General features: G+C 48.0%; 54 protein-coding genes (1 of these 54 running past the window's edge). 31 read left to right on the top strand and 23 right to left on the bottom strand.

Annotation, left to right across the window (positions count from 1 at the left end):
* Positions 1–264, bottom strand: partial view of a MarR family winged helix-turn-helix transcriptional regulator gene (locus tag C7R94_RS21900; protein WP_106784672.1) — the 5' portion only. It extends 180 nt beyond the left edge of the window; the window shows 264 of its 444 coding nt (coding positions 1–264); it begins with the start codon at positions 262–264; the stop codon falls past the left edge of the window.
* A gap of 259 nt (positions 265–523) precedes the next feature.
* Here C7R94_RS21900 and C7R94_RS21895 point away from each other — a divergent pair, with 259 nt between their 5' ends.
* Complete coding sequence (locus tag C7R94_RS21895; protein WP_158264699.1) at positions 524–1,495, top strand: YpjP family protein; 972 nt, start codon at positions 524–526, stop codon at positions 1,493–1,495.
* Positions 1,496–1,534: 39 nt separating this feature from the next.
* Complete coding sequence (locus C7R94_RS21890) at positions 1,535–2,023, top strand: hypothetical protein (protein WP_106784662.1); 489 nt, start codon at positions 1,535–1,537, stop codon at positions 2,021–2,023.
* Between the two features lie 47 nt (positions 2,024–2,070).
* Here C7R94_RS21890 and C7R94_RS21885 read toward each other — a convergent pair whose 3' ends face one another.
* The 4 genes from C7R94_RS21885 to C7R94_RS21870 all read right to left on the bottom strand — a co-directional run bounded on the left by C7R94_RS21885 (position 2,071) and on the right by C7R94_RS21870 (position 7,278).
* A complete protein-coding gene (locus C7R94_RS21885) occupies positions 2,071–2,958 on the bottom strand; it encodes a LysR family transcriptional regulator (protein WP_106784661.1) in 888 nt (295 codons plus the stop codon).
* Between the two features lie 15 nt (positions 2,959–2,973).
* Positions 2,974–4,182: an MFS transporter gene (locus C7R94_RS21880; protein ID WP_106784659.1), complete on the bottom strand. Its 1,209-nt coding sequence runs from the start codon at positions 4,180–4,182 to the stop codon at positions 2,974–2,976.
* A 70-nt stretch (positions 4,183–4,252) separates the two neighbouring features.
* Entirely contained in the window at positions 4,253–4,915 is a 663-nt protein-coding gene (locus C7R94_RS21875) for a type 1 glutamine amidotransferase domain-containing protein (protein ID WP_106784657.1), read from the bottom strand.
* A gap of 188 nt (positions 4,916–5,103) precedes the next feature.
* Positions 5,104–7,278, bottom strand: coding sequence for a serine hydrolase domain-containing protein (locus C7R94_RS21870; RefSeq protein WP_106784655.1), 2,175 nt, complete (start codon positions 7,276–7,278; stop codon positions 5,104–5,106).
* A 261-nt stretch (positions 7,279–7,539) separates the two neighbouring features.
* Here C7R94_RS21870 and C7R94_RS21865 point away from each other — a divergent pair, with 261 nt between their 5' ends.
* A complete protein-coding gene (locus C7R94_RS21865; protein WP_106784653.1) occupies positions 7,540–9,330 on the top strand; it encodes a helix-turn-helix transcriptional regulator in 1,791 nt (596 codons plus the stop codon).
* A 30-nt stretch (positions 9,331–9,360) separates the two neighbouring features.
* On the opposite strand, the gene C7R94_RS30360 is transcribed toward C7R94_RS21865, so the two are convergent.
* Positions 9,361–9,519, bottom strand: a complete 159-nt coding sequence (locus C7R94_RS30360; protein WP_199197952.1) for a hypothetical protein — start codon at positions 9,517–9,519, stop codon at positions 9,361–9,363.
* Positions 9,520–9,778: 259 nt separating this feature from the next.
* Here C7R94_RS30360 and C7R94_RS21860 point away from each other — a divergent pair, with 259 nt between their 5' ends.
* Entirely contained in the window at positions 9,779–11,116 is a 1,338-nt protein-coding gene (locus C7R94_RS21860; protein ID WP_106784650.1) for an erythromycin esterase family protein, read from the top strand.
* Between the two features lie 56 nt (positions 11,117–11,172).
* Here the strand turns inward: C7R94_RS21860 and C7R94_RS21855 are convergent, their stop codons facing one another.
* Positions 11,173–11,763, bottom strand: coding sequence for a DJ-1/PfpI family protein (locus C7R94_RS21855; protein WP_106784648.1), 591 nt, complete (start codon positions 11,761–11,763; stop codon positions 11,173–11,175).
* A gap of 150 nt (positions 11,764–11,913) precedes the next feature.
* Between C7R94_RS21855 and C7R94_RS21850 the strand changes: the two genes are divergently transcribed.
* From C7R94_RS21850 to C7R94_RS21775, 16 genes are all read left to right on the top strand, one after another.
* Complete coding sequence (locus C7R94_RS21850; RefSeq protein WP_106784646.1) at positions 11,914–12,786, top strand: LysR family transcriptional regulator; 873 nt, start codon at positions 11,914–11,916, stop codon at positions 12,784–12,786.
* Between the two features lie 122 nt (positions 12,787–12,908).
* Positions 12,909–13,814, top strand: coding sequence for a CPBP family intramembrane glutamic endopeptidase (locus C7R94_RS21845; protein ID WP_106784644.1), 906 nt, complete (start codon positions 12,909–12,911; stop codon positions 13,812–13,814).
* Positions 13,807–14,577 carry a MerR family transcriptional regulator gene (locus C7R94_RS21840; RefSeq protein WP_106784641.1) on the top strand — a complete coding sequence of 257 codons (771 nt, stop codon included), beginning with the start codon at positions 13,807–13,809 and terminating at the stop codon, positions 14,575–14,577. The genes C7R94_RS21845 and C7R94_RS21840 overlap by 8 nt, the downstream gene beginning before the upstream one ends.
* Positions 14,578–14,793: 216 nt before the next feature.
* The gene (locus tag C7R94_RS21835; protein WP_106784639.1) at positions 14,794–15,573 is read left to right on the top strand and encodes a DeoR/GlpR family DNA-binding transcription regulator; all 780 of its coding nucleotides are present in this window, start codon (positions 14,794–14,796) and stop codon (positions 15,571–15,573) included.
* A gap of 34 nt (positions 15,574–15,607) precedes the next feature.
* Positions 15,608–16,471: a class II fructose-1,6-bisphosphate aldolase gene (gene fba, locus C7R94_RS21830; protein WP_106784637.1), complete on the top strand. Its 864-nt coding sequence runs from the start codon at positions 15,608–15,610 to the stop codon at positions 16,469–16,471.
* A gap of 29 nt (positions 16,472–16,500) precedes the next feature.
* Entirely contained in the window at positions 16,501–17,592 is a 1,092-nt protein-coding gene (locus C7R94_RS21825) for a bifunctional phosphoglucose/phosphomannose isomerase (protein WP_106784634.1), read from the top strand.
* A gap of 1 nt (position 17,593) precedes the next feature.
* On the top strand, positions 17,594–18,538 hold the full coding sequence (locus C7R94_RS21820; RefSeq protein WP_106784632.1) for a 1-phosphofructokinase family hexose kinase: 945 nt from the start codon (positions 17,594–17,596) through the stop codon (positions 18,536–18,538).
* 28 nt (positions 18,539–18,566) lie between these two features.
* Entirely contained in the window at positions 18,567–19,565 is a 999-nt protein-coding gene (locus tag C7R94_RS21815; protein ID WP_106784630.1) for an ROK family protein, read from the top strand.
* A gap of 26 nt (positions 19,566–19,591) precedes the next feature.
* A complete protein-coding gene (gene ebgA, locus C7R94_RS21810; RefSeq protein ID WP_106784628.1) occupies positions 19,592–22,690 on the top strand; it encodes a beta-galactosidase subunit alpha in 3,099 nt (1,032 codons plus the stop codon).
* 99 nt (positions 22,691–22,789) lie between these two features.
* Complete coding sequence (locus tag C7R94_RS21805; protein WP_106784626.1) at positions 22,790–24,526, top strand: cache domain-containing sensor histidine kinase; 1,737 nt, start codon at positions 22,790–22,792, stop codon at positions 24,524–24,526.
* Positions 24,498–25,691 (top strand): response regulator transcription factor, encoded by a 1,194-nt coding sequence (locus tag C7R94_RS21800; RefSeq protein ID WP_106784624.1) that lies wholly within the window; start codon positions 24,498–24,500, stop codon positions 25,689–25,691. Before C7R94_RS21805 ends, C7R94_RS21800 begins: the two co-directional genes overlap by 29 nt.
* Before the next feature lie 118 nt (positions 25,692–25,809).
* Positions 25,810–27,111, top strand: a complete 1,302-nt coding sequence (locus C7R94_RS21795; protein ID WP_106784621.1) for an ABC transporter substrate-binding protein — start codon at positions 25,810–25,812, stop codon at positions 27,109–27,111.
* A gap of 57 nt (positions 27,112–27,168) precedes the next feature.
* Positions 27,169–28,089 (top strand): carbohydrate ABC transporter permease, encoded by a 921-nt coding sequence (locus C7R94_RS21790; RefSeq protein WP_197240466.1) that lies wholly within the window; start codon positions 27,169–27,171, stop codon positions 28,087–28,089.
* Entirely contained in the window at positions 28,086–28,898 is an 813-nt protein-coding gene (locus C7R94_RS21785) for a carbohydrate ABC transporter permease (RefSeq protein WP_106784616.1), read from the top strand. The genes C7R94_RS21790 and C7R94_RS21785 overlap by 4 nt, the downstream gene beginning before the upstream one ends.
* A gap of 28 nt (positions 28,899–28,926) precedes the next feature.
* Complete coding sequence (locus tag C7R94_RS21780; RefSeq protein WP_106784612.1) at positions 28,927–29,583, top strand: YesL family protein; 657 nt, start codon at positions 28,927–28,929, stop codon at positions 29,581–29,583.
* Complete coding sequence (locus C7R94_RS21775; protein ID WP_106784610.1) at positions 29,573–31,267, top strand: amylo-alpha-1,6-glucosidase; 1,695 nt, start codon at positions 29,573–29,575, stop codon at positions 31,265–31,267. The genes C7R94_RS21780 and C7R94_RS21775 overlap by 11 nt, the downstream gene beginning before the upstream one ends.
* Positions 31,268–31,332: 65 nt before the next feature.
* On the opposite strand, the gene C7R94_RS21770 is transcribed toward C7R94_RS21775, so the two are convergent.
* The 3 genes from C7R94_RS21770 to C7R94_RS21760 are packed head-to-tail and all read right to left on the bottom strand — an operon-like array spanning position 31,333 to position 33,542.
* Complete coding sequence (locus C7R94_RS21770; RefSeq protein ID WP_106784608.1) at positions 31,333–32,055, bottom strand: amino acid ABC transporter ATP-binding protein; 723 nt, start codon at positions 32,053–32,055, stop codon at positions 31,333–31,335.
* Positions 32,052–32,705, bottom strand: a complete 654-nt coding sequence (locus C7R94_RS21765; RefSeq protein ID WP_007720310.1) for an amino acid ABC transporter permease — start codon at positions 32,703–32,705, stop codon at positions 32,052–32,054. The genes C7R94_RS21770 and C7R94_RS21765 overlap by 4 nt, the downstream gene beginning before the upstream one ends.
* Before the next feature lie 51 nt (positions 32,706–32,756).
* Positions 32,757–33,542, bottom strand: coding sequence for a transporter substrate-binding domain-containing protein (locus C7R94_RS21760; protein WP_106784606.1), 786 nt, complete (start codon positions 33,540–33,542; stop codon positions 32,757–32,759).
* A 196-nt stretch (positions 33,543–33,738) separates the two neighbouring features.
* Here C7R94_RS21760 and C7R94_RS21755 point away from each other — a divergent pair, with 196 nt between their 5' ends.
* The 5 genes from C7R94_RS21755 to C7R94_RS21735 all read left to right on the top strand — a co-directional run bounded on the left by C7R94_RS21755 (position 33,739) and on the right by C7R94_RS21735 (position 38,870).
* The gene (locus C7R94_RS21755; RefSeq protein ID WP_106784738.1) at positions 33,739–34,440 is read left to right on the top strand and encodes a response regulator transcription factor; all 702 of its coding nucleotides are present in this window, start codon (positions 33,739–33,741) and stop codon (positions 34,438–34,440) included.
* A complete protein-coding gene (locus C7R94_RS21750) occupies positions 34,433–35,539 on the top strand; it encodes a sensor histidine kinase (RefSeq protein WP_106784604.1) in 1,107 nt (368 codons plus the stop codon). The genes C7R94_RS21755 and C7R94_RS21750 overlap by 8 nt, the downstream gene beginning before the upstream one ends.
* A 151-nt stretch (positions 35,540–35,690) precedes the next feature.
* Positions 35,691–36,953: an efflux RND transporter periplasmic adaptor subunit gene (locus C7R94_RS21745; protein WP_106784601.1), complete on the top strand. Its 1,263-nt coding sequence runs from the start codon at positions 35,691–35,693 to the stop codon at positions 36,951–36,953.
* Positions 36,954–36,966: 13 nt separating this feature from the next.
* On the top strand, positions 36,967–37,686 hold the full coding sequence (locus C7R94_RS21740; RefSeq protein ID WP_106784599.1) for an ABC transporter ATP-binding protein: 720 nt from the start codon (positions 36,967–36,969) through the stop codon (positions 37,684–37,686).
* The gene (locus tag C7R94_RS21735) at positions 37,683–38,870 is read left to right on the top strand and encodes an ABC transporter permease (RefSeq protein ID WP_106784597.1); all 1,188 of its coding nucleotides are present in this window, start codon (positions 37,683–37,685) and stop codon (positions 38,868–38,870) included. Before C7R94_RS21740 ends, C7R94_RS21735 begins: the two co-directional genes overlap by 4 nt.
* Positions 38,871–38,919: 49 nt before the next feature.
* On the opposite strand, the gene C7R94_RS21730 is transcribed toward C7R94_RS21735, so the two are convergent.
* Together C7R94_RS21730 and C7R94_RS21725 are read right to left on the bottom strand one after the other, a co-directional pair.
* Positions 38,920–39,468, bottom strand: coding sequence for an NADPH-dependent FMN reductase (locus C7R94_RS21730; RefSeq protein WP_106784595.1), 549 nt, complete (start codon positions 39,466–39,468; stop codon positions 38,920–38,922).
* Between the two features lie 105 nt (positions 39,469–39,573).
* Positions 39,574–41,466 carry a serine hydrolase domain-containing protein gene (locus C7R94_RS21725; protein WP_106784593.1) on the bottom strand — a complete coding sequence of 631 codons (1,893 nt, stop codon included), beginning with the start codon at positions 41,464–41,466 and terminating at the stop codon, positions 39,574–39,576.
* A 157-nt stretch (positions 41,467–41,623) separates the two neighbouring features.
* On the opposite strand from C7R94_RS21725, the gene C7R94_RS21720 reads away from it, so the two are divergent.
* Positions 41,624–43,468 (top strand): hybrid sensor histidine kinase/response regulator transcription factor, encoded by a 1,845-nt coding sequence (locus C7R94_RS21720; protein ID WP_106784590.1) that lies wholly within the window; start codon positions 41,624–41,626, stop codon positions 43,466–43,468.
* 62 nt (positions 43,469–43,530) lie between these two features.
* A complete protein-coding gene (locus tag C7R94_RS21715) occupies positions 43,531–43,872 on the top strand; it encodes a zinc ribbon domain-containing protein YjdM (RefSeq protein WP_088910022.1) in 342 nt (113 codons plus the stop codon).
* A gap of 67 nt (positions 43,873–43,939) precedes the next feature.
* Here C7R94_RS21715 and C7R94_RS29925 read toward each other — a convergent pair whose 3' ends face one another.
* The 11 genes from C7R94_RS29925 to C7R94_RS21660 all read right to left on the bottom strand — a co-directional run bounded on the left by C7R94_RS29925 (position 43,940) and on the right by C7R94_RS21660 (position 52,810).
* Entirely contained in the window at positions 43,940–44,920 is a 981-nt protein-coding gene (locus C7R94_RS29925; protein ID WP_146142815.1) for an alpha-helical endospore appendage domain-containing protein, read from the bottom strand.
* 227 nt (positions 44,921–45,147) lie between these two features.
* Positions 45,148–47,019, bottom strand: coding sequence for a glycosyltransferase (locus C7R94_RS21705; protein ID WP_106784588.1), 1,872 nt, complete (start codon positions 47,017–47,019; stop codon positions 45,148–45,150).
* Positions 47,020–47,045: 26 nt separating this feature from the next.
* The gene (locus C7R94_RS21700; RefSeq protein WP_106784586.1) at positions 47,046–47,969 is read right to left on the bottom strand and encodes an MBL fold metallo-hydrolase; all 924 of its coding nucleotides are present in this window, start codon (positions 47,967–47,969) and stop codon (positions 47,046–47,048) included.
* Between the two features lie 28 nt (positions 47,970–47,997).
* Positions 47,998–48,750, bottom strand: a complete 753-nt coding sequence (locus C7R94_RS21695) for a hypothetical protein (protein WP_106784584.1) — start codon at positions 48,748–48,750, stop codon at positions 47,998–48,000.
* Positions 48,728–49,093: an alpha-helical endospore appendage domain-containing protein gene (locus tag C7R94_RS21690; protein ID WP_106784582.1), complete on the bottom strand. Its 366-nt coding sequence runs from the start codon at positions 49,091–49,093 to the stop codon at positions 48,728–48,730. Before C7R94_RS21690 ends, C7R94_RS21695 begins: the two co-directional genes overlap by 23 nt.
* A gap of 57 nt (positions 49,094–49,150) precedes the next feature.
* Positions 49,151–49,504 carry an alpha-helical endospore appendage domain-containing protein gene (locus C7R94_RS21685; protein ID WP_106784580.1) on the bottom strand — a complete coding sequence of 118 codons (354 nt, stop codon included), beginning with the start codon at positions 49,502–49,504 and terminating at the stop codon, positions 49,151–49,153.
* 220 nt (positions 49,505–49,724) lie between these two features.
* Positions 49,725–50,057 carry an alpha-helical endospore appendage domain-containing protein gene (locus C7R94_RS21680; RefSeq protein ID WP_106784577.1) on the bottom strand — a complete coding sequence of 111 codons (333 nt, stop codon included), beginning with the start codon at positions 50,055–50,057 and terminating at the stop codon, positions 49,725–49,727.
* A gap of 257 nt (positions 50,058–50,314) precedes the next feature.
* Complete coding sequence (locus C7R94_RS21675) at positions 50,315–50,617, bottom strand: alpha-helical endospore appendage domain-containing protein (RefSeq protein WP_106784575.1); 303 nt, start codon at positions 50,615–50,617, stop codon at positions 50,315–50,317.
* Between the two features lie 36 nt (positions 50,618–50,653).
* Positions 50,654–51,247: a hypothetical protein gene (locus C7R94_RS21670; protein WP_106784573.1), complete on the bottom strand. Its 594-nt coding sequence runs from the start codon at positions 51,245–51,247 to the stop codon at positions 50,654–50,656.
* Between the two features lie 2 nt (positions 51,248–51,249).
* Entirely contained in the window at positions 51,250–51,951 is a 702-nt protein-coding gene (locus C7R94_RS21665; RefSeq protein WP_106784571.1) for a glycosyltransferase family 2 protein, read from the bottom strand.
* Positions 51,908–52,810: a class I SAM-dependent methyltransferase gene (locus C7R94_RS21660; RefSeq protein WP_106784568.1), complete on the bottom strand. Its 903-nt coding sequence runs from the start codon at positions 52,808–52,810 to the stop codon at positions 51,908–51,910. Before C7R94_RS21660 ends, C7R94_RS21665 begins: the two co-directional genes overlap by 44 nt.
* 173 nt (positions 52,811–52,983) lie before the next feature.
* Between C7R94_RS21660 and C7R94_RS21655 the strand changes: the two genes are divergently transcribed.
* The 4 genes from C7R94_RS21655 to C7R94_RS21640 all read left to right on the top strand — a co-directional run bounded on the left by C7R94_RS21655 (position 52,984) and on the right by C7R94_RS21640 (position 57,397).
* Positions 52,984–54,132 (top strand): glycosyltransferase family 2 protein, encoded by a 1,149-nt coding sequence (locus tag C7R94_RS21655; protein WP_106784566.1) that lies wholly within the window; start codon positions 52,984–52,986, stop codon positions 54,130–54,132.
* Positions 54,133–54,346: 214 nt separating this feature from the next.
* The gene (locus tag C7R94_RS21650) at positions 54,347–55,315 is read left to right on the top strand and encodes an ABC transporter substrate-binding protein (RefSeq protein WP_106784564.1); all 969 of its coding nucleotides are present in this window, start codon (positions 54,347–54,349) and stop codon (positions 55,313–55,315) included.
* Between the two features lie 91 nt (positions 55,316–55,406).
* The gene (locus C7R94_RS21645) at positions 55,407–56,417 is read left to right on the top strand and encodes a FecCD family ABC transporter permease (RefSeq protein ID WP_106784562.1); all 1,011 of its coding nucleotides are present in this window, start codon (positions 55,407–55,409) and stop codon (positions 56,415–56,417) included.
* Positions 56,414–57,397, top strand: a complete 984-nt coding sequence (locus tag C7R94_RS21640) for a FecCD family ABC transporter permease (protein WP_106784560.1) — start codon at positions 56,414–56,416, stop codon at positions 57,395–57,397. The genes C7R94_RS21645 and C7R94_RS21640 overlap by 4 nt, the downstream gene beginning before the upstream one ends.
* Positions 57,398–57,529: the final 132 nt, after the last annotated feature.

The raw sequence follows: 57,529 nt of genomic DNA, 5'->3' as shown, positions 1-57,529 counted from the left end.
CGTTTTCCAATCCTGCTTGCGTACAATGTAGCCCTCTTTTTCAAGTCTTACGAGCATCCGAGATATACCACCTTGTGTAACGGTTACCTTCTCAGCTAACTCCGACTGGGTGAGAGGCTGGTAGATGCTAATTTGCATCAGGACATCGAATTGCGCTGTTGTTAAATCGAAGCGTTTGAGAAACTCATTTGACAGATGGTTGCTTTGGGTGGTAAACCGCATCAAGCGTAACCAGATTAATGAACCTATGGTGTTATTACGCATGTTAGTTTGCCTCCCTTCGCTGAGCTTATTATCACTTTACTACTCAATTGATAAAGAAGCAAGCGTTTTTCTTCCACACCCATTTATATATCCAAGTTATGATGTTGTGTCGATCATTTGGTATTTATTTACAATTTAAAGTGTGATATTTTGTAATTGTATACAAATTATTTAATTAACTCGAATGAAAGGGTGATCTATTTTCTTGTAATTCTTGCATATTCAAATGTTAGCTAAAACTTATCTACGGAGGGATAGTATGAAAGCGCTGCTGCTTAAACTTAGACATACCACAGCAATAGTGTTAGCTTTTGCTTTATTATTTAACACAGTATTACTATCAACAGCATCTGCAAATACACAAATTAATAAAATCGCCAAAATAGATAGCGAAGTTTTAAAACAAATGATTAATAGTAAATACTTAGAAGATGCAGACGTTGAACTTAATTTAAGTGAAGACGAGTTGCGCTACTCAACTGAATTTGTATTTACTCATTTGGAATACATCTTATTTGCTTTACAGGAGGATCAAGAATATAGAGAGTTGTTTATGAATCAATCAACCATAAACGATGATCTAAAGGAAGAGTTAGAATCTGTATTAGAAATAAAGAATGAAGAAAAGAAAAGTGAAAAATTATACTCACTGGTTGATCAGATTAGAGAAGATATTGAAGAAGAGATTAATGCTAACGAGCTTTCTCCTACAATTTTGCCGAGTATCACCTCAGTTGTATTAAAATATGGGAGTGAAAACATAAATGAACCAAGAAGCGAAACCATTCAATATAGTTCGGGAGATAAGGTAGAAGCCCTCGCTCTTCCGTTACTTTGGCCAGTTGTGGCGCTCGCATTAAAGGGATTTGTAAAATCTAAATTTGGAAAAAAAATCATGCGTGAGATTTGGGATGAATTTGAAGATAGAGTTTGGGATGAAATTAGCAATGCTGCAGAGGCTGTATATGATGAGCGTAATGGAAAAATTGACTATTCTGGTCCCGAAAATTCTAATGGGAGAATAAAACAAGGAGAAGAAGTATTTACTCTTTATGATGATAGAGGAAGAGATATTTTTAGGTTTGATATTAGAAAAAGAGAACTACGGGGGAAAACGCATCTAGACTTCCACTACCATAAAAAGACGGATTCTGATCCTGATATGGAAGAACACTATGAGATATATACAATTACTCGGAATGGAACTTTGCCTAAGTGGGGTACGGATTAAAAAAGTAATGCACACTATTTATGAAATAGGGGATCATTTATGGAGAAAAAATCAGGAGTATACTTTGGCAAAGAAATTGCCTTAAACAACTTGAGAGATATCCTATTTCACTATCATACTGAAGAAAATGCAGATTATGAGCTTACCATTGATTGTAAAGAGTTCGATCCAAGAATTGAATTAGATGCTGAAATAATTGGGTCTTATGTAAGAAAAGAAGACATAGAAGAATTGAATTTGAAATTAAAAGGGCTACCAGGGAACTTCCGTTGGTGCACATACAAACACTGGCATACAACTGCAGTAATCAATGAAATAAAATATGAAGCATATGGAAAGGAAACGTTAGATGGTGAACGGTTGCTTATATTAGAAGATTATACGGGAGAGTTGAATGATCTCAGATTAAAAATATGCAATCTCCCTCAGCATTTACAGTGGGTGACATTGAGGAAAAATATTGATGGAACATATCCAAATATGCAAGAAAATTTTAGATCCTGGATAAACGAGATGTTAAAACTTTAAACTGTTTGCAAGAATGTGCCGCTCCATTATTAGAAGCGGCATTATCTTTATCTATTGTTGTTTTCAACCGTCTTCTTCATCGTTTCAATTAATGCTTTCAAGAGGGGCAAATTCCGGTTCTTCATATGATATGCCAAGTACAAATCATTAAAAACAGTAAAGGACGGGTACATAATCTTTACTTTGTTTCTGGACAAATGATCATCCAGCATGAATGTGGGCAACAGGCTGATGCCAGCGCCATGCTCGATCGCCTTCAGCACACTGTGCAAATCCGGTACAACGTGTGTCGGATGCGTTTGTGGACGCTTTTGGAAATGCTCGCGCCAAAAACGGCGGATGATCGGCAAATCCAAATCATAGCTGATCCATGGCTGGGAGCATAACCACGATTCAAAAGACTCCTTGTCGTCAAACGTTGGTTCCCTGTAATCGGGAGGTGCCACCAAAGCAAATTCCTCTTGCATGTACGGAATATATTCGACGCCTGGGGCGGAAAGCTTTTGCGACATGACGATGAGGTCTACTTTTTCCTCCAGCAGGAATTCGAGTGTCTTGGAAGCGACACCGAGATAGGCGATGACGCGCATTTGGAAGCTTCCGATGTGCGGAGCTAGCTTCTCACGGAAAAACTCATGCGCCGACCCGATTCGAATGACGGGCAGAGCTGTGGCCGCGTTCGTCTTGAGGGTCTGCGTGGTTTCTTCCAAAGCTTCGATGAGCGGAACCACCTGTGTATAGAGTGCTTTGCCTCTCTCGGTAGGAATCATTTTGCGGGGAGCTCGAGTAAATAATGGCTCACCCACCTCTGCTTCCAGGGAGGCCAGATGCTGGCTCATGGCTGGCTGGGTCATCATTCTCGTTCTGGCAGCCTCCGATACGGAGCTATGCTTATAGATGCTGATAAAGCTTCGGTACCATTCAAAGTCCACCATGTTGGCTATCCTTTCTTACCTGTGACGTTTCTGGTGCTGCGCTCCCCATATCGTAAACAAAATTCCGATGACCGTCACGAGCGAAGCGACCCAAGGAACGGCAGAGAGACCACCTGCAAAGTTAAGATCGATAACAACGCCCCCAATGTAGGCACCAAGCGCATTTCCTAGATTGAAGGCGGCGATGTTCAGTGTCGAGGCGAGCGTAGGTGCTTCCTTGGCCGTGTTCAGCATGTGGAGCTGCAAGCCAGGGACTGTACCAAATGCGGCAATCCCCAAAAGGAATACGGTTATCAAGGTGAGGAGCTTATTTTGATCCGTAAAGCTGAACACAGCGAGAACGAGCGCCAGTACGACAAGTATCCCGAGCAAGGAAGGAAACAGCTTGCGGTCTGCCAATTTTCCTCCGTAAATATTCCCGATCGTAATCCCTACGCCGAACAAGACAAGGATGTACGAAACAGAGCTGGGGGAGAAGCCCGTGATATCCACCAGGATTGGCGAAATGTACGTAAACGCAGTAAATACGCCACCAAATCCGAATACGGTCATCAAAAGCGCGATATGAACCGCTGGGCGTTTGAGCACCCCGAGCTCTTGCCGCAGACTGGATGTTAAGTTGGCGACCTTCGGAACGAGCATAACGATTCCGATCAACGCAATGATCCCAATTATCGTGATCGCCCAGAAGGTAGAGCGCCACCCATACGCTTGCCCCAAAAACGTTCCGATCGGTACACCCAAAATATTGGCTAGCGTCAGTCCGGTAAACATGATCGCGATGGCACCTGCGCGTTTTTCCTTGGGAACCAGCTCAGCGGCAATGACCGAACCTACACCGAAGAACGACCCGTGTGTAAGAGCAGCCAGGATGCGAGCCAGCATCAAAACCGTATAGTTCGGAGAGAGAGCGGCTAGTGCATTTCCCGCGATAAATAAAATCATAAGAAACAGCAAAAGTGCCTTGCGCGGCATTCTATGGGTAGCCATCGTAATGATGGGAGCGCCAATAGCGACACCCAATGCATATCCGGTAATCAGGAATCCAGCCAACGGGATAGAAACGTTCAGACTGGTGGCTACCTCGGAAAGCAGCCCCATAATGATGAACTCTGTCATCCCGATCGCAAATGCTCCGAGTGTCAGAGCGTACAAGGCGAGAGTCGAACCTTTGCGAGTGGCCTGTGCCTGTTCATAGTGACGGGTCATATTCTCTGTTGCCATGGTAGTGAGTAGCCCTCCTTTCTGGTAAGGAAAAGGCTGATAGGTGTTTGGTCTATCAGCCTTAACTGTATTATTCACCTAATTTGCTTATTATTGCTTCTGTGACAGCGAGTGTAGACTGGGGATTTTGCCCAGTAATGAGGTTGCCGTCGACTTCTACATGGGTGCTCCAGTTTGGTGCTGCCACAAAAATGGCACCGAGATCACGAATTTTGCTCTCCAGCAGGAAAGGCAGGTAGGACCCCAAGCCTGTCGCTGCTTCTTCCCTGTCTGTGAAAGCATTCACGCGCTTGCCTGCGACCAGCGGCTGACCATTTGACAAGGTCGCACCCACGAGACCAGCAGGACCGTGGCAAACAGCCGCTACGATCTTTCCTGCTTCGTAAAAATCTCGCAGTAATTGCTGGAGCTTTTGGTTATCTGGCAGGTCAAACATCGTGCCATGACCACCTGGGAGGAAAATAGCCTCGAAGCCGTCTGCTGTTACGTCATCCAGCTTTTTGGTGTTTTCCAGATGCTTGGCGGCGTCCAAGATTTCTTGCGGTGTTTGGTCGTCCACGCTGCCAGGGTCAATCGGACCTACTCCGCCCAATGGGCTTGCTACGGTGATCTCATAGCCTTTGTTTTCGAAGGCCAGATATGCCTCCGCAAACTCGGACAGCCAGATTCCTGTCTTTTTGCCTTCCTGCATGTCTGTATGATTGGTGACTACCATCAAGATTTGTTTTGCCATCTATATTGCCTCCTGTATTTTTTGATGGGGGGTACAGTTGCTATTCTAAGGTCGATTTATCGATAAAACAAATTATGTTTTAATAGCACATCCATAAATAAATTTATAGAAAATAATTGAAAAGGAAAAAGGCTTATTGCTCTTGGAGTTCCCAAGGCAAAAGCCTTCTATCATTTTTCCTTTTTAACTTAACGGTTAAATTCCTTTTCGAACATGGCTTGATTAGCGACGACAGGTTCTGGACCTACCGCATTGATGTTTGTCACCAAAATATCCTTCCCGCCTAAGGTACCACCCGCTAACGTTTCAAACCCATGAATGCCGCCTCCATGAGCCCAATAGGTCTTTCCGTTCGGCAGTGTCACCTCATAAATTCCCAGTCCATATTTGCCAAAAGGCGATTCCACACCTGTTGTCATCTGCTTCATCATCTCGTCATTTAATAATTTCCCACTCAAAAGTGCACTAAAAAAGGTGGTCAAATCTTTCCCTGTCGAAATCATTTCTCCCGCAGCATTCGCGAATGAAGGATTATACTCTGTGAAATCAAACAGTTTCCCTTCCCGATTCAGGCTATAGCCTGTGGCATGCTGGCCCGGGATTTTTGGATTACTACCACTAAAGGATGTATTTGTCATCTGAAGCGGGTCGAGGATCCGTTTCTTCATCTGCACATCGTACGTTTCTCCTGTCACCTTTTGAATAACAAGACCAGCTAGCACGGTATTTGTATTCGAATAGTCAAAGCCTGCCCCTGGTTGAAATACTGGCGGCTTAGCCAGTCCCATACGTACAAGGTCACTAACGGTATATTGAGGGAATGAGGTAGCGTATCGCATGTCTGTATTCGTATAGCTTGCAATCCCGCTCGTTTGGTTCAATAACATACGAATCGTGATTTTGTTGCCGTCATATCCATTGCCCTTTACCACACCTGGGAGCCATTTTTCTACCGAGTCATCCAGATTCAGCTTTTTCTCCTGAGCCAACTGTAAGACAAGGGTAGCAACAAACGCCTTTGTGACACTGCCAATACGGAAAGTAAAGTCTGGCTCCATCGGATTTTTATGATCGAGGTTGGCTACACCCGCTGCATAAGACCAGTATTCTCCGTCTCTTAACCCAGCAGCAATGATTCCAGGGACTCCCTCGACTTTTGCTTTCTGATCAATGAAGTCCTTCATTTCTTCCCCATGTTTTTGAGCTGCTTGATCCGGGGTGGATGGTTGCTTGGCTTGTCCCGAGAATTCAGTCATCTGGATGTTCTCCATATGAGAAACAGTATCTCCTAATGCATTGATACTCATCGCGATCACGTGCTCGCCGTCTTTTGTTCCACCGGCGAAGTTGGTGAATCCAGGAATGCCGCCTTGATGACCCCATATGGTAGTGCCATTCGGCAATGTTACTTCCTGAATACCGAGTCCGAATTTCCCGTGTGGATTAGAAACAGTGGTTAACATTTCTTTCTGCATCTCAGGTGTTAACAATTTTCCGCTCAATAAAGCGCTAAAGAACGTTGTTAAATCTTTCGTAGTCGAGATCATAGCCCCTGCTGCGTCTGCAAACGAAGGGTTAAGGTCAGTTATATCCATTAATGTACCGGCATTGTTAAAGTATCCATTCGGACTGTTTTTCGGAATGGATTGTGAGTGATCCGGGAAAAACGTTTCTTTTAGTTGAAGCGGCTCAATAATTCGTTTCCTGATTTGTTCGGCAACCGTTTCTCCTGTGACCTTTTGGATAACGAGTTTCATCAGCACTGTATTCGTATTCGAATAGCCACCCGTGGTCGGTGTATGCTTTAATGCGCGAGAAATGAGTTGTTCTGCTGTAAACGTTTGAGTGGAGTTCTGGATTAAACTTTCCTTGAGTTCATCATCTAAGTAGTCTGCCACTCCACTCGAATGATTTAATAACTGACGAATCGTAATTTTGTTACCGTCATATCCGTTTCCTTGGACGACACCTGGCAGCCATTTTTCCAACGAGTCATCGAGGCTTAGCTTCTTTTCCTCAGCTAGTTGCAGGGTCACTACACCGACGAACGATTTCGTTATACTCCCGATTCGAAATGAAAAGTCAGCTTCCATCGGTTTCTTACTTTCTATATTCGCTTCGCCGGAAGCATACGACCAGAAATCGGTTCCTTTCTTTACTGCAAAGATGACACCTGGAATGTTTTCGCTGGCAGCAGCTTTATCAATCGCTTCTTTTGTTTTGGCATGATCGGTTTCCTTTTGTTGCGTGATTGCCTGGTCCAAACCTGCTTCCGCACAACCGTAAGTAGGAAGTATCAGCGTTCCTATCAATAAGGCAGATAACGTAAGGGACGCTCCTTTTTGCATAGGGAATGGTTTCATTTCTCATCGCTCCTGTAAGTTGATATGTGTTGTCTTTACACATCCACCTTATTCTCAGGGCTGTAAAATCACATAGTGACAAAACCGTGCTATCTATGGATGACATCATGCCAACCCATCATATTTGCGGCATGATAGAATGTCATAAAGGCTATATGACACGGCGCATTTTGCTTGACGGATCAGGAATTGGTGAGGCATGATGAGTCAGAAACATTCGGGAAATTCCTTACCATTCAAACGAGCAGGAGTACATGACAAATGTTATCTATGATAAAAAAATGGTTCTGGTACAATTGGGTGATTTTTGCCTTGCGAACGATTTGGCTAGGCATCATCGTCATGGCTGATGTTATGTATCCGGCAATGATCGTCGTTCCGTTCGGAGTCATCATCCTTATTGCCCTTTTGGTTTATGCCATTCCATTGATCGTTCAATATAGAAAAGAAAATTGGTATCTGGCAGTCGAAGTCGTAATGACAGGCTTTTTTTATCTATTTGTGGCCTATGTAGCGCCTGGATTGATTTGGTCTTTCGTTTTATTGGTGATCATTATTGGTGTGGCCAGTAGTCGCAGAACGTATATGTGGACAGGAATCTCTAGTGGGATTATTTTTCCGGCTTTGAACGGGTTGATTACCAATCATCCCCCGTATGAGTTCATGTTTAGTTGCAGCTTTGGTTTTGCGATCGGTATGGCCTTTAGCATATTAATTGAGTCTCATAAGCAAGGCCGCATCATTCAAGAACAGAAGCAATTATTGGAGCAGCATATTAAGCAAATCGAGGAGCTGACACTGATCGAGGAACGTAATCGGCTGTCACATGAGTTGCATGACACGATTGGACATTCGTTAACCTCGCTAATTGTTGGCGTTGAGTCGCTCCGATCCTCGGTTCCTGATTCACAGATCGAACGAGTCGATAAACTTGTCTCCATAGCACAAGGCAGCCTGGATGATATCAGAAAGCATTTGCATCAGCTCTCTCATGCTCATGCTCGATTCAACCAGTCGGTAAGTGAGGCGCTATTGGAACTTACGGAAGAGTTTATGAGGTCAACCGGTGTAACGGTCAACTTCCGTGTGATCGGCATTGAGACGCTCGTTATGCAAAAAATGAGCCTTTGTCTATATCGTTGCCTGCAAGAATCGCTCACAAATGCGGTTCGTCACGGACAAGCAAGTGTGATAGCTGTTGATCTGTATTTCGAAAGTCAGCAGCTCCGTTTACAAATCGAAGATAATGGCAACGGAATAGAATCTATCGAATTCGGCTTAGGACTAAAGGTAATGAGGGAACGGCTTGAGCAACAGCAGGGTACGCTGTCCGTTCATTCACAATCGGGGCAAGGAACCGTTGTCATTTGTAATATTCCCATACAGGTAGAAGCTGGACAGGGAAGTATCCGACTGCTTATTGTTGATGATCAGGTGATGGTTGCCGACAGCTTACAGCAAATCTTAAGCCAGCAGGACAACTTTATCGTTGTTGGTACAGCTAGTGATGGGCAAAAAGCATTAGAACAGTGTGAGCGACACCAGCCGGATATCGTGTTAATGGACGTGCACATGCAAGGGATGAACGGACTGGAGACCTTCCTTCAAATGAAACAACGCTGGCCGAACATGAAGGTTGTGGTCATGACAACGTTTGAGGATTCGGTACAGGCAGCAACAGCATTGGAGCATGGGGCGGAAGGATATATGCTGAAGTCTACTCGTCCAAAAGAGATGATGGAAGCGATGAAGCTCATCTATAGCGGGGGAACGTGGCTTGATCAGTCGATCGCTACGCGCGTATTCGAAGAGATGAAGCGCCAACGTGAGCAGTTAGAGAAGTTCAGCCCGAATGATCCATATGGATTGACGAAACGGGAAAGGGAGATTTTACAGCTTTTATCGGATGGGCTTCGCTACAAATCGATTGCCACCAAACTGTATTTATCGGAGGGAACGGTACGGAATTACTGTTCCACCCTTTACTCAAAGCTCGGAGTCAGCAACCGGGAAGAAGCAATTGAACTGGCGAGAAACGAGAGTATCCTATAGATGACAAAAAGACGGGAGAAAATCCCGTCTTTACTCTTCCGGCGTTCGATCTAGGAACAGCCGCGTTACCTGTGTGTAATCCCCTTTTTCCACTTCTTCTTGTGTCGCCTTTTCTTCCAAAGGATCATGACCGTTCATGCTTGGTGCTACTGTGGGCTCGTGCTCGGCAGATCCTTGCTTTTTCTCCATGATTCACCACTCCTTTTGCCAGTAGGGTGTGATGGATGGCTTATTCTTATCCCCGATTGCAGCATATGACATTGGAAATGCTATTTCAAAAGTACCGATCTTCAAGATCCGGTGCTTTTTTTGATGACAAATTGTCATATGGGGCAGGGGGAAACCGTTGGTAACAGGGCGTCTCAAACTTATGACAAAACGCTACTTGTTGTACAGGCAGTGCCCATGCGATACTTTGCGCCAACGAAGCTTTTAGGAGGAAAGAGAAATGAACTTTTACAGAAGTAGCATCGTCGCGGTATCGATTTGTGGTCTACTACTCATAACAGGATGCACGAATACAGCTCCATTAACCGAGATGGACAGCGAACAACAAGGGAAGAAGGCAGAAAATCTAAGTCCAAAAGAATGGTTAGAGCTGAACTCTTTTCAATTGAATAGCGCTGAGCCTGGGACTGATCTTAAAGATATTGAACCGCTGCGCCAAATGATCGGTTCTGCTTCAATCGTAGGTTTAGGTGAGGCAAATCATGGAAGTCGTGAAATTTATACGATGAAACACCGGTTTGTTGAATTTCTCGTCATGGAAATGGGCTTTACCACCCTTGTATTAGAAGAAAACTGGGGCAACGCATTGAAACTTGATCATTACGTTCTCACAGGAGAAGGGAATCCGAGTAAATTCCTAATGCCTATATTTCAAACAAAAGAAATCGTAGACATGCTGGAATGGATGCGTGAGTACAATGCCGATCCCGAGAACGAAACGAAACTGCGGGTGGTCGGAATGGATGTACAAAATGTCAGCGAAAATGTATACGATGAGATCAGACAGTATATAAAAAAATACAAGCCTGACCTGCTGCCCCGTGTGAATAATAAAATGAAGGAACTTGCCGAAGTTACGAAGGACCTGGAAACCTATTCAGCTTTGCCACAGGCCATTCAGAAAAAACATCAGGAGCAAGCGAAAGAAATCACGGAAATATTGGAACAAAACAAAAGCAGTCTGAACGGCCAATCCAAGGAGTTCGCAAGGATTAAGCAACACGCCAAGGTCATTGAGCAATTTACTGGCATGTATTTCAACGTCTCGGAGAATCCATCTGATTTATTTTTGAAGCATGATATAGCGATGTTTGAGAATGCGAAGTGGGCTCATGAACAGCTGGGAAAAACAATCGTATGGGGTCACAATGGGCACATCGCAAAGAACAATATGTTGAAAGAGGTATACCCGAAGCTCGCCGGTCAGTATTTACTGGAGCATTATGGAAAGGAATATGTAACGATTGGAACTTCATTCGGGAAAGGCGATTATAACGCGTTTAACATTGAAAATAAAATTGTTCCAGCTACCATTGAATCGAATGATCCAAAAACATTCAATCATACTCTGGATCAAGTCTCAAAGGATCAATACTTTGTTGATTTACGGAATGCTACAGGTCTCACCCAAAAATGGTTAGAGGAAGAACGGCCGTTTTTGATTGGATTCGGTTCTGCTGATCCAAGCAAACCAAACTCTATAACAACTTCGCTTGGGCAAGCATTTGATATTCTCATTCATTTAGACACAGTGAGCGCTGGCGAGCTTGTTCGTTAAATAGCAGAAAGAAACCGGCATTTTACCCAAGAGCACTGGGCAAAATGCCGGTTTTATTATACAAGAAACCCCATCAAGCGCTTCACATTGTCGGTGTTTTCGCGGGATGTCAGCGACTCTAGCAAGGTGAATGCCACATCAAAAGCGGTCGAAGGGTTGTACGAGGTGATAATATTGTTGTCGATGACGATGGATTGGTCGGGGATGACATGGGCACCCATCGCTGCCAGCTGCTTTTGTCTCAGTTGGTTATTCAGGTTGTAGGTCGTTGCGTTTCGTCCTTGCAAAATCCCGCTTTTCCCGAGGGGCAGAGCACCTACGCAGATGGAGGCAATCATTTTGCCTTGCTTTTCAAATTCACGTATGAAAGCGAGAACGTCCTCGCGATAAGCATCTTCATAAAACCCCGCATGCTCAAAACCGCCAGGCAATGCCAGTGCATCGAAGTCATTTACATCCGCATCGTCGATCACCATTTCAGGGATCACGGTAAAATTCCACGTGCATTTCAACTCTTTGCGCGTTCCCACCGTCACCAGCTCCGTTGTCCCGTCGCCCTCTTCCTTGTTCCAGCCGATTACATCTGTAAATACGCTAGCCTCTACTGCCTCAAAGCCATTCGGTAATAACAAGCACACTTTTTTCATCGAAAATCAGCTCCTCTGTTCGAATCGTTCAAGCCGTACCGGTACTTACCAAGAATCATATGCTATCATTAGTTATTAGTAAAAATGAAAGTTCTGAAGATGATCTTCAGAATTTCTAATAATAAAGCATGTGGGCAAGGGGGAGTGGGAATGGAGATTCGCCAGTTTCAAACCTTTAAGGCAGTCGTCGATTTCAACAGCTTTACGAAGGCGGCACAAGCACTACAATATTCACAGGCGACGATTACATCCCATATTCAGCAGCTGGAAGAAGGAATGGGTGTCCCTCTGTTTGATCGACTGGGAAAGAAAATTCAGTTAACCGCCTATGGCCGCGAGCTGTACACGTATGTCGAGGAGCTGCTGGTTTCTTATGCCAAGATCAAGGATATATCGGCGAATGAGCAATCGCTGCAAGGCGAGTTACGCATCGGGGCCTCGGAGACGATTACGATCTATCGGCTGGGTGACATTTTGTCCAAGTACAGAGCGAGCTACCCGGGTGTGAATATTTCATTTGTAATGGACGACTGCAGTCGACTGCGGGAAAAGCTGCATGATGGTCTATTGGATATCGTGATCACGCTGGAGCCAAAGCTCGATGATCCGAATCTGGTCGTGGAGCAGTTCTCTACCGAGCGGCTGGTTTTTATCGGGGGACGCGATCATTCGTTTGAAAAAATAGAGGACGCTGGCGAGGAATGTATGATTTTCAGTGGAGAGCATTGTGCTCTGCGGCGGTTTTTCCAACGCTTCTTGGAAAAAAGGGAGATCAGGCCGAAGCACCACCTGGAATTCTCCAGTATGGAAGCGATCAAGCAGAGCGTGGCAAACGGGCTAGGCGTGAGCTTGATGCCCTATATTAGCGTCGAAGCCTTGTTGAATGAGCAAAAAGTGAAAATGATAGCGTGCGAAGAAGAGCTGTTGTTCTATGCGCAAATTGCCTACCATAAAAACAAGTGGCTTTCACGGGCGCATAAGAAGTTTATTGATTTCATGCTGGAAAGTCGGTACGAAAGCTGAGTATCCTCCAATAACTATCCTGTTTGTCCAGCCCTTCAAAAAATGAAGCCTCAAAAGTGTTGACTCTTACCTTAAGGGGAGGGATTATGCTGGATCTAACAAAAGGATAGGAGGAATACAGAATGCAACCAGAACTGAATAGAGGGTCTATCAGTAGTAAGAACAAGGGAATGAGGTGGTGGGCAGTTGCTTTGTCCAGTTGGGGAATTTTCGTATTTGCTTTGTTCGCAGCTACCGCGGTTGGACAGACCGTATCTCGCATGGGAGGCTCCCAACTGTTTGTACACGGCTTGCAAGCGATCCTGCTCACATCCATTGTCGTGCCGATGCTCTATTGGCTGTTGAAGAAGTCAGGGCGCAAATCGTTTCATGCGATTGGACTGTCGTCGGCAAGGCGAGCTGTCCCCCAGTTTATGACTGGAGCGGGGCTGGTTATTATCCTTTCTGGTTCAGGCTTCGCTATTGCCGAATGGTTAGTTTGGATACACATAAAGGAATTTCATTTCTCGATGCAATTGCTGTCAACAGCAATGTTGAATGTAGTGATCGCCTTTTTCTATGAAGCGTTGCCGGAGGAGCTTTCCTTTCGCGGCGCGGTGTATAGTGCGTTGGGGGAGCGGTTTAACCATATCGCCACTTTATTTCTCCAACCTGTCCTATTCACGCTCGCACCGGTAGCTGTAACCGGACTGCACCATCTCACAGGATTTGAGCCTGCCGCCATTTCAGTCGACTATATCATCTTATTGCTAACCTTTGGATTCATTCTTCAACTGCTGCGCCTTGTGACGGACAGCTTGTGGACCTCTATTGGGTTTCATCTGGCTTATCTGTTCACCACCCGATTCATCGTCCTTCAGCGGGAGGCGCGCTTCCTCACCTACGAAGAAATGGTGCCGGGTACGGGAGAACTATTTATCATCTTTGTGATGACGCTTCTTGTTGGGATTCTTATACTGCTCACACTAGGTATCGTACGGAGAAGGAGCATCGGCTGGCGGAAAACAGGAGGCTACAACTATGTATAGCGTAGGGCAATTAGCCAAACGGACCGGAGTAACGATAAAAACTTTGCATTACTATGAGCAGTTGGGATTGCTGTGCCCTTCGAGGGACCCCAAGTCCGGATATCGCATGTACTGTGAAGAAGACATCATGAAGCTGCAGGAAATTTCGGTGTTGAAAGAGATGGGATTTCGACTGTCGGAGATCCAGGCTATTATGGAAAAATCGTCGCCGCCTCAACCAGTTGAAACGGCGACCACCGTCAAGGGACAAGCATGGAAAACGGTCATTGCCAGACAGCTTGAAGCAGTACATGCCAAACAAGAGCATCTCCAATATATTGAAACGCTGCTTACAACAGTTCAATACGCGTTAGAAGTAACTGACCATGTCAATATCGAAGAAATCATGCGTTTTATTAAAGAACTGAATGCACCGGAAAAGCTAAGCAGAGAGCAATATCGCAGCGGGTATTTTACGCAGGATGAATTACGTAAGCTTCCTGACTTGAAGAATGACGATCCGTTGGCGTTGGAATGGGCCAAGCTGCTGAATGACATAGGCTCTCATATAAATGAGCCTGCCGATTCTCCGGCTTCCCGTCGGCTTGCAGCCCAAGTGATGGAGATTAGCGACAAGCTGTTTTCAGATGATGAAGAACTGTCTCTAAAATATTGGGAATTTATTCGTCCTCGTGATGGAGAGGCTCCCTCCCTTTATGGGATGAGTCGTGAGGTGATGGATTATATCGAGCGTATTCTCGACCATTACATTGATTCCGAATGATAGAGAGGTTCGACTCTTGTCATAGATAAACATGAAGCAACCAGTGTGTTTCGGTATTCAACCGGGACAAGACTGGTTTTTTATTTTTTAGAAAATTCAACGAACATATTTGACGTTCATTTTTCTTTCATGCTAAGATCAAAGTGAAAGTAAACGAAAGGTAATTAGAAATAAAACGAAACTATATAATTTATGATCGTAAGGAAGTGAAGCCATATGCTGGCAGCGGAACGGCACAGCAAGATCCTCGAACAATTGAAAGCAGAACAGAGCGTAACCGTCAGCCAATTGAGTCTGGCGCTGGATGTGTCTGAAGTAACGATCCGAAAAGATTTGATTAAGCTCGAAAACGACGGATTGTTGACGCGCATTCACGGAGGCGCGACGATTACGAATTTCTTGCCATTGGAGCGCAGTTTCACGGAAAAGCTAGAAGAGAGAAGCGAAGAGAAGCAAGCGATTGCCCATCAAGCGCTGACGCACATCCAGCCGGGCGATACGGTTATTCTCGGGGCAGGGACAACGATGATGGAGCTCGCCAAGCTGCTGCGCGGCTTGAATGATCTGACGGTCGTGACGAATGCGGTCAACATCGCGATGGAGCTGAACAGTCAAGGCAAGCATCACGTCATCTTGATCGGCGGAGAGATGCGCCACAAATCCTTTGCGCTCGTTGGTTCTGTCGCAGCGGACAATTTGCGAGGACTTTCGGTCTTCAAATGCTTTATCGGGGCAGATGGGGTTCATCCGGAAAATGGGCTGACGACGCTCAATCTGGCAGAAGCGCAAATCAACCAAGTCATGATGGAACGCGCCAGAAAAGTCTACGTTTTGGCCGACCACAGCAAGTTCGGAGAGACGCATTTGGCGAAGTTCGCCGGGTTGTCCGATGTCGATCGGATTATTACGGATGCGGCGGCACAGCATCTTGTCAGTAAGTATGCGGAGCTGGGCATCAACCTGGAGCTGGCGAGCTTGCAGGGTGTGACCAGATAAACTACCAGATCAGAAAGGAAAAGGAGGGATCGATATGGCGTTGGTATCATCGACACAGATGCTGCGCACAGCAAGGGAGCAGGGATATTGTGTAGGGGCATTCAACGTACACACGATGGAAATGCTCCAAGCAGTAGTGGAGGCGGCCTGCGAAGCAAACGCACCACTCATTTTACAGACCACAGTCGGAACGGTCCGGCATCTTGGACCGGAGTATGTAGCAGCAATCGCCCGGGTAGCCTCTGATGAGGCCCGGGTGCCGATTGCCCTGCATTTGGATCACTGTCATGAAGAGGAGCTGATTATGCGATGTATCGAAGCGGGTTATACATCGGTCATGATCGATGCGTCGATGCATCCTTTTGCGGAAAATGCAGAGATGACGCGGCGTGTAGTGGAGCTGGCTAGGGAGCGCGGCGTCAATGTGGAGGCAGAGCTCGGTAAGGTCGGGGGCGTGGAGGACGATCTCGTCGTCGACGATGCAGAGGCTGCGCTTGCTGACCCGATCGAGTGCGAGAGATTTGTCGAGTTGACTGGCGTGGATACGCTGGCTCCGGCCATTGGTACGGCTCACGGGATATACAAGGGGGAGCCGCGCATTGATTTTGCTCGCATCGAAGAGATTGCCCGTCGTGTTTCTGTACCCCTTGTGTTGCACGGCGGCTCGGGAATTCCCGAGGAGCAGGTGAAGCGGGCGGTTCAGCTCGGCATGGCAAAAATGAACGTAGCGACAGAGCTGCGTATCGCGTTTTCGCAAGCGATCAAGGGCGTTTTTGACAACAACCCGCAGGAAAACGACCCGCGCACCTATATGAAGCAGGCCAAGCAGGCGGTCAAAGAAGTCGCACTCGCCAAGATGGAGATGTGCGGTTGTGTTGGAAAAGCGAATGTACGTTAATCCAAAAAGATAGGAAGGGACGATTTTACATGCGTATAAACCTCAATGATGCCAAAGCGTTGCGCGAACTGGACACGATTTCTGCCCTGCAAGATACGGAAAGCTACGATGAACAGTTTAAAACAGGCCTAAAATTATCTGATAGTTTAGATGTATCTAATATTTCTGTTAAAATTGAAAACATTGTCGTGCTTGGCACTGGTGGCGGTTCGGCTGCGAGCGTCAATTTGATCAAGTCGTATTTGTTTGATGAGCTGCAAGTGCCGCTCCAGTTAAATCAAGGCTACACCATCCCGGCTTTTGTAGATGCGAAGACGCTCGTCATCGTCGTCAGCCACTCGGGAAATACAGAAGAGGTCGTCAGCGGCTACGAAGCAGCCGTCGCCAAAGGAGCACAGATCGCCGTCATTACGGCGGGCGGAAAAGTATTGGAGATAGCTCGTGAACACAATCATGCGTGCTTGCTCGTGCCGGGCGGAATGATGCCGCGGATCGTGCTTGGCTACATTTTCTTGCCGATTCTAGCCATTCTGAGGAAGCTCGGGCTGATTTCCGACAAGCGTGCGGAGGTCGAGGAGACGATTGCCCTGTTCGAGGAGTGGAAGCACATCTACGGAACGGACTCTCCGGTCGAGAAAAATGAAGCTAAACAAATCGCCATCGAGATGGATGGATTGATACCTGTGGTGTATGGAACGCTACCGTTTTTCGATGCTCCTGCATGGCGGTGGAAAAACCAGCTAGGGGAAAACAGCAAGCTGATGGCGTTTTGGAACGCCATTCCGAGTCTTCACCACGACGAGGCTGTGGGGTGGGATTCGCCGTCTGCGCTGCTGAAGGGCGTTCATTTTACATTCATTCGCGATCAGGAGGACAGCGAGAAGACGACCCAACGTGTAGAGATCAGTGCTGACATTTTGCGTGAGCGCGCTGGTGGGGTAAGGGTGGTTCATTCCCACGGCGTATCTCGAATGGCTCGTTTGTTTTCTATCGTGTACTTGGCTGACTTCGTGTCGTTGTATGCTGCTCTGATTCGCGGCGTCGATCCCACCCCTGTAGAAGTGATCAATTTGTTCAAACAAAAAATGGGGCAGCCGCTCGTTACTGTGCAGGTGAGATAGCATGCTCGTAACGGTAACACTGAACGCGGCCATCGATAAGACGTATCAACTCTCGCATTTTCGTTCGGGAGAGCTGCATCGTACGGCTGATGTACTGAGCTTGCCCGGCGGAAAAGGGATAAATGTAGCGCGTGTAGCGAAAGCATTGGGGCAGGATGTAGTCGCAAGCGGTTTTGTCGCCGGTCACAACGGGAGGTTCATCGTGGAAGGCTGCGAACGCGAGGGGATTACCTCCTCGTTTATCGAAACGAGCGGAGAATCCCGGCTGTGTCTCGCTTTTCTCGACGAACAGGAAAAAACGGTGACAGAAGTGCTTGAGCAAGGTCCCGCGCCCAGTGAAGAAGAGATCAGTCGATTGCAGACGTGTTTAATCGAGCTGGCGGGTCAGGCACAGTACATGGTTTTTTCCGGAAGCCTGCCAGGTGGCGTTCCAGCCGAAACATACGCTGCACTCATTCGAGGTGTCACAGGGAAAGGAACCGCATGCGTACTCGATACGAGTGGTCAGGCACTGTTAGAAGGAATAAAGGCAACGCCCACGCTCATCAAGCCCAATCGACCGGAAGCGGAAGCAATTCTCGGATTTTCGCTGGATAGCGAAGAGGCACGTTGCAGAGCGATACGCGAGCTGCGTGAGCGCGGTGCCCAGCGAGTCCTTCTCTCGTTAGGGGAGGAGGGAGCGTGGTTTGGCGATGGCAAGGAGACGTGGCGTATTTCCGCGATCCCGTTAGCGGATACCGAAGTGAAAAATACAGTGGGCTGCGGGGATTCCATGCTTGCGGGTGTCCTTGTCGGAAGGCTGCGAGGCTTGGCTTGGCCAGATGCGATTTGGCTGGGGATGGCATGCGGCGCGGCGAATACACGGTCGTTTGGAGCGGGCATGATCGCGCCCGACGATGTGCAGAGGTTGAGAAGTCAGCCGATGCATGTGGAGCGAGTCGAGTAAAATAACTGGTTCAGAAGGGAGGAGTAGCATGCGCCATGTAATTGGCCTCGATGTCGGTGGCACGACAATGAAAGGGGCGGTCATGGACGAGAATGGGCGAATTCTCCTCCGGGCTGCCAAGGAGACAAAGGTTCATAACAACTTGCCCATCTTGATTAAGCGAATGGCTGCCTTGATTAAAGAGCTGCGGGTTCAATCACCCGTTCACATAGAGGCAGTAGGGATCGGATTTCCCGGTCCTTTTGATGCGGAAAATGGGATATCGGTTCACTCGCCCAACTTTCAATTGCACCAGGCAGACTTGCGGACACCACTCGCGAAGCTGGTGGAGCTGCCGCTTTTTTTTGAAAACGATTTACGGACAGCTGCTCTCGGAGAAGCCATATTCGGTGCGGGTCGCAAGGTAAGTCACCTCGTTTTCGTGCCGCTTGGTACGGGGGTGGGAGCAGGGATTGTCAACGAAGGCAAGCTCGTTCGGGGCAGCCACGGATTCGCGGGAGAGATTGGTCATGTGCGTTATCCGGGGCTTACTGCTCCATGCAATTGCGGCAAGCTCGGTTGTGTAGAGACGGTCGCATCTGCCACAGGTATTGCCAGATTGGCCCGTGAACGCTTGGACGAGGAGCTCAATGCAAATCCGCAGCAAGCAAAAGCCTCTCCTCTGTTTACTCTGTGCGATGGACAGATTGAGCGGATTACGGCTGAGCAGGTGGCTACGGCAGTGGAACAAGGTGATGCAGTGGCGACCTGCGCATGGAACGAAGTGTGTGAAGTAACTGGCTGGGCATTATCTGTGCTGGTGAACGTGTGCAACCCGCAGCTCGTGGTGATTGGCGGTGGCGTTTGCCGGGCTGGGGAGCTATTGCTGGCCCCCGTACAAGCGAGTGTACAACGGTACGCCATGGAAGTCGTTCATCAACAGACAAAAATTGTTTTGGCCGAGCTCGGTGCAGATGCAGGAATGCTCGGTGCTGGTGCCTTGGCCCTGCAAGCAACGAGAAAGGAACAAGGAACCGTGAAATCGTGAATTTGTAAAAAGAGGAGTGTACATCGATGCATCAACGGCATGACTGGGCAAATCATCAGCTGCTAGAGCGAAATCGCTTGGCGGCGCGGGCTTACTTTTTGTCTTACCCGGAAGAATCGGGAGCACTGACATATGAAAGAGGCGCGACACCGTGGTTTCAATTGTTGAATGGGCATTGGCAGTTTGCATACGCAGAATCACCACTGCGTGTGCCGGAAAACTTTTTTGCCGCCGATTATGATGCGACGGAGTGGGCCCGAATTCAGGTGCCGGGGCATTGGCAGCTGCAAGGGTACGGGAAACCGCATTACACGGACTTGTACTATCCGTTTCCGGTCGATCCGCCGCATGTCCCGTCAGATAACCCGACAGGCTGCTATTTACGGGAGTTTACCGTAGCGTCTGACTGGAAAAATCAGCAGGTAATCCTGCGGTTTGAAGGGGTCGACAGCGCTTTTCATGTGTGGCTGAACGGAAAGGAAGTCGGCTATAGCCAAGGAAGCCGCTTGCCATCTGAGTTTGATGTGACGGAGCTGTTGCAGGAAGGCAGGAACCGCTTGGCTGTGCAAGTGTACCAATGGTCGGACGGTACGTACGTTGAGGATCAGGATATGTGGTACTTGAGCGGGATTTTCCGGGATGTTTCTCTGATTGCCAGACCGAAGCTGCATGTGAGAGATCTGGCAGTCGTGACTGATCTGGATGATGAATACCGCCATGGTGTGCTGCGCGTACGTGTCCATGTAGAAAACAGTTCCGCTACTGTCTATGACGGGGTGAGTGTGACCGCAAAGCTGCTGGATCAATCCTACACGCCTATCGCTTCGCTGACCGACACCGGAGCAGGCGAGCTGGCAGCCGGGCAGGAAAAGGTCGTGACTTTGGAGCTTCCGGTGCAGGAGCCGAAAAAATGGTCGGCGGAGGAGCCGAACCTGTATCACCTGCTGATTGCGGTTGAGCAAGAGTCGGGCGAAAAGACAGAGGTCATCCCGATCCGCGTGGGCTTCCGACGGATCGAAGTAAAAGGAAACAACTTCTTCGTGAATGGTGTAGCGATTCGCCTAAACGGTGTGAACCGCCATGATCATCATCCTGATCTCGGGCGTGCAGTCCCGTATGAAACGATGCGTGAAGATGTGCTCATGATGAAGCGGCACAACATCAACGCCGTTCGTACCGCGCATTACCCGAACGACCCGCGTTTTTACGATTTGTGCGACCAGTACGGATTGTATGTCATGGACGAAACCGATTTGGAGACACATGGCTTCCAGTTAACCGGGAACATTAGTCAGTTAAGCGATGATCCAGAGTGGGAGCGGACATACGTGGAGCGCATGGAACGCATGGTAGAGCGCGACAAAAACCATCCGTCCATCATCATGTGGTCACTCGGCAACGAATCCGGCTTCGGCTGCAATTTCCGGGCAATGGCCGTTTGGTGCCGACAAGCCGACCCGACTCGTCTCATCCACTACGAGGAGGATCGCGAAGCAGAAGTGTGCGACGTATTTTCCACCATGTACTCCTCGGTTGAAAAAATGATCCAGCATGGTGAAAATGAACATCTGCAAAAGCCGCATATCATGTGCGAGTATGCTCATGCCATGGGGAATGGACCCGGCGGCTTACGCGACTACGCCAATGTATTTGACAAATATCAACGCTTGCAGGGCGGCTTTGTATGGGAATGGATTGATCACGGCTTACGCCAATATACGCCGGATGGGCGAGAGTATTATGCCTACGGAGGCGACTTCGGGGACTACCCGACGAATGGCAACTTTGTGATCGACGGCCTGATTCGTCCGGATCGTACCCCATCCCCTGGATTACTCGAATACAAAAAAGTGATAGAGCCGATCGTCGTAGAAGCGACTGATTTGGAAAGCGGGCTCGTCACCATTACGAATCGCTATGATTTCCGCACGCTTTCGCATGTGAGAATGGTTTGGAGTGTGACGGCAGACGGACAAGTGGTGCAGAGCGGAACGCTGTCGCTTCCACATACAGGAGCAGGAAGCCGCAACATCGTAGCTGTTCCGTATACCTTGCCTGCGCAGGTGCAGGATCGAACCGACTACTGGCTGACGCTCTCCTTTGTGCTGAACCAAGATGAGAGCTGGGGACAGGCTGGACATGAGCTGGCTTGGGCACAATTTGCCTTGCCAGTGACCGCTGCCCAACAGGTTACGATCGCTCCCTATCAGCCTGTGTTTGGCAGAGTAGATACGAAAGAAACGAAAACGGACATCACCCTTACAGGAGCAGATTTTCAGTTCGTTTTTGACAAAGGGAGCGGTGTGCCGACGAGCTGGGTATTTGCGGGCAAGGAGCTGTTGGTGGCAGGGCCTCGACTCACGTTTTGGCGTGCTCCGATAGACAATGACATGTACGTAGTGGAAGAGTGGCGCAAGGTGTACCTCGATCGTTTGCAAAACCGGGTGGAGCATGTAAGCATCCAGCAGGATCGAGAAGATCGGGTGGTCATTACCTGCGATGTACGGATTGCTCCGCCTGTATACGACTGGGGATTTTCGTGCCGCTACACGTATACCGTGTTCGGAAATGGTGAGGTGCAGGTAAATGTTCAAGGCACACCAAAAGGCACCCCGCCAGCGATGCTGCCACGAATCGGCTTGAAGCTATTGGTCGCCAAAGATATGGAGCGTGTCTCGTGGTATGGACGTGGCCCGGGTGAGGCGTACATCGACAGCAAGGAAGCCAATCGCACCGGGGTGTATCATGCGAGCGTGGATGAGCTGTACACGCCGTACGTGTTCCCGCAGGAAAATGGCAATCGCACGGACGTCCAATGGATGTCGATCACGGATCAGCGAGGTATTGGACTTTTCGCGAAGGGTCAACCGACCTTGGAATTTAGCGCGCTTCGCTATGATACGGACGATCTGGAGCAAGCCAAGCACACGACAGATCTCGTAAAACGAGAGTATGTCACACTGCATCTCGATTATCGGCAAAACGGGCTGGGTAGCAATAGCTGCGGACCTAAGCAATCGGAGCAGCATGCACTGCGTCCAGAGGAGTTCCAGTTCCAGATGAGGCTAACGCCTTTTTCGAAGGATACGATCTCTCCGATTCAGCTGTATAAGCGGAACTTGTGACGAACCGCTGATTGTTCTCGAAGGCATCGCCGAAACGTTGTACAATCTAGCTGAAGATAGAATAGTGCAACTAATCAAAATACGGTGGTGGTTTGTCACATGAAGTCATGGCCGCTCTTTCCCCGCAGAAGCATTCATGCCAAGCTGCTCGCTTTTATGCTGATTGCAGCCATTATTCCGCTGATTACTCTAGGGAGTATGGCGTATTGGAAATCGTCGATGGTCGTTCGCGAGCAATTTAGCAAGTCAGGTGAGTATATCGCGACACAGCTGCAAATCCAGATCGACAACTACCTGAGTCAAATGAGATACATGGCCTATGACATCAATACGTACGTGTCAGACCCGACATTGGTCGTCATGCGGGAGGAACAACCGAAGACGTACACAGGCTTCCTGGAACAAAAAAACTTCGAGCGATACCTGGGGGCGCACCGCAACCTTGATACAAAAGGCATTTTTATCGTGACGCCCTCCGGTTATTTTTTCGGAGAAAATGTCATCAATGGACAGGATCTGATGCGGGAATGGTGGTGGAAGGGACTGCCCGCCAAGCTGGATGAGGAGCGATGGATCGGCTTTTACACACCACGGCATTACGTCGGGTTTCAGGATGAGGCCGAGCTGCGTAATCAGGAGAAGGTGCTCGGTCTGGTCGTTCCCGTTCTCAGCGGTTATGGTGTGTTGAAGGACAGCCGGATTTTGATTGAGATGAAAGCAGGCAAGCTGTTTCAATTGTTTTCCCAGCTGGAAGAGGACATGAGTGCGCATGTGACGATTACAGCCCAAAATGGCGAGCTGATTTACCAAACTGCGGGTACGTTCGTCCAGCAAGAGAGCGATATCGTCTGGAACAAGCCGCTGGAGTCCAACAACTGGATGATTCAGGTGCGTTTGCCTTACGAGCAAATGAACCGCTCTGCGGAAGTGATTCAATCCTTCTTTATCGCGGCGCTGATTCTTTCGGCAGTGCTGGCACTTCTTTTGGCGTATTTATTTTCCAGACGAATTACAGGCAAAATCAAAAGACTGCAAGAAACGATGCGGCTGGTCGGAACAGGCGAGCTGCAGACGCGCGCAGAGGTAGACACGGAAGACGAGCTGGGGCGGTTAGGGGTGAGCTTCAACCAGATGGTGAGGCGGATTCAGACGCTAATCGCCGAGGTGAGTCGAACCGAGCAGTTGAAAAAGGAAGCAGAGCTGCGGGCCGTTCACTACCAGATCAATCCGCATCTGTTGTTCAATACACTCAATTCCATCCAGTGGAAAGCAAGATTATCTGGTTCCAATGAAATCGGCAATATGCTCTATCACCTTATTAAAGTGCTGGAGGGCAATCTCGACATCACGCAGGAGCTCGTCCCGTTGGAAAAGGAGCTGCAAACCGTCGAGCATTTTTTGCAAATCCAAGAGCTGCGGTACGGCCCTGTTTTTCAATTTGAACAGACCGGAGTAGAGGCTTGCCGTCGTTATTTGATCCCGCGAATGACTCTTCAGCCGCTTTTGGAAAATATCTTTTTCCACGCATTCGAAGACGGGCACGGAACGATCCGGATCAGTGTCAGTGAAAAAGAAGGGCTTGTGACGCTGCTGTTGCAAGATGACGGTGCAGGAATTGCGCCGGAGCGATTGGCCAGACTTCTCGATCCTGATCTGGAGCGTTCCAGCAAACGGGGACTCGGCGTGTATAACGTCGATCAAAAGTTCAAGCTTCATTTCCGTATGGAGCACGGCATGAAGATTTCATCTGTCAGAGGAGAAGGAACCACAATTCAAATCACATGGCCGAAAAGGGAGGAAATTCCTGATGAGCATCAAGGTAATGATTGTGGATGACGAAGTGCTGGTGCGAAGAGGATTGAAGGCAATGGTGCCGTGGAGTCGCTACGGGATGGAAGTCGTAGCGGATGCACCGAATGGTCGGAAAGGCTGGGAGGCTTTCCTGCAAATACAGCCCGAGCTGGTGATTACGGACATCGTTATGCCGGAAATGGATGGGCTGGAGCTGTGCAGGCGAGTGAAGGAGCACGCACCTCAAACAAAGGTGCTTCTGCTCAGCTGTCACCGCGATTTTTCTTTTGCCCAGCAGGGAATCTCTCTCGGGGTGTCCGGATATTTGTTGAAGACCGAGTTTCAGGATGAGGAATGGGGTACGTTGTTGGAAAAGCTGCGGACTGAGCTGGCAGGCGAGAGTGCGCGACTCGAAAAAATTCGTGAACGCTCTGATGAATGGAAGCGGGAATTCGGTGCGTGGTTGACTGGCCTGAGCCGGGATTTCGAGCAAAGCTTGTCCTCCCTCCTGCAATCACACTGGTCGTGGATGAACGATTCCATGCGTGTATGGCTTTTGGAAGGGATGGGCAGCACGAACCGGGAGGAGCAGGAGCGCGCATGGGTAGCAAGCGAGCTGGAAGGCGAATGGGAATGGATTGCATGTGGCGATATCCGTTTTTTGCTGACCCCCGCAAGTACTGGCAGGCAGGTAGAATCCCTGCTCGTGGAATGGAAGCTGGCTGGAAAGGTGACGAGCTGGGAGACAACAAGCCCGTTTGCTGGACTCGAACCTTGGATTCAGACGGTACGGATGCTCTACCAGCGCACGGAGCGGGCTCGCAAGTACGGCGTCATTCAAGACCCGTGGCAGGAACCAATCAAGCAGGCTGTTCATTACGCGCTCGATCGTCTGGATACGCCATTGACCGTTAGCGAGGTAGCTTCACAGGTGGGACTTAGCCGCAGTCATTTTAGCGTGATGTTTAAAAAGGGAGTGGGCGAGAGCTTTGGGGAGTTCCTCGACAAACGCCGGGTAAAAATGGCCCGAGCGATGCTGGATGAAACAGCTCTGTCCATTCAGGAGGTAGCTGAGCGAGTTGGTCTTCCTGACGCGAAATACTTCAGCAAATGGTTTAAAAAATATACAGGGATGACCCCGAGTCACTACCGTTTCAAACAAAAGGAGGAGTCCAGTCGAACAATCGTCCACTCCACCGCGCAAACCTGATCAAAGCGAAAAAAAGGAAACAAATTCACACACTATTGCGAACAGTTAGCGGTTTCACCGTTTTTTCCCCTTCATTAAAATAAAGAAAATGATGGGCAAATCTAGGGGGGGATCACAGATGAAAAAGGTTGCGTCAAAATGGATGGCAGCTGGCATGGCACTTCTTTTGGCCGTCGTAGCTGGTTGTTCACAAGCCCAGCCATCAGGAACAGACGGCACGTCTAGTAACACAGGTACGACAACGCCAGCGTCGTCTGATAAAAAGGAAACGGTTACATTGCGTTTCGCGACATGGGACACAGACCAAATGCTGAAGATCCAACAAGATATCGCGAAACAATTCGAACAGAAAAATCCGGGTGTGAAGGTACAGGTCGAGGCATATGCAGATGGTTTTGATCAGAAGCTGGTAGCGGCATTCGGAGCGAAAAACCCGCCGGATGTCATGTACATGTGGGATTTCCCAACGTACAACGCCTCGCTCGAGCCATTGGATGAGTACGTAAAGAAGGACCCATCCGTGGCAATCGACGACTTTTACCAGGGCCTCTTAAACTATAATCGCTTCGATGGAAAATTGTTCGGTCTCCCAGCGGGCTTCTCGACGCGGGTCGTCTTCTACAACAAAAAGCTGTTTAACGAAGCAAATGTACCACTTCCAACAGACGACTGGACGTGGGAGGATTTCAAATCAGCAGCCAAACAGCTGACCGTTCGCGATAAGAAGCAGTACGGATTCGCCGTTCGTTCGGAGCCGGATACGTACGATTTGCAGCAGTTCGTGTGGAGCAACGGCAGCAGCTTCATCAGCCCAGACGGGAAAACCATCGAAGGTTACATGAATAGCAAGGAAACAGCAGAAGCCCTGCAAATTTTCAGTGATTTGACGAAAGACAAGAGCGCTTTGCTCGTCGGTGGCAAAAACCAGCAGAGCGGAAACGACTTGTTCAAAGCGGGCAAGCTCGCGATGTATGACAATGGTGTATGGTCGCTCGAGTCGTACAAGAAGGCGAATGTCGACTTTGGTACGGTCGTAATGCCACAATTCCCTGGCAAGCCTGGTAAGGGTGTCATTGCAACCTCATCAGTATCGATCGCCAAGGATTCCAAAAACAAAGAGCTGGCTTGGGAGTTTTTGAAGTTCTTCGTTTCCAGTGATGCGATCAAGATGCGTACATCTGATTTACCTGTGCGTATTAGTGTCGTACAAGAGAAGAAGCTCGATCAGGACCCGCTCTACGCGCCGTTCTACAAGACGTTGGAGCAATCGACTGACACGCCAGCCTTCCTGTTGAATCCACACTGGAACGAGATCAACCGGAACCTTTCCGCAGCGGTCAATGCGATCATGATGGGACAAAATGCCGAGGAATTACTGAACAAGGCAGTCAATGACTCCCAGAAGTTCCTCCAAAAATAACGGGAAGGGGTCAGGGAATTGAATACAGAGAGTGTCGTGACACATAAACAGCCTGCCATGACCGTTCAACCGAAAAAACTCAGGGGAAGGGCGTTTCTTACGCCCTATCTTTTTATCTTGCCTTGGATTCTCGGCTTTCTCGCTTTTACGCTGGGACCGATGTTGTTTTCGCTCGTCATGAGCTTTTTTGATTGGCCTGTCGTTGGTGAGGTTACGTTCGTCGGCTTGGACAATTACATCAATATGTTTACGGATGATCCATTGTTTTGGCAATCGCTCTGGGTCACGATTAAATTCGCGCTTTTGTTTGTCCCGCTGAATTTGTTCATCGCGTTGTTTTTGGCCATGATGCTGAATCAGAAGGTAAAAGGCAGCGGGTTTTTCCGCACGGTATTTTACTTGCCGAGCGTGATTTCCGGTGTGGCGTTGGCGATGATTTGGGCGTGGGTATATGACGGGGAATACGGCATTTTCAACTATTTGCTCAGTCTGGTTGGGATTACAGGTCCAGATTGGCTAAACGATACATCGTGGGCACTCGTTGCCATGGTAATCGCCAGTTTGTGGGGGCAGGGCTCCATGGTATTGATTTTCCTGGCAGGGCTCAAAAGCATCCCGGAGAGCTTGTATGAAGCGGCTTCGATTGATGGGGCGGGGGCGGTGCAAAAGTTTTTCCGCATTACACTGCCGATGGTGAGCCCAACGATTTTGTTCAACCTGATTATGACGATCATTAGTGCGTTCCAGCAGCTGAGTCTAGCACTCTTGCTCACAGGAGGCGGACCGTTGCAGTCTACGTATTTCTATGCCATGTACGCGTATGACAACGCCTTCAAATACTTCAAGATGGGATATGCTTCGGCGAACTCCTGGTTTATGTTCGTGATCATTTTGGTATTGACCTTCCTCGTTTTTAAAACGTCCGGCAAATGGGTGTACTACGAGGGCGACAACCGCAGGGGAGGGGAAGAAGCTTGATACGCAAGACGATCGCTTATGCGAGCCTGATCCTTTTCTCTTTCCTGTTTCTTGCACCGTTTTATTGGATGATCTCTACTGCGCTCAAGTCGGACGATGAGATTTTGCAGTATCCACCCAAATGGATTCCGGATGTGCTGCATTGGGAGAACTTCGGGAATGCGTGGATGTCGCAGCCGTTTCATCTGTATTTGGAAAACTCGTTGACGGTGACGGTCCTGACCACGATTGGCCAGTTGATATCGTCTTCGCTAGTCGCGTACGGCTTTGCCCGGTTTACGTTTAAAGGGAGAGATTTTCTGTTCATGGTCGTTCTGGCGACGATGATGATTCCGTGGGAAGTGACGATGATCCCGCTGTACATGGAGTTCAATTATCTGGGGTGGATCAACACGCTCAAGCCGTTGATTGTGCCTTCGTTCTTCGGGTCAGCGTTTTATATTTTCCTCATGCGACAGTTTATTTTGACCATTCCGCGTGAGCTGGATGAAGCGGCGCGTATTGATGGTGCCGGTTCGTTTCAGATTTACGCACGGATTATTATGCCGTTGATGATGCCTGCTCTGATTTTGGTAAGTGTATTCAACATCTTGGGTACATGGAACGACTATTTGGGTCCACTCATTTTCTTGAATGACCAAAGTCAGTACACGCTGACGCTGGGACTGGCGCAATTTAAAGGGATGTATGAGGTAGAGGCTACCGGACTGATGGCGGTAACGTTCCTAATCTCGCTTCCGCCGTTACTCCTCTTTTTCCTCGCACAACGATATATCGTAGACAATTCAGCGGGCGTTGCTATTAAGTAGGAGTCCATCAAGTAAGGAGGGAGCCACAGTGGGGAACCGGGCGAAGTGGGAAGGCTGGGCATGGTCATTTCATCAATTTGGTGAGCAATTGCTGCGGATGGCGGCAGCGCATCTCATGTGGGTGGTATGCACGCTCATGGGAGGCATCGTCTTTGGGATTTTCCCAGCGACAGCTGCTCTGTACGACGTACTTAGCGGCAAGTGGAATGACCGTGGGCTTTTGTCCGCCTTCTGCCATGCTTTTCGCCACTACTTCTGGAGGAGCCAATGGCTTGGCGCAGGGACGGTGCTAACGGGGGCAATCCTGTGGGTCGATGTGGTGTTTTTCCTTCGCATGGGGACCCTGTGGGGGCTCTCGATCGCAGCCGTTTTTGCGGGGATCGGATTCTTGCATGCGGCTACCTCTTGCCACGCTTTTTCCCTTCTCGTTCGGGAGGATGCAGACGTGAAGCGGACGCTCAAGCAGTCGTTTTGGCTAGTCGCGGCCTTTCCGTTGCATTCGTTCGTCACGATGGGAGGCTTGCTCCTTCTCTTGATTCTCTTGCTGGCGATTCCCGTTTTGCCGATCTTGTTGGGAGCGAGCCTGCCTGTCTGGTGGATGAATGCCAGAATGAGCCGTCTGTTGGAAAAGCGCGATCGTAAACGATCGACCAAGCAACCTCGAGGTGAGACATATGCAGTTTGATTTAGGAATGGTTCCTTTTAGCCGATACGGGTCGTATCTCGTACTCTCCCGACTGGGTAACGCCAAGCGAGCAGAAGGGTTGTATTTGCGCAATATTCGTGGAGGAGACAACCACGATGGCGCGATTTTTCGAATTGAAATGGTGGTAGCCGATGGTGTGGCGGTTCCATTTGAGACGGAGGCGACGCCAAACTTGCTGCGTCTTTACGGGGATAAAGGCGAAGTGAAGCTGTGCATGAGCGAGCCGGAGTTGGTGCAGGTACGTGGTGAAGGCGTTGGTTTGCGTCTGGTGCTCGAATCGACGGCAGCAGATTATGCGATTCATGCAGGAGCCGGATGCTGGGAAATCAATCACTTTTCTACAGAAATTCGCTTGCGAGTGACCCCGCTTGCTGGAGCGCTGGTGGTCAACCCTACGAAGGCATCGCGGGAACAGCAAGTGAGCGCAACCTTTCTTCCCGACGAAGAAACGGGTGTACTGGAAGGCGTATTAGAGGAGTTTCACACGATATGGAAGGAACGCAGCTACCCTGCCTTTGCAGATGGATGGGCACAGGTAAAAAACGAGTACGACGAGTGGCTGGAACGGACACTCTCTGTATCTGAGGAGCATCGCGAAGGCTTGAATGAGGCACGAGAACTCGCGGCGTACATCACCTGGTCTTGTGTGGTGAGACCTGAAGGCTATCTGCCACGGTCCGCCATGTACATGTCCAAAAACTGGATGACAAATATCTGGAGCTGGGATCATTGCTTCAATGCGATGGCACTGACACGAGCAAACTTGCCGCTGGCGTGGGATCAGCTCATGATTTTTATCGACAGGCAGGATGAGAGTGGCGTTTTCCCCGATTTTATCAATGATCGGTATGCGCTGTGGAATTGCTGCAAGCCTCCGATTCACGGCTGGACGCTGCGCTGGATGCTGGATCGGAACGATACGATCACAAACGAGATGCTGGAAGAGGTGTACGAGCCGCTTTGTCGCTGGACTGATTGGTGGTTCCGTTACCGCGATGATGATCAGGACGGGATTCCGCAGTACAATCACGGCTATGACTGCGGCTGGGACAACAGCACGATTTTCCTCGATGGGGCGCCGATTGAAAGCCCGGATTTGCCTGCGTATTTGATTCTGCAAATGGATGTGCTGGCGGATTTGGCGAAGAGGCTGGGCCGTCCCGAAGAGGCAGCGAGGTGGCAGGAAAAGGCCGAAATGACACTGCAACGACTGCTGGAGAAGCATTGGAATGGCGAAAACTTCTACGCGACCCACTCTGGAAGTGATCAGCCTACCCAAGGGGACAGCTTGATTCGCTATATGCCTCTCGTGCTAGGCGAAAAGCTGCCAAAAGACATCCGAGCCAAGCTAATTGCTGACTTGCAGGAGCGGTTTTTGACCGAGAATGGACTGGCTACGGAGAGTCCAACCAGCTCCTTCTACCGCGCTGATGGCTACTGGTTAGGCCCGATCTGGGCGCCAGTGACGATGCTCTTGGTCGATGGACTGCGGCGAGCAGGCGAAGTAGCGTTTTCTCAGGAGATCGCCAGACGTTTTTGCCGAATGGCAGCGCGCAGTGGCATGGCGGAAAACTTCGATGCACTGACAGGTGATGGACTGAGGGATCGGGCTTTTACGTGGACGTCCAGCGTGTTTTTGATGCTGGCGCATGAGTATGTGTAAAGCAGTTTCATAGAAAAAACAAGCGGGCATGATGGATGAAAAATCGCATCATGCCCGTTGCTTGTCTACAGCACTTTACTGAGAAATGCTTTGGTTCTCTCATGCTGGGGATTGTCAAAAATCTCGGCAGGAGTGCCTTCTTCTACGATGTATCCTCCGTCCATGAAAATCACGCGATCGGCTACTTCACGAGCGAAGCCCATCTCATGCGTAACCACGACCATCGTCATTCCTTCTTTGGCCAAATCCTTCATCACCTGAAGAACCTCTCCGACCATTTCCGGGTCGAGTGCAGAGGTAGGTTCATCGAACAACATAATATGAGGGTCCATCGCGAGCGCACGGGTAATGGCAACGCGCTGCTGTTGACCGCCTGACAACCGATCTGGATACACGTCTCGCTTGTCCGACAAATCTACTTTTTTGAGGAGTTGCAGCGCCTTTTGTTCATTTTGCTGGCGCTCTGAATGTTTGACGTGCTTGGGCGCGAGCATGATGTTTTCCAAAACAGTGAGATGCGGGAAGAGATTGAATCGCTGAAACACCATTCCGACACGCTCTCGCAGCTTGTTAATGTCCACTTTGGGGGAGGTAACCTCCATGCCCTCAATGGTGATTTTGCCAGATGTCACCTCTTCCAACTGGTTCAAACAGCGCAGAAACGTACTTTTTCCCGAGCCGGAGGGACCAATGACACAGACAACTTCGCGCTCTTCAATGGTAGTCGAGATGTCTTTTAAAACTTCCAACAAGCCAAAGCTCTTTTTCAAATTCTCTACATGAATCATTTCGCGAACCTCCTCTCAAGGGAACGGGATAGCAGACTGAGGATGTAAATCATCAGGAAGTAGAAGACCGCTACTACAGCCCAGATTTCGAATGAGCGAAAGTTGCTAGAAATGATAATCTCACCACTGTTCATCAGTTCTCGGATACCAATGACCGTTAAGAGTGAGGTGTCTTTTAGCGTCACGATGAATTGGTTGACGAAAGCAGGGATCATGCGGCGAACAGCCTGTGGCAAGATAACCAAGCGCATGGCTTTTCCGTGCGTGAGTCCCAGGGAACGAGCAGCTTCCATCTGCCCTTTATCGATGGAGAGAATCCCTCCGCGAAAAATTTCAGCCAAATACGCTCCGGCATTGAGGCTGAGCGCAAGAATACCTGCGGTTGTCTCCGGAATTTTGATATCAAGGACAGGCGGCAATCCAAAATAAATAAAGAAGATTTGAACCAACAGCGGTGTGCCGCGGAGAAAGTCAACGTAAGCGGTTGCAATGCCGCGGAGTATTTTGGAGCGGCTGGTGCTCATTAAGCCAAAAAGCAATCCGATTAAGAGAGCGAAAAACAGGGAAATAACCGTTATTTTTAACGTGACCACAGAGCCTTGGGCCAAGACCGGAAGTGCGTCGACAATGACATCCCAACTACTGCTCATTTGGACAACTCCATTCTTTCTAAGGTGAAAAAAAGGCGCGTCTTGCGCCTTTTACTTTTTCGTGCTCAAGTATGTGTTGATAATTTCGTCGTATTTCCCGTTCTCTTTCAGCTTTTTCAGACCGGAGTTGAGTTTGTCCTGCAGCTCTTTGTTCCCTTTTAAAACCGCGATGCCGTAGTGGTCGCCATTGAGACGATCGCCTACAATTTTTAGCTTGGATGCTGGGTCTACCGCAATTTTATACGAGATAACCGGATAGTCCTCGATAGTCACATCAGCGTTGCCGTTTTGAACCTCTTGGAACATGGAAGGGCTATCGTCGAAATATTTGACAGTGGCTCCGTACTTTTTCCCGAGCTCATCAGCAAAGGTCGCGCCAGTCGTGCCTTTTTTGATCGCAATCGTTTTGCCAGCCAAATCTGCCTCTCCATTGATCGTTGTGTTGTCCTCACGTACGACTAGGGAAAGACCTGCTTGATAGTATGGTTCAGAGAAATCTAAAATTTCTTTGCGCTTATCCGTGATGCTGATCCCTGCAATGGCACCGTCTAATTGCTTCGCTTGAACGGCAGGAATGATTCCTTTGAAGTCCATCGGCTTAATTTCTACCTCAAAGCCTTCTTCTTTGGCGATCGCATTAATCAGGTCGATGTCAATTCCCACATATTTTCCGTCTTTTTCAAATTCAAAGGGTGGGTATGTTGCATCTGTACCAAAAATGTACTTTTTCGCACCGGATTGCCCAGAAGTCGAGGCAGCCTGATCTGTGCCAGTGCCACATGCACTTACTGTGAGTGCCAACAAACTAGAAACAACAGCAAACATTAGTTTTTTCATAAATTACCCCCAAGTATATTTATGATAGATATGATATGGACATGAATATAGTAATATAGAAAAGTCTGCAAAGTCAAAACAAACTGAAAGTAATTATTATCCATAATTGTATGATCAAGCTCTACGTACGATAACAGAAAAGTGATTTCATACCTGCTATAATGGTAGGAAATGTATACAAGGGATGGGAAAAACGATGAAGCATGTCACCATATTGATCGCCGACGATGAAGCGGAGATTGCTGAGCTCGTTGCCTTGCATGTGAAAAAAGAAGGTTACCATACAATTATCGCAGCGGATGGAAAGGAAGCACTTCAAGCTGTGCAGACCCATTCGATTGATTTGGCGATCCTCGATATTATGATGCCTGGGCTGGATGGCTATGAGGTCACCCGGCTCATTCGCGAACAGCACAATATGCCGATTATCTTTTTGAGTGCCAAGACGTCTGATCTGGATAAAATCTCGGGATTGGTGATGGGCGCAGATGATTATATGACCAAGCCATTCAATCCAATGGAATTGGTTGCCCGTGTGAATGCCCAGCTGCGGCGCTTTAAGCAGCTGAATCAGCCAGCAGTAGAAGTAGCGAGTAACAGGGTCTTAGAGTCAGGTGGACTTGTCATTTATCCAGAGCAGCGAGCGGTGAGCCTGTACGGAGAAACGATTGAGTTAACGCCGAAAGAGTTTGATATTCTCTACCTGCTAGCCCGCTATCCAAAGAAGGTGTTTAGTGCGGACAATATTTTCCAGCAGGTATGGGGCGAAGCGTACTATGAAGGCAGCAATACAGTCATGGTGCACATTCGCACCTTGCGAAAGAAGCTGGGAGAAGAAAAAACCAAGAACAAGTGGATCAAAACGGTCTGGGGCGTCGGGTATTCATTCCATGGATAACATGATACGAAGCTTTCGGTTCCAAATGGTCAAGCTACTGGGTCTAAGTCTGCTTCTATCCGGTGCGGTTACCTATGTGATCTTTAAAGCGCTACAGCTTTACTACCGAACACAGGTAAAGTTTGAAAGCTTGTTAACACCGATTCGCTATTTTATGCGAGAAATAGGGGACATTTACTTCTTTTTGATTTTTTTTGTTCCCCTGGCTATCTTGTTTTTCTTCTTGTTAACCAAACGGTATGCCGTCTACTTTCAGGAGATTTCCAGAGGAATTCATCATCTTGCAAACGGCGACTTTACCCATCATGTTCAAATACCGTCGAACGATGAGTTCGGAGATATTGCTAAGGATATCAATCTGGCGGGTGAAAAATTGCAGGAAGCCGTACAAAGAGGAGATTTTGCCGAAAGCAGCAAGGATCAGTTGGTTTTAAACCTGGCGCATGATCTGCGGACGCCGCTGACTTCTGTATTAGGGTATTTGGACATCATTTTGTGGGACGAGCAATTAACGGTGGAACAAGCCCGACATTACACGAATATTGCTTTTACCAAATCGCAGCGTTTGGAAAAGCTGATCGATGAGCTCTTCGAAATTACGAGAATGAACTACGGCATGCTCACCATTCAACAGAACTTGATTGACCTGAGTGAGTTACTCATGCAGTTAAACGAGGAGCTATATCCTTCCCTGGAAAAAAATCAGTTGGAAACCAGAATGAATGTGGCATCACGATTGACGGTTTACGGAGATGGCGAGCTCTTGGCACGCGTTTTTGAGAATATCATGACCAATGCCATCCGTTACGGGCAAGATGGTCAGTTTGTTGATATTAACGGTTTTCTTGCGGGTGACGAGGTCGTTGTGCAGATTATCAATTATGGTCACGAGATTCCACCAGAGGATCTACCGCATATTTTCGAGGTGTTTTACACGGGAGACAAGGCCAGAAGCCATCAAAACGGAAGCACAGGTCTTGGGCTATTTATCGCCAAAAATATCGTCGAGCGCCACGAAGGGACGATTTCTGCCGAGAGCAATTTGATCCGCACCGTTTTTGAAATACGCTTACCTTACGAACAGACTACCTCACTTTAAAAAAATTTAAGAATTACCCCACTTTTTCTTTTAACAGTTTTTCTTATCCTGATCGGGTGACGAGCCAGGGTGGAACCTGTAATAGAAAAAGTGGGGTTTTTTGATTGGCTAAGAGTGATCGGGGTTTAAAGCTTTTGGGGAGGTCAGGAATATGAAAAAACGTTTGTGGATCTGGCTGGGTGTGGGCGTGCTTGTGGCCGGGTTCGGTGGCTATGCAGCTTCTTCGGGAGAAAAGAAGAATGGCATTCCTGTCACGTTATCAACGGTGGTAACGGCCGATTTGGAAAGTACCATTTTGACGTCAGGCATGGTCAAAGTACGAAATGAACATACATTGTTCGCCAACTATGCGGGCGATCTGCGGAATTTCTCCATCAAGGAGGGAGACAAAGTGACGAAAGGGCAGGTGATCGGCAATATCGACATGTCCGATGTCAGCAATGAAATCATGGATATCGAGGCGCAAATCACGATTCAGGAAGCGAATATCGCAAGGCTCTCCAAAGGTGTGGAGCCTGAGGAAGTCACGAAAATGCAGGAGCAGCTTGCCCAGTATGAACGCGAATACCAAACGACATTAAAAGATTACCAGCGAACGCAATCGCTGTTTACCGCAGGAGTGTCTACCCAACAGGCTGTAGAGGAGGCGAAGCAAAAGCTACAGACTGCGGAATCAAGAGTAAGGGTCGCGAAGCAAGATTTGCTTTTGAAGCAAAAAGGGCCTGACAAGGCAGAGATTCGCTCCTACGAGGCGCAAATTCAAAAGCTGAATTTGGAAAAAGCAAAATATGAAAAGCAACGTGTGCAAAGCAGCATCGTGTCTCCGATTGACGGGACGGTGCTCTCCATGAAGGTAAAACAAGGGAAGTACCTAAGTAAAGGCGAGGAAATTCTCACGGTTGGAGATACCAATGATGTTATGGTCGAAGCAGGAGTCGAAGAATCTGATTTGCGTAAAATCAAAATCGGACAGGATGCGGTGGTCTCAGGCATTTCCTTAGGCGGAGAACAGTTGCAAGGCAAGGTGTCGCGCATATCTCCTATAGCTGTAATCAGCAAAGAGCGGGATGGAGAGAATACGAGAGTTCCGGTGGCAGTCGATCTGAATGAGACGAGGGAGTATTTGAAGCCAGGTTTTCATGTGGAGGTGGACATTGTCCTGCAAAAAGCAACAAACGTCATGCAAGTCCCCATTGAGGCAGTTGTGACGGATCAAGATGGATCCTCCTTTGTCTGGGTAGCGGAAAATGGCAGGGCCAAGAAGAAAAAAGTAACGACTGGAATTGAAAGTGAATTGTTTATCCAAATTGAAAACGGATTGGATGGCAGTGAAGAATTGGTAGCGAATCCACCGGAAACCTTGCAAGAAAATGAAGTGGTCTTCCAAGCATCCCCGGAAGAGTTTGCGGGGTAAAGGAGGATACATCGTGCTGCATATTGAGGGGTTAACCAAACAGTACAAGACGCATGAGCTGGAGCTGTTCGCTTTGCAAAATATCAATATCCACGTCGCTCAGGGTGAATTCGTGGCGATCGTGGGACCTTCTGGTTCCGGAAAATCGACGTTTATGAACATGCTGGGTTGTCTGGATCGGCCAACCTCCGGATCGTATGTCTTGGATGGAATTGATGTTACGCAGTTGAAGGATAGTGGGCTGGCGCAGGTACGCAATCAAAAAATCGGCTTTGTCTTTCAATCGTTTCATCTGTTGCCACGTGCTACTTCGCTGCGAAACGTAGAGGTGCCGATGATGTATGCGGGCGTCGGCATGACAGAACGCAAAAAAAGAGCGAAAGCGGCGTTGCAGCGTGTCGGACTCGGCCAGCGGATGGAGCATAAACCGACGCAGCTGTCCGGCGGTCAAAGACAGCGGGTCGCCATTGCCAGAGCGTTGGTTAACCAGCCAGCCATTATACTTGCTGACGAGCCGACAGGGAATCTGGACAGTCGTTCCAGCATCGAGATCATGGCGATTTTTCAGGAGCTGCATGCGCAAGGGGTAACGATTCTGCTCGTCACGCACGAGGCGGATATCGCCCAGCATGCCGAACGGGTCATTACGTTTCGAGATGGCCATATCATCCGGGATGAGCGAGTGGAGAAGCGCTTGTTTGCTACTCCGTCCGAGGAGGTGATCCTCACGTGAATTTACTTGAAAGCTTCCGTACGGCTCTGGAAGGGATCGGGACAAATAAGCTACGTGCTATCTTGACGATGTCTGGGATCATCATCGGAATCATGTCTGTTATTGCTGTAATTACACTAGGAAACGGCAGTCAACAGGCCTATACCGATCAGTTGGAGAAGCTGGGTGCTACTAATTTCAGCGTTTATTTTGGGTGGGACCCTGGGCAAGGAAGCAAACTTACTGATTTGACAGTGGAGGATGCTTATGCACTTCCCCAACAATCCCCCTACATTGAAGAGGCCGTGCCGTTCGCCTCTTATTTTGGAACGATTCGTGGCCCGAAAAAGGGGAAGGACGTAAGTATACAAGGAACAAATGAGGATTTGTTAAAGGTTCAACCAAACTTGAAAATAGTTGCAGGCAGATATTTTACTACGAAGGAAGTAAGAGAGGGGAAGCCTGTTATTGTTTTGACCGAAAAGTTAGCGGCAGGGCTTTTCGGACGTGAAGACCCGATTGGCAAGCGTTTGACTTACAATGCAGCATCGGCCGTCGTTATTGGCGTGGTAAGGGAAGACAAGCTGATGATTGACAATGGTCGATCTGAGGGTGCCTATTTGCCGATTACCTATCTGCACAATTTGGACGGGTTGAAGATGGTTCATACGATAACCGTAAAAGCCAAGTCGAAGGAAACGATGGAAGCAGCCAAGAGGCATACAGAGAAGTACTTAAACCGCAGGCACGATCGCGAAAATTACTACCAAATCGATAGTATCGAGAACGCACTGGGGGAGATGGATTCCTTTTCCGGTACGCTCACCACGATTTTTAGCGTCGCAGCCGGGATTGCGCTGTTTGTCGGTGGGATAGGCGTCATGAACATCATGCTCGTATCCGTCACGGAGCGGACGCGGGAAATCGGCATTCGCAAAGCGTTAGGGGCGCGTTACGGAGATATTATGCTACAGTTTTTGATCGAGTCGATGATCGTCTGCCTGATTGGTGGAACGATTGGCGTGCTGCTCGGCATCGGGACAGCCATGTTTGCCTCGCAGTATGTCGAAGTGCCGCCGCTACTCTCGTGGGAAAGCATCGTCATTGCTTTCGGGTTTTCCAGTGCCATCGGTATTTTCTTTGGGCTCTATCCGGCTCATAAGGCGGCGAGGCTCCATCCGATTGATGCGTTGAGATATGAGTGAGGAACGAAAAAGAAATGACTAGCAGATATCGCTGCTAGTCATTTTTCTATTAGTCCCGAACCGATTTTAATGCTGTTGACCAACTGATCACTTGATTTAACATGTCGTTTACATGCGGGATGTGCAATTCGGATGGTTTAAAGACGGTGTAATTTTCAAAATCCGTAAATAGATTGAAGGCAGGTTGTGTACGGACGTCGGCAACCTGCAATTCACCCAGGATTCCACGTAAGTGCTCTGCTGCACGAGTCCCGCCTGATGAACCATAGCTGACAATACCAGCCGCTTTGTTGTACCATTCCTTGCGGGCGAGGTCGAGTGCGTTTTTTAATACCCCTGTGATGCTGTGGTTGTATTCGGCGGTAATGAATACGAATCCATCCAGGCTGGATAGCTTTGCCGCCCATGCGGCTACTTGTTGCTCACCACTCGGATCGCCAAAGAACGGTAAGTGAAAGTCCGCAATATCAACGATTTCATACGTTGCATCTCCTCGTTGATCGGCAACTCCTTTGACCCACACACCTACTTGGGGACTGACTCGGCCTGGGCGAGAGCTGCCCAGAATAATTCCGATTTTTAAGCTAGAAGTACTCATGGTTCGTTCCTCCTTAAGCGGCTTAGTTTAATCGTAGTTCCTTGGAGCAAACATTATGCTTAAAAAAATGCCGCAACTGTAATGCTCAGCTGCGGCCTCGGAGTCTTATGAGTAATGAAACGATAGAAAGTTCCAGTAAAATAAATAGCCAGTATACAGGATGGAGAGTACCGCTGCTGCGCCATTCGCTGCCTTCCAGCGATCGCGCTCCTTAGCTGTTCCGATTCGAAATAACAAATAAACGGCGACGGCCAACGAAACAATCGGCAGGGATGCGACAACGACTTGGTAGAAGGCCGGGTAGCCATAGACAAGCTCTGCGTTTGCATAGGTGAATTGGATGATAAAAAACAAGCTATGAAGCAGAGCCATAATCGGAACGATCTTCGAAATAGCGTGCGATTGTTTGCGCCATTTGCGTAGTCCGAAACGAGCGATCCAGACGAGCGAAAGAAGGATGAACACGATTCCGGGAATCACATACAGAGCCAGGAGAACAGACGGGCTTTCGATGAAGGAGATACGAGGGAGCGAAAAGTTCATCGGTCCTGTCATATAAAAGTTCCCTTGTTCCTCGTGAAAATATAGCTGTTCCTCACCGTCGATCTCTTGAAAGAAATGATCGTCCACCTGTACAAACTTTTTCTCAAGGGATTGCTGTCCTTCATTCTGGAACATACCAGTCACGGATATCGTCTGCCCATCCAATGCCTTCACGGTGTAAGGATAGCTGCTGAGCAGTCGAAGCCCTTTGCCCCAGCCATTCTCAGGCGTCAAGGTAAGCAAATATTGACCTTCCAGCTTTTTCATTTCGTCTATTGTGCCATCAACAGGAGTTAGGGGCTTGTGGACTTGCTCTGTCAGTAGCTTGTCAGTAAACGCATTCACGACCTTGCTGTGCAGCTCCAAGCCCGGATGTGTAGCGTTCACCGCAACAAAGATGCCGATTGATTCTGAAGGAATCAGCACCATTTTCGAGATAAAGCCATCAATCCCACCGTTTGCCCATAGGGTAGGAATACCGTTTTTCGTCTCTCCTTTAAAAAAGCCGTAGCCGATCCCATGCATGCGTTTATGGACCGCGAATTGCTGGGCATGCATGAGCTGGACAGTTTCTGGTTTGAGCAGAGATGTGCCGTTATAGCTGCCGCCAGAAAGATGGGCGATCATATAGGGGGCGAAGTCGACTGGTGTCATATTAGCGGCACCACTCCCTGGGAAAATAATGCCTGAGTACGGAATCGTTTGATAGCCGTTTCCGTCGTAATAATAGCTTTTAGCCAGATTGCTCCTGTCCTGTGGAAGATACAACTCGGCGGAATCCATACCCAGCGGACGGAAGATATTCTCCCGCATATAGTCATGCAAAGATTGACCGGAAGCTTGTTCGATTACACTTCCTAACAATCCGGTGCCCGCATTACTATATTGAAATTTGCTGCCTGGCGTGAAAATTGTCTCTTGCATCTGAAGCGTTTCATTTACGGTCTCGGTCGAGAATTCCGGTATCACACTCTGGCGGTTGTCTCTTTTATAAATTTTTTCATCTATGCCAGCTGTATGTGTGAGCAGGTGGTGGAGTGTGATCGGGCCGTAACGATTATTGGTAATTTTGTAGTCTTTTAGGACGGTATTCAAATCTTCGCGTAAGGAAAGCTTGCCTTTTTCCACGAGCTGCATCGCTGCAGTAGCAGTAAGCGACTTGGTCACGGAACCGATTCGAAACACCGTACGCTCAGGATCAACGGGGATTTGCTGTTCGACGTCGGCAAAACCATAGCCTTTTTTAAAAAGGATGCGATCTCCCTGGGTAATGACAATGGCTGCGCCAGGGATATGCAAGTTGTTCATTTCATTTTTCATGACGGGATCAACTACTTGTTCGATGGAAGGAGCAGTAAGCGGCGAGCGAGCATTGACCACAGATAGGGGCTGTATCAGCATAAGGCAGGATAAGAGCGGAACGGCAAACCATTTTCGTAGAGCAAATAATGTCATGTTTCATCACCTTTCGCGTTTTGCGTCAGTCAATTGTTGTAAGGCCAGCGACAGGGATGAGTATAGGGCGATAAGTGTCACGGTGAGAAGTAACGGAATGTCATTGTTTATCGTGATAGTAGCTTTTCGTCATTTGATAATATAATGGAGAGAAATTTTGGGTGTAGATGAGGTGTGCCAATTGCTTGCGTTTGTTAAACGATGGTTATGGGTCGACTGGATGATCTTCACCATCCACTTTATGTGGGGATTGACGATTATTCTCGGCCTTGTTCGCTATCAAGATCAATTGTCTTATCCGCCCGTGATGACATTGATTGTTTCGTTCTTGGTGCTTGTCGTCCCCGGCTGTTTGCGTCGATACTCTCGCAACCTATATTTGTTCGCTGAAATTATTTTGAGTGGGGGCTTGTGCATTGCCTTGAACTTCTTTTTTGAAGGAGTAAGATGGCAGTTTATCCCCATCGCTTTTCTCATCGGATATCACAGTGTGGAACGATCTTATCGCTGGACGGGACCATTGGCGATATTGGCGATCCCGTTTCTTGTGGGGGAGGCAATTGGGTTTGATTTCGAGCCTATAGTCGTAAGCGATCTCATTGTGTACCATTTCGCGGCATATGCGCTTGGTTTTGCCTTTCAGTTGCTTAGCCGTATGCACAAGCAGAGCCTGGTTATTCAAAACCAGAACCACATATTGGAGCAATACGCTTCACAGGTGGAGAAAATCACGCTGCTGGAAGAACGGAACAAAATGTCCAGAGAGCTGCATGACACGATCGGGCACACGATGACATCGCTCATTATGGGTATGGAGATGCTTCGGTCTAAAATACCAGATGCGGAGGTTAGTCGGCTGGACATGCTTTTGCAGATGGCTCGACAAGGTTTGGACGAGTCCAGAGGGATTTTTCGCAAGTGGGCTCAGAATGGCTATGAATCAGCTACGACGATGGAGTCCGCTTTCATTGAATTGATCGAGCAATTTCAAGTGGCTACAGGGGTGTCCGTCAAGCTGCGCATGTACGGCGCTGAGTATGCGTTGAGCCGTTCCATAAAGCTGACTTTGTATCGGTGCTTGCAAGAAACACTGACCAATGCTGTTCGACACGGAAAAGCATCACAAATTCAAGTGGGGCTTTACTTTGAAGAAGCCCAGATCCGGTTGCAGGTCGAAGATAATGGGGAAGGAAATGGGACGATCGAATTCGGATTTGGTTTGCAATCGATGAAGGAAAGGCTGGAAGCACTTCAGGGACGATTATCGATCCATTGTATGGACGAAGGAGGTGTGACGGTCATTTGTAGTCTGCCAGCTATGCAGGCTGTACCAAATGCAGGCATACGTATCCTGATCGTCGATGATCAGCCTTTTGTGAGGGAAAGCTTGCAACTCGTTTTACAGAATCAGCAAGATTTGCAGGTGGTCGGGGTCGCAGAGAACGGCTTGATGGCACTGGACATTATTCCAAAAGAAAAGCCCGACGTCGTACTTTTGGACGTTCAAATGCCTGTCATGGACGGGGCGAAGACACTACAAGCGATACGTGAGCGGTGGTCGGATATGCGTGTCATTATGTTGACGACCTTCGAAGAAACAGCCCTTGCGGCAGAAACGCTAGGGAGAGGCGCGAATGGCTACTTGTTAAAATCGGTTAGTTCGGTCGAGCTCGTAGAGGCGATACGAGTTGTTCATCAGGGTGAAGCGTTGATTAACCATAAGATTGCGGATGTCCTTTTCAAAGAAATGCGCTTGCAGCAAGAAGAGCTGAATGGACTTCGCCAAAAGCAGGGACGCGAGTGTCCTTATGGGTTGACGGAACGGGAAAGAGGCATACTTGCCTCGTTAGTAGAGGGGCTTCGCATGAAAACAATCGCGGAGAAAATCTTTCTTTCTGAAGGAACGGTGCGCAATTGCACCACAGTGATTTATGCAAAACTGGGAGTAAAGAATCGCGAAGAGGCCGTTAAAAAAGCACGGGATGAAGGGCTTACTGGTTAGGTGGCCAGCTTTTCAGGCTAGTTATGGTAGAATGGACAGTATCGAATGGAGGTTATATAAAGATGAGTCAATTGCCAAATTGCCCAAAATGTCATTCAGAATACACGTACGAAGATGGAAGCTCCTTGGTATGCCCGGAATGCAGCCATGAGTGGACGTTGCAAGCAGATAGCGACAACGGTGAAGATAACAAGGTCATCAAGGATGCGAATGGAAACGTCTTGAATGATGGCGACACCGTAACCGTCATTAAAGACCTCAAGGTTAAAGGGACTTCATTGGTTGTGAAAATTGGAACGAAGGTAAAAAATATCCGTTTGGTTGAGGGAGACCATGATATCGACTGCAAAATCGATGGTTTTGGTCCAATGAAATTGAAATCGGAATTTGTGAAAAAGGTGTAAGCTGGGAATGTAAAAGCTGACTGCATGGTAGATTGCAGTCAGCTTTTTTCGTAAAGGCAAGGTCTTGTCAGGTGAGACGATGAATGGACCAGACAATGCCCTTGCCGCCACCACCTAACTCGAGGGTGGTGGTCAATCCATTGGCAACATAGAACAAACCGATAGTATCACCTGAATTGAGTTGAACGTCACCTGCGAGTGTGATAGTCCCTGCTCCCAGAATGGCTCTTAATGTGAGTAAGAGCTCAATGTTAACGTTGAGAACAGGGAAGTCACCGATAATGAGACTTGTTGCCGTAGGGGTAATTCTCTGTACTTCAAATGCAGGGGTGATTTCTGGGCCTAAATTATCGGCAATGGCTTCGCTTGTTTCGTAGTTAATAGTTGCTTTGATGGCGTAAGTTCCAGTCGCTGGTACTGTATAAGTGCCAGTTAGCGGGTTGAAACTTGGACTCTCATAGTAGGGGCTCGCTGTTGACCAGGTAACTAATTGGGAAGAAGCGCTAAGGGTTACAGCTGATAAGAAGGCTGAGAAGTTTTCAGTGGTGAAAGCAGGTCCAGTCGCGCCCGTGGCCCCGGTAGCGCCAGTTTCTCCGGTGGCACCAGTCGCGCCAGTAATCCCCGTTGGACCTGTGGCCCCTGTCGTGCCCGTCGCTCCGGTTATACCAACGCCCGTGGCCCCTGTCGCGCCCGTAGCTCCAGTAGTACCAACGCCAGTCGCGCCTGTAGCCCCCGTTATGCCACCTGTACTGCTGGATGGAACAGACAGGATGTTGTCCAGTTTCGATTGCAAGAGCATTTCTTTTCTCGCAACGTCTTGTAAGGTTTGGCGAACGCTTGCATTCACCAGAAGGAGATCGCTGATCGAAGCAGGAACAGTCAAGCCTGGTAGCGTACCAATGGCATATTGCAATTTTTCTGCTTCTGCATGAATAATATGCCCGAGGCTGAGCTCTTCGATGGCGATGGAAGTAAGGAGGAGATTGATAGCATCGTCTCTCGTTACAGTGATGGCGGGAGTAATATTGGGAATATTGGCTTGAGACATGGCATTCATCCTTCCTGTTACATTCAAAAACTTATTACTATGCTATGAGGATTTATCTGTGCGCGTGCCTGGCTGTATAGAAACGAAAAAAAAGCCAATCTGATTTTCAGATTGACTTTCGTGTTAACTGGCAAGCACCGTGCTCATCAAAAAATAGACCACCATTGCTTATGGCATTTGTACATTCACCCACAGGGTGGGTAACTTTTTCATGATCACGAGGGGAGTCAGGTCAGAGACTCAAAATACCTTTTGTTGTAGAGAATGCTAGGATGTGTTGGGTTGTATAAGTAGGCAATATCATTGTGGTGACGTGATTTCTCGTTATCCCCCATTTGGGAATAGCACAGGCAGAGTTGCAAATGAGGTAACCACGTCCAGGAAACGTGGTCGATGTGTGCGAGCTTTTCAGCAGGTCGCTCCACTTTTGTTGCGAGATCATACCAAAAAATCGCCAGCGGCCAGTTTTTATCTTCGATGTGAAAGGCTCCGATCTGGCAGCATGCCTCCGCCCGTGGGCGATCGTAATTGAACGTACGATATAGCGACGACAGAACATTTTGTCTCTCATAGAGGTGGGAATAGCAACTCGCCAACTTCAAACAAGCGTTAATGTTGTCCTCTACCCACCCTTGTTGGGTGTTCAGGAACTTCGTATAAAAAGTAATGGCCTCTTCATAATACTGATTATCGCGTAGCTCATTTGCATAATAGTACAAGTCCCGAGGAGAGAAATCTTCCCCTTTGGCATCCCTGCGCCGATAGATTTGCAGATTGCGGTCCGTGTATTCCTTTTGCTTGTTATGCGTGATGGATATCTCACTGTTGATGACGTTTCCGCTTACTTCCAAATACTCATGGACGGGCCCAATCCAGCGAAAACCACGGTCGCGTTTTACGAGGCGATTGCGGCGAATGCTGTACGCCACATTCCCATTGCTGTCCACAGAAAGGTTGTAGTTCATCGTGACACTGTCGATGCTGTAATTCAATGTAAGCTTCAATTCGCGGAAGAGCTGACGGTCTTTCTCCAGAAGGATATCGTCTGCATCCAGCCACAAAATATAGGGACATGTTGCCTTGCTGAATGCATAGTTGCGTGCAGCTGAAAAATCATCAATCCACTCGAAATCATAAATGGTGCAGCCATAGTTGGACGCAATTTCTTTCGTGCGGTCTGTTGACCCCGTGTCGACGATAATGATTTCATCGACGAGATCTGCAACGGTGGAGAGGCAACGCTCCAGAGCGTCTTCTTCATTTTTGACGATCATGCATAAACTGATTGAAATCTGATTCGCTTTCACCACTGTCATGCCATTTTTTTTGCGATACTCGCTCACTCCTGCCAGATCAGACTGACGGTAGATGTGGTACCCAGGAAGATGCGTATCTACATGCAAAGAAAAGCCCATGGCTACAGCCCGGACGCAAAAATGCCGATCTTCTCCCCAGAACGACAAGTTCGCTATTCGTTTAAAGCTGACGCCTGCCTCCAAGACCTTTCGACGGATTAATGTGCATGCACCGAGACCTCCTACCTCATACACACCCGGTTCACGCAGCATCTCTAAAAAGCTTTGGTTCTCCGCTGATTCGGACGCGCCTTCGCGTGTCAACGTGTATTGATCCATCAGCCAAACTTGAGGAAGTTCAACCGAATCAGGCTGCCAGCGTGTCCAGTAAATGTTGGAGACAATATCTTTATTGGCTTGAAGCAATTGTTGCAGGGTGTGAGGGTGTAAAACGAGATCGGAATCGATCAAAAATAAGTAATCGAAACCCTCTTTGAGCGCATAGGAGATAATCGTATCTTTCATCTGCGCTACTTTCCAAATATTTCGCTCCGTCCAATAATGGGTCATTTCATTTCGGACATATGTGTCATCGTCTGTGTTCTTGAGGATGACGGTTCGTTTGTTCGCCTTCTCAAAATCAGCCAAGAGTGTACTGGATAATGGGTCTTTGTTATCGTCAATGAACATGTAATGAACCTGTTCGTTTTTGGTAGTCAGCTCCGTTAGGGATTGAAGGAATTCCTCCAAAATGATCGGGAATTGTTGAATGGGACTACCGATTAAAATTCGTTTTTTACCCATGGTACACCCCCATATATAGCCTTTGTTCAAGTGGCTGCCGCAGGTTTACTGAATAGTAGGAAACCATTGTCCACTTTTGCGACAATGCGGTTCTCTTGTTGAAGTTCTTTTAAATATGAGCGGATAATCGAAGCAGTTAAACCGTAGCGGTGCAAGTCATCTTCAAACTCATACTTTTTCATGACTTTCTGGACTAATTGTTCCAGAGTGCTTGGCTGCTCATGAATCCATGCTTCAAGAAAAGCGGAGGTGTCTTTCATAAGGGTGAGATGCTTGTTAATTAAACCCGTTACTGTCTTATAGGGTCCGCCATGGTACAGCACATAAGCGTTCAATTTCATCATCGAGAGCTTCTTGAAGCTTCTTCTGGCAGCCTTCAGATCATTAAAAAAAAGGAGATCCTGTTTGTTTAATGTTTTGGCACCAAACAAGGCATCGCCGCAGTAAAGGACATGATCAGGGGTAATAATGCCGACCATTCCCGGCGAATGTCCAGGTAAGGAGACGATTTTGAATGGAATGGTATGGACGTGAAAGATACTATCGGTGGATGGAAGAAAATCCGTTACGAGCGCACGTGTATTCTCTTTGTTTTCATCAGGCTTCGTGTCAGGCCCTCCACCTGCGTCGAAAACAAAAGGCTCGAGAAGCGGATTTTCGATAATATAGGATGCCAGATGTGTCGCATAGATGCGAAGGTTGGGGAACCTTTTTTTCAAATAGGGATTGCCACCGTGGTTAACAGCGTGACCATGTGTATGAACAACGGCAAGGATTTGATACCCTCGATCGCTGATTCTCGTGCATACTTTCTCGATGACAGTGGTATTCGGGCCGCTATCAATGCAAACAGCGGTTTTGCTGGACCGATCCAAATAGACACCGATCCCGTATTTACCGGAGACCACATAACTGCTGCCGGCCACTTCGATCAATTCCAAACGATCCATATCCCTTACTCCTTCATTAGATTCAGGTTCATATGTGGATGACCTTGGTGACATTGCCGATACGTACCTTTACGGAGTTCGGTACAAAGGGAGGCTTTTTAGGTGCAGAAACTCGATTAGCAAGCATTTTTTTCTGACTACGCACTTTTACCACGTTTGCAACAGGCTTGGGACGCTTGGATTTGCTTTTGTTTTTATCGGGAGTAGGGACGGACGCAGCCTGTGCTAATAATGGGGGTTTTTGACGTACCGGTTTCCTGTTTTTGGATGTATCGATGCGTGCGTTGTTTGCGAGCAATGGAGGGGTTGGGGTAGGCACAGGTGGAACGTCAAGCTGTACAGGCTCGTCATCTCGAATCTCTTCTTCTAGCTCCAATTGCATCGGCTCGTCGTAGGGAGAAGCCTCTACTGGTTCTACTGAGTAAAAAGCTTGTAATTGCCGCAGCTGATTTTCTATCAAGGTGGCGATTTGTTTATGTGGAAACCTCCATGTCTTTACCAATTCCGATAACTGGGCTATCGCAGCAAGGACATGTGTGTGCATTTCACTAGTGGGATGGAGGGAGTTATGCGATTCAAAAAGGAGGCTGTGAGCAATCTGCTTATTGTGTATGTGGGTGTGCAGTCTGACGAGCAGATTGATCATCGTCGAGATTTGGTAGCCAAACAGCATAAGCTCGTAATCTTTGGCATGATGAAAGCGGGATTCCAATCCTTTGACTAACTGGACGATGGAATAGGTCAGCTTTAGAACCTCGTTAATAGTCGATAGTGATGTCATCGGATTCATCCCCGAAATCGGATTCTTCCATCTCAAAATTTGATTTAAGCGCCACAGGGTACATGTGAATGGCTGCGTCCAGCTTTTTTAACAAAAGCCACTCAGCCATCAGCACCGAATCCAGAATCGAAATGACTGTACGATTAAAGGTGATGATCTCATCATTGGAGGGGTTGTTGGGGAAGTCCAGATTTTTGCCAACGAAAGCGAGGGCTTTGTCAGCTTCAGCATTTAGCAATCTGGACAGGGCTTCTTCCTCTAGGGCAATCGATTGCAGCAAATGACTCAAAGCTTCCTCGCGCGTAGGCACATCATATGAAGGAACTTTATCTTGTAAGTTCATCATCATCCCTCTTCAATAAAATTAGGTTCCCATGAAAAGCAGTGTAAGTAGTAAGGGTTATTCTTTGAAGCAAGGAAGGTCTGGGATGTCAGGGGTGTCAGGTATGTCATCGTGATGATCATGTTCATGTACCTGCTCCATCTTGATAATGTCCTCCAGCCTGAATTGCAAGATCATCTCTGTCTTAATGACATTGCGCAGCATTCGTTCTACGCTGTTGTTTAGGGCAAGCGCATCATTGAGCGAGAGGGATTGCTCCTTCACGATTTTTTGGATCTTTTGCCCCTCTGCATTAATAATGTGAGAAAGTCCGATTTCCTCGAGGGCAATGGAGGTCAGAAGCAGATTTAATACTTCATTGCGTTTCAATATGATTTCCGGTGTTATATTGGGGACCGTGGGCATTGACATCATTATCTACATCCTTTGTTTGTATGACATGGTATACAAAAATAAGACTTGCACGGAGAAGAAGGCGATCTGGTTCCCTTTATTTGCACAGAACGCCTTCAGGCAAGTTTCTTACAAACTTAAAAACGATAGGATCGTCACAGGATCGCGTAATTGATAGTGAATAAATGGAAACTTGCTCGCAGTACATGTTATGTAACCGCGATCTTAATATGACAACTTAATCGTATTCATTCGTTAAGGAAGTAGAGGCGATCGGGATAATGCTAACCACATTTTCCAGCTTGAATTGCAAGAGCATTTCTTTTTTGATGACATCTTGCAGCGTTTTGCGAACACTGTTGTTAACGGCAAGAATGTCAGAGATGGTGGGAACGACCTCAGGTGTAATCCCTAATGTACCTACCACAAATTGGAGTTTTTCTGCCTCTGCATTCATAATATGCACCAAAGCCAATTCTTCCAGAGCAATGGATGTCAGCAGTAAAGATACCGATTGCTCAATCGTAACGGAAATCGTTGGGGTAATGTTAGGGATGGTAGGTGAAGACATGTGATCACCTCTTTGAAGTAATGGGTAACTAGTTTACTCGTTTGGCCTATCGCATACTTCTAAATGTGTGACCGCTAGCAATCCCTCCTTCGTTTTAACTACGGTAAGTGTATGCTTAGGTGTGTGTCCCACTGAACTGTTTATTTGTACACATACGCATAGGAGCGGGGAAAAGGCAAAGCCCGGATCAATTGACCCGGACCAGTGGTATGGTGATAGTTTCCATTCGAATGAGGCCTATTTTTACACGAAGGAATCTATGGAAGAAGATTATCCACGATATTCTCCAATTTGAATTGGAGAAGGATTTCCTTTTTGATGACATCTTGTATCGTTTGACGAACGCTTGCATGGACGAGCAGGATGTCGGAGAGTGTAGCGGGTGGTTCTAGCCCAGGAACAAGGGTGCCTAAAACAAATTGGAGCTTTTCTGCCTCTGCGTTCAGAATGTGAGCCAAAGCCAGTTCTTCTAATGCAATGGAGGCAAGCAATAGCGAAGTGGTTTGGCCAAGTGTAATCGAGATAACAGGCGTAATATTAGGGATCGATGCTTGGGACATGATCATCACCTCATGGATTTATTAATCGGTGATCCCCTATTCATTTTTGGTTCCTTGGAGCCTTACCAATACCCAGCGGCGATTTACGACGATCTCTCGAAAAAGTTCTTCGTAGTGATAGACTTTTCCGAGATGAGCTAAAAAGGGATAGTGATCAAAATCATCTACTGAAAGTGATAGTTGGTCCAAATCGGCGTAAAAGGCATTTTGTATGGAGAAATGATCAAATTGATTCTCGGGAATACGCTGTCCGATAGCAGGCCACAAGCTCCTGCTCTCTTCTGGATTGTCGAAGACCTCGTTCCATTCCGCTTCGGATAGTTGCTTCAAGGAGCTGGTCTCCAAAGCGACATGCGGTACATCCCCTAGGTTCTCCTTGATTTCCTTTGCTCGAATCGGATGATGTTCCACAATGGTTGCTTGGACATGAAGCAGCTCAAGCTCGCCAAGTGATTTCCAAAAAAGAGCGGAGTCACCCCCACCCAACTGAAGCACTTGACACTCCTCATTTTCTTTGTTGATATGACGGCATGCATGCACGAGGGCCTGTTTACTCAACGAAAGTGAGTCGTATCGCCAGTGATTACAATTGGAATGCTGCAAAGCCTTTTCGATATCGCGAACGATCATCTTCATTCCACCCATTCCAACAGATTGGGATGTTGATCCAAGATCGATTCATACTGTTCCTTCCAGCCATATCTGGAATCGGGGTCGAGGAGCTGATAGCGGTTGTATTTGCTTTGCCTGTCTTCTAGCCGGGCCCAACCGAAATGTTTCACGCGTGATGGATGGCACAGGTAAGGGAACTGGTTGATCGAGAGAGGGAATCGGCCGCAATGCTGAGGGGTTTCCCTCCATATATATGGGAAGTCAGGGCGATATTTGATCAGAAAAGGACGATAGTAATGATGGGCTTTCCAATACACATCTTCGCGATAATGTGTCTCGCTCCACATATCGTACAAACGAAAGTAAATCGCCTCGTATATCTGCTGTTCCAAAATCTCGGAGACTTTCGAGTGGAAGGAGTTATCCATGATTTCATCGGCGTCCAGATTCAAAATCCATCCCGGATCAGTCAAGATCGTTTCTTGCCATTGTTGTTTACGCAAGGCGACCTCGTTGGAAAACTGAGAGGTAGCGTTTTGAACCAGGTGAAGTGGAATGCCCTTTAGAACCTCTCTACAGAGATCCACGGTATGATCACGACTGCCATCGTCGATGATGACGGCTGCGTCAATAAAGTCTTTATGTGCTTCCAGCCCTCGTCTCAAATAACGATTGCCTTCATTTTTCACAATCATGGAAAGAGTCAGTTTGGCTCTGGTCATCTACGTGCTGCACCTCCTGCGCTTGTCGTGTTGCAATGCAGAAGATTTCATGGCCTTGGAAGGTCGACTGTAGGTTCACGGCTAGCTTCATGATGTCCTGGATCGGTAAAGGTGTTTGCGTGGTCTTGCGCAGATGGTTTTCCAAGCGGTTCGTTTCTTCTCGAGAAAAGATGGAGAGAACCTCCCAGCCACCTTGATGAAGCAGTGAGATCAGATTGTCACGGGAGTAATGAAAGAGGTGATCCTTCTCGGTATACAGCGGGGAATACACTCCAAACAGTTTATTGGTGAACGAGTTTTTGTTCGGCACGCTAAAAATAATTTTTCCTTCTGGTTTAAGAAACCCCTTCAATTCCTCAAGGTATTGCTTCGGATGCGAAATATGCTCAAAGACGTGACAAAAAACGATGGCATCAAAAGTGCCCATGTGTTCGGGGGCGAGAATGGAGGAGTTCCATAACGATTGAACCAGCTGTAACCCATACCGATCTTGGGCGTATGCGCATGATTGGTGTGACGGCTCTACCCCAACAACCTCCCACCCAGCCTCACGAGCAAGGAATAACAACTCTCCTGTTCCTGGACCAATTTCGAGCAGCTTCCCTTTTTCCGAAAACCACATATCGAGCAGCAATGTATGGAAGATCGCATGTTCCGTAAATGTATTTTTGGCGTATTGATCCCGCATGGAAACCCAACTCGCATCATAAATGTCCGCAACCAGCTGTGTCACGTTGACTTGATCGAGGTGAGGTTGAAAAACGAGATCACAATCTTTGCACGTTAGGAGCGAGAAGGTAGCGTACTGGTGGAAAAGCGCAACCTGAGCGCTGTTGCACAAAGGACATGAATCATGCATGGATACGATCCCTGCTTTCTTTGTGATATCTGCCTACAACTGCCTATGCGCGGCTCCAGCAAATGGTTCGAAACCCAAGGAAATGGCGTCGTTCTGAAAGGAGCAGTCCACTCATAGAGTAAAGGGGGGATAGACTACGATCTCAGTGATGTGTGTTAAAGGAGATGAGCAGCATGTCTGAGGCACCCAAAATTTCCTTATGTATGATTGTAAAAAACGAAGAAGAGTGCCTTCACAAGTGCTTGGAAAGCGTGAAAAATCTTGTGGATGAAATGATTATCGTAGACACGGGGAGTACCGACAAAACGGTAGAGATAGGCAAGTCATTCGGAGCGGTCGTGCACTCGTATGAGTGGCAGGATAACTTCGCAGAAGCGCGAAACTTTGGACTGGAAAAAGCAACAGGCGACTGGATTTTGTGGATGGATGCGGATGAAGAAATGAATCAGGAAGACAGCATGAAATTGAAAGAGCTGCTTCGTGGTAAAGAAGATTCCCTTTTTTATATCCATCTAATAAATTACATTGGAGATGAAATAAATGAAGACGATGCTTTTCATATCGCTCACTCACGTTTATTTCGCAATGGCATCGGTTTTCGCTTCCATTTTCCCATCCATGAAACGCTCAACGTAGAAGAGGTTCTTCCCAATCTGACCGAAGATCTCCACATTCAAATCTTGCCTGTACGGATATACCATTATGGCTACATGAATGAATGTACTGGCAGAAAGAACAAATTCGAGCGCAATATTCAGCTGCTTATGAAGGAATTGGAAAAAGAAGACCACTCTCCATGGATTGAGTACCATCTTGCCAGTGAATTCTCACGCATCCAGGAGCATGAGAAAACGTTCAAGTTCGTGAATCTGTCTATTATCGGGTTTCTCGAAAACCATATGATGCCTCCTTCGCTTCTTTATAAGCTCAAATACTCTACGTTGATCTCGATCGGCAGTGCTGAGGGAGCGTGGCCAGGAATTGAAAAGGCAATCGAGATTTATCCTGACTACGTTGATTTGCATTTATACAAAGGGATCATTCAGTATTTGAAAAAGGACTATAAACGAGCATTAATGACATTTGATCACTGCTTGGAGCTAGGTGAAAGCAACATTCGTCATCTGACCTTGAGGGGATCGGGAAGTTTTCACGCCTGGTATTACAAAGGGCTTTGCTACGAAGGATTGGGTCAAGTGGAAGAGGCTATGGCTGCTTATCGGATGGCGCTGGCTATGGCGGAGAATCATGCGCCTGCCAAGGCAGCATTAGAGAAGCTGAGGTTTAAGACGGAAGTAAGTCATACGCTAAACAGCAAATAGCATCGTGGCGAAAAGCCGTTTACGTCGATGGTTCAGGCGTAACGGCTTTTTTTCGTAATAGCAGAGCATGAATAAAATGACGTTAATCACTTTTATTGCGGTAAAAGGTTTAATAAGCATAATGTTTCATTTGCGGCAGCGGATTGTTACAATAAAAAACGCATTTCATCGGTAATAATAATCATTATCAATTACATCGAGTGAGGGACAAAAGATGAAGCGAACAAACGGAATGAAACGTCTCGGTCATATGCTTTGGACGCTCGCACTGGCAGGTACGGTATTGCTGACTGGGTGCGGCAGCGCAGAGCAAAAACAGCCAGCAACAGGTCAAGATAGCGCGCAAACCGCACAAAAGCGCATTGTGAAACACGAATTGGGCGAAACGGAAATTACCGGAGACCCGAAAAGAGTCGTCGCGTTGGAGTACTCCTTTGTAGACGGGCTATGGGAGCTGGGAGTGACGCCTGTAGGAATCGCGCAGGAAAAGGATAAGGACGTAGAAGGATTGATCGGTCAAAAAATCGAGTATACCCCTGTGGGGACTCGCCAGCAGCCGAGTCTGGAAGTCATCAGCTCGTTGCAGCCAGATTTGATTATCGGAGATTTGAATCGCCACAAGGACATTTACAAGGATTTGCAAAAAATCGCACCGACGATCATTTTGAAAAGCCGCAACTCGACGTATCAAGAAAACTTGAGCTCGTTTGCCACGATTGGGGAAGCGCTGAACAAGCAAAAAGAAGCAGAACAACGTCTGATCAAGCACAAGGAAATCATCGCAGAGTTTAAGAAGAGGGTACCGGCTGGGGATTCCCGCAATGTCATGCTGGGTGTATTCCGCGCAGATTCGCTGTCTGCACATGGGGCGAAATCATTTGATGGCGAATTGCTCGAGATGATTGGAATCAAAAATGCGATTCAAGATGCGGCAGAACCAACGGTAAAAATCAGTCTGGAGCAAATGGTGCAGTGGGACCCAGATGTGATTTTCCTGGCGGAGGCCGACGACGCGCTGTTGAACGAATGGAAGCAAAATCCGCTCTGGAACAATATCACCGCAGTTAAAAATCAGGAAGTACACAAAGTAAATCGTGACCTCTGGACGCGCTATCGTGGACTGAAATCCGCAGAACGCATTGTGGAAGAGGCAGTGAACCTTTTGTACAGTAAGGATAAATAAGACCACATACGATGCAAATTCTGGAAAGACCGGTCGCTGATCTGGTCTTTTCGGTGTTCCTGCACGTGGTAGTTGATCGAGGTGGCTTGTATTGCAGAAAACAACGACACGACAACGAAAAGGTACCTTCGTCCTCATTATGATCGGATTGGCAATCCTCTTGTTCATTGGTTTATTGCTGAGCGTGTTTACCGGAGTAGCTTCGCTGGAGATCCGATCATTAGTGACGCATTGGCTATCGGGTGAATACTCCAAGGAGCTCTTGATTTTCCAAACCATCCGCTTTCCGAGAGCCGTGCTGGGAGCCATCATCGGGGCGAATTTGGCTGTGGCAGGAGCGGTTATGCAAGCCGTTACCCGCAATTCATTGGCATCCCCGCAAGTATTTGGCGTGAATGCAGGGGCTTGTCTGGTGGTCGTACTCGCGATTGTGTTTTTAGCGGATATCGGGAAAGCCAATCTCATCTATTTTGCATTTGCTGGAGCGATTCTCGGAGGACTTGTTGTCTTTGGATTCGCAGCTTCCCGCGGGATGACCAATCTCAAGATCGCTTTGGTAGGAATGGCCATCCACCTCCTGCTTACCTCCATTACGAAGGGAATTATTATTTTTAACGAGCACATTTCGAATGTATTGTACTGGTTGTCTGGCTCCATTAGCGGAGCGGCTTGGACGGATGTGCAATTGATTTTGCCATGGTCGATAGTGGGACTCCTGCTGGCGATTTGGCTGTCCGGCTCTTTGTCTGTTTTTCGACTAGGGGAGGAAGTCGCGATGGGGTTGGGACAAAAGATCGCTCGCGTCCGACTGATATCCTATGCTGTGGTCGTTATTTTGGCAGGCGCCTCTGTTGCTGTCGCCGGAGCTGTCGGATTCGTCGGACTGATGGTTCCGCATATCGCAAGGAGGCTCGTGGGTACGGACTATCGGGTCGTTATCCCTGTGTCTGCGCTCGGTGGGGCTGTCTTGGTCACAATCTCCGATGTACTGGCTCGCTTGATTTCCTATCCGTTTGAGTCTCCTGTAGGAATTGTAACGGCTCTTCTGGGAACCCCGTTCTTTCTGTACTTGGCGAGAAAAAAGGGGAGGGAAATGGTATGACTACGCGAAAAAACACCCTGCTCCTGATGGGCCTATGTGCCTTAGTCTTAGTAGCAGCATTGCTTAGCATGGGGATCGGCCCAATCTTTATCGGTCCTGATCAAATCATCCGGGTGATCATGGGAGAATCTTCGTCGCTTACGTTTATGATCGAAAACTATCGATTGCCGCGGGCATTGCTCGCAATTCTTGCCGGAGCGGGCTTCGCGATCGCTGGTGTGATTCTGCAAGGAATGATCCGTAATCCGTTGGCATCTCCGGATGTTGTAGGGGTAACCAAAGGTGCGGGCTTATTTGCGGTTGTTGTCATCATTTTGTTTCCGACGGCTTCACCGCTTCTTCTCCCGATTGTCGCGTTTTTGGGAGCATTGGTGGTAGCAATTGCCCTCATTTATTTCGCTCGAAAAAGCGGTGCACAGCCAACTACGTTTGCCTTGGTCGGCATGGGAGTAGGGGCAATCTGCCAAGCGTTGACGGAATTCGTCATGGTGAAGTATCCGATGCAAGCCAATGATTCTCTTGTCTGGCTGGCAGGGAGCTTTTGGGGGAAAGGCTGGGATGAAATTTACGCTTTGCTGCCGTGGCTGCTCGTATTCATTCCCATTAGCTTTGCCCTGCATCGAAAGCTGGATATTATCAGTCTGGATGAAGGGAGTTCCACGGGGCTCGGATTGAATGTCGTGCGAACACGCTATATGCTCTTGCTGCTTGCTGTTGCATTGGCAGGCGCATGTGTAGCGGCGATTGGCTCGATCGGCTTTGTGGGATTAATTGCGCCACATATGGCGAGAAAGCTGTTCGGTCATCAGCATCGTTATCTGTTGCCGGGTGCGGCGGTTTTGGGCTCGTTGATTCTCGTCATTGCAGATGCTTTGGGGAGGGGACTGAATCCTCCGATCGAGATTCCTGCGGGTATTGTGACGGCGGTCATCGGTGTTCCGTACTTCTTGTATTTGGTGCGTCAAGAGAAGAGAAAGTAAAAAGAAAAGCCATCGCTTTTGTCCTTCATAAATTGGCGTGCAGCAGATCATGCTACTACTGACAGCTCATTCCCCACTATTTCCTTTCATGGTAAACTGTCATGTAAGTGTCATGCTTCATCCATTCTTTCC

The sequence above is a fragment of the Brevibacillus sp. NRRL NRS-603 genome, from assembly GCF_003013445.1.
GTDB classification, from domain to species: Bacteria; Bacillota; Bacilli; order Brevibacillales; family Brevibacillaceae; genus Brevibacillus; species Brevibacillus formosus.
This window is presented reverse-complemented; position numbering and strand designations above follow the sequence as displayed.

What these genes read in the sequence shown, in the direction of transcription:
- C7R94_RS21895 (WP_158264699.1), top strand. Translation starts at nt 524, where the DNA reads ATGAAAGCGCTGCTGCTTAAACTTAGACATACCACAGCAATAGTGTTA.
- C7R94_RS21890 (WP_106784662.1), top strand. Translation starts at nt 1,535, where the DNA reads ATGGAGAAAAAATCAGGAGTATACTTTGGCAAAGAAATTGCCTTAAAC.
- C7R94_RS21885 (WP_106784661.1), bottom strand. Translation starts at nt 2,958, where the DNA reads ATGGTGGACTTTGAATGGTACCGAAGCTTTATCAGCATCTATAAGCAT.
- C7R94_RS21880 (WP_106784659.1), bottom strand. Translation starts at nt 4,182, where the DNA reads ATGGCAACAGAGAATATGACCCGTCACTATGAACAGGCACAGGCCACT.
- C7R94_RS21875 (WP_106784657.1), bottom strand. Translation starts at nt 4,915, where the DNA reads ATGGCAAAACAAATCTTGATGGTAGTCACCAATCATACAGACATGCAG.
- C7R94_RS21870 (WP_106784655.1), bottom strand. Translation starts at nt 7,278, where the DNA reads ATGAAACCATTCCCTATGCAAAAAGGAGCGTCCCTTACGTTATCTGCC.
- C7R94_RS21865 (WP_106784653.1), top strand. Translation starts at nt 7,540, where the DNA reads ATGTTATCTATGATAAAAAAATGGTTCTGGTACAATTGGGTGATTTTT.
- C7R94_RS30360 (WP_199197952.1), bottom strand. Translation starts at nt 9,519, where the DNA reads ATGGAGAAAAAGCAAGGATCTGCCGAGCACGAGCCCACAGTAGCACCA.
- C7R94_RS21860 (WP_106784650.1), top strand. Translation starts at nt 9,779, where the DNA reads ATGAACTTTTACAGAAGTAGCATCGTCGCGGTATCGATTTGTGGTCTA.
- C7R94_RS21855 (WP_106784648.1), bottom strand. Translation starts at nt 11,763, where the DNA reads ATGAAAAAAGTGTGCTTGTTATTACCGAATGGCTTTGAGGCAGTAGAG.
- C7R94_RS21850 (WP_106784646.1), top strand. Translation starts at nt 11,914, where the DNA reads ATGGAGATTCGCCAGTTTCAAACCTTTAAGGCAGTCGTCGATTTCAAC.
- C7R94_RS21845 (WP_106784644.1), top strand. Translation starts at nt 12,909, where the DNA reads ATGCAACCAGAACTGAATAGAGGGTCTATCAGTAGTAAGAACAAGGGA.
- C7R94_RS21840 (WP_106784641.1), top strand. Translation starts at nt 13,807, where the DNA reads ATGTATAGCGTAGGGCAATTAGCCAAACGGACCGGAGTAACGATAAAA.
- C7R94_RS21835 (WP_106784639.1), top strand. Translation starts at nt 14,794, where the DNA reads ATGCTGGCAGCGGAACGGCACAGCAAGATCCTCGAACAATTGAAAGCA.
- fba (WP_106784637.1), top strand. Translation starts at nt 15,608, where the DNA reads ATGGCGTTGGTATCATCGACACAGATGCTGCGCACAGCAAGGGAGCAG.
- C7R94_RS21825 (WP_106784634.1), top strand. Translation starts at nt 16,501, where the DNA reads ATGCGTATAAACCTCAATGATGCCAAAGCGTTGCGCGAACTGGACACG.
- C7R94_RS21820 (WP_106784632.1), top strand. Translation starts at nt 17,594, where the DNA reads ATGCTCGTAACGGTAACACTGAACGCGGCCATCGATAAGACGTATCAA.
- C7R94_RS21815 (WP_106784630.1), top strand. Translation starts at nt 18,567, where the DNA reads ATGCGCCATGTAATTGGCCTCGATGTCGGTGGCACGACAATGAAAGGG.
- ebgA (WP_106784628.1), top strand. Translation starts at nt 19,592, where the DNA reads ATGCATCAACGGCATGACTGGGCAAATCATCAGCTGCTAGAGCGAAAT.
- C7R94_RS21805 (WP_106784626.1), top strand. Translation starts at nt 22,790, where the DNA reads ATGAAGTCATGGCCGCTCTTTCCCCGCAGAAGCATTCATGCCAAGCTG.
- C7R94_RS21800 (WP_106784624.1), top strand. Translation starts at nt 24,498, where the DNA reads ATGAGCATCAAGGTAATGATTGTGGATGACGAAGTGCTGGTGCGAAGA.
- C7R94_RS21795 (WP_106784621.1), top strand. Translation starts at nt 25,810, where the DNA reads ATGAAAAAGGTTGCGTCAAAATGGATGGCAGCTGGCATGGCACTTCTT.
- C7R94_RS21790 (WP_197240466.1), top strand. Translation starts at nt 27,169, where the DNA reads ATGACCGTTCAACCGAAAAAACTCAGGGGAAGGGCGTTTCTTACGCCC.
- C7R94_RS21775 (WP_106784610.1), top strand. Translation starts at nt 29,573, where the DNA reads ATGCAGTTTGATTTAGGAATGGTTCCTTTTAGCCGATACGGGTCGTAT.
- C7R94_RS21770 (WP_106784608.1), bottom strand. Translation starts at nt 32,055, where the DNA reads ATGATTCATGTAGAGAATTTGAAAAAGAGCTTTGGCTTGTTGGAAGTT.
- C7R94_RS21765 (WP_007720310.1), bottom strand. Translation starts at nt 32,705, where the DNA reads ATGAGCAGTAGTTGGGATGTCATTGTCGACGCACTTCCGGTCTTGGCC.
- C7R94_RS21760 (WP_106784606.1), bottom strand. Translation starts at nt 33,542, where the DNA reads ATGAAAAAACTAATGTTTGCTGTTGTTTCTAGTTTGTTGGCACTCACA.
- C7R94_RS21755 (WP_106784738.1), top strand. Translation starts at nt 33,739, where the DNA reads ATGAAGCATGTCACCATATTGATCGCCGACGATGAAGCGGAGATTGCT.
- C7R94_RS21750 (WP_106784604.1), top strand. Translation starts at nt 34,433, where the DNA reads ATGGATAACATGATACGAAGCTTTCGGTTCCAAATGGTCAAGCTACTG.
- C7R94_RS21745 (WP_106784601.1), top strand. Translation starts at nt 35,691, where the DNA reads ATGAAAAAACGTTTGTGGATCTGGCTGGGTGTGGGCGTGCTTGTGGCC.
- C7R94_RS21730 (WP_106784595.1), bottom strand. Translation starts at nt 39,468, where the DNA reads ATGAGTACTTCTAGCTTAAAAATCGGAATTATTCTGGGCAGCTCTCGC.
- C7R94_RS21725 (WP_106784593.1), bottom strand. Translation starts at nt 41,466, where the DNA reads ATGACATTATTTGCTCTACGAAAATGGTTTGCCGTTCCGCTCTTATCC.
- C7R94_RS21715 (WP_088910022.1), top strand. Translation starts at nt 43,531, where the DNA reads ATGAGTCAATTGCCAAATTGCCCAAAATGTCATTCAGAATACACGTAC.
- C7R94_RS29925 (WP_146142815.1), bottom strand. Translation starts at nt 44,920, where the DNA reads ATGTCTCAAGCCAATATTCCCAATATTACTCCCGCCATCACTGTAACG.
- C7R94_RS21705 (WP_106784588.1), bottom strand. Translation starts at nt 47,019, where the DNA reads ATGGGTAAAAAACGAATTTTAATCGGTAGTCCCATTCAACAATTCCCG.
- C7R94_RS21700 (WP_106784586.1), bottom strand. Translation starts at nt 47,969, where the DNA reads ATGGATCGTTTGGAATTGATCGAAGTGGCCGGCAGCAGTTATGTGGTC.
- C7R94_RS21695 (WP_106784584.1), bottom strand. Translation starts at nt 48,750, where the DNA reads ATGACATCACTATCGACTATTAACGAGGTTCTAAAGCTGACCTATTCC.
- C7R94_RS21690 (WP_106784582.1), bottom strand. Translation starts at nt 49,093, where the DNA reads ATGAACTTACAAGATAAAGTTCCTTCATATGATGTGCCTACGCGCGAG.
- C7R94_RS21685 (WP_106784580.1), bottom strand. Translation starts at nt 49,504, where the DNA reads ATGTCAATGCCCACGGTCCCCAATATAACACCGGAAATCATATTGAAA.
- C7R94_RS21680 (WP_106784577.1), bottom strand. Translation starts at nt 50,057, where the DNA reads ATGTCTTCACCTACCATCCCTAACATTACCCCAACGATTTCCGTTACG.
- C7R94_RS21675 (WP_106784575.1), bottom strand. Translation starts at nt 50,617, where the DNA reads ATGTCCCAAGCATCGATCCCTAATATTACGCCTGTTATCTCGATTACA.
- C7R94_RS21670 (WP_106784573.1), bottom strand. Translation starts at nt 51,247, where the DNA reads ATGATCGTTCGCGATATCGAAAAGGCTTTGCAGCATTCCAATTGTAAT.
- C7R94_RS21665 (WP_106784571.1), bottom strand. Translation starts at nt 51,951, where the DNA reads ATGACCAGAGCCAAACTGACTCTTTCCATGATTGTGAAAAATGAAGGC.
- C7R94_RS21660 (WP_106784568.1), bottom strand. Translation starts at nt 52,810, where the DNA reads ATGCATGATTCATGTCCTTTGTGCAACAGCGCTCAGGTTGCGCTTTTC.
- C7R94_RS21655 (WP_106784566.1), top strand. Translation starts at nt 52,984, where the DNA reads ATGTCTGAGGCACCCAAAATTTCCTTATGTATGATTGTAAAAAACGAA.
- C7R94_RS21650 (WP_106784564.1), top strand. Translation starts at nt 54,347, where the DNA reads ATGAAGCGAACAAACGGAATGAAACGTCTCGGTCATATGCTTTGGACG.
- C7R94_RS21640 (WP_106784560.1), top strand. Translation starts at nt 56,414, where the DNA reads ATGACTACGCGAAAAAACACCCTGCTCCTGATGGGCCTATGTGCCTTA.